The 57,671-nt window shown below is 68.5% G+C and carries 47 protein-coding genes and 2 tRNA genes (2 of these 49 cut by a window edge); 16 read left to right on the top strand and 33 right to left on the bottom strand.

Going from position 1 to position 57,671, the window contains the following annotated elements:
- Positions 1-273, top strand: partial view of a hypothetical protein gene (locus LIN44_RS17145; RefSeq protein ID WP_227315476.1) — the 3' portion only. It extends 141 nt beyond the left edge of the window; 273 of the gene's 414 nt are visible here — the last part of the coding sequence; the start codon falls outside the window, past its left edge; its stop codon occupies positions 271-273.
- 87 nt (positions 274-360) lie between these two features.
- On the opposite strand, the gene LIN44_RS17140 is transcribed toward LIN44_RS17145, so the two are convergent.
- The 4 genes from LIN44_RS17140 to uvrA form a co-directional block, all read right to left on the bottom strand.
- Positions 361-1,047, bottom strand: a complete 687-nt coding sequence (locus LIN44_RS17140) for a BON domain-containing protein (protein ID WP_227315475.1) — start codon at positions 1,045-1,047, stop codon at positions 361-363.
- Positions 1,044-1,913, bottom strand: coding sequence for an endonuclease/exonuclease/phosphatase family protein (locus LIN44_RS17135; protein WP_227315474.1), 870 nt, complete (start codon positions 1,911-1,913; stop codon positions 1,044-1,046). The genes LIN44_RS17140 and LIN44_RS17135 overlap by 4 nt, the downstream gene beginning before the upstream one ends.
- Positions 1,914-1,953: 40 nt before the next feature.
- Complete coding sequence (locus LIN44_RS17130; RefSeq protein ID WP_227315473.1) at positions 1,954-2,322, bottom strand: endonuclease; 369 nt, start codon at positions 2,320-2,322, stop codon at positions 1,954-1,956.
- Positions 2,323-2,447: 125 nt separating this feature from the next.
- Positions 2,448-8,318, bottom strand: coding sequence for an excinuclease ABC subunit UvrA (gene uvrA / locus LIN44_RS17125; RefSeq protein WP_227315472.1), 5,871 nt, complete (start codon positions 8,316-8,318; stop codon positions 2,448-2,450).
- Positions 8,319-8,544: 226 nt separating this feature from the next.
- Between uvrA and modA the strand changes: the two genes are divergently transcribed.
- Genes modA through LIN44_RS17110 form a run of 3 tightly spaced genes read left to right on the top strand, consistent with a single transcriptional unit; the run spans position 8,545 to position 11,153 of the window.
- The gene (gene modA, locus LIN44_RS17120) at positions 8,545-9,336 is read left to right on the top strand and encodes a molybdate ABC transporter substrate-binding protein (protein WP_227315471.1); all 792 of its coding nucleotides are present in this window, start codon (positions 8,545-8,547) and stop codon (positions 9,334-9,336) included.
- Between the two features lie 15 nt (positions 9,337-9,351).
- Positions 9,352-10,017 (top strand): molybdate ABC transporter permease subunit, encoded by a 666-nt coding sequence (modB, locus tag LIN44_RS17115; protein WP_227315470.1) that lies wholly within the window; start codon positions 9,352-9,354, stop codon positions 10,015-10,017.
- Positions 10,014-11,153, top strand: a complete 1,140-nt coding sequence (locus LIN44_RS17110) for an ABC transporter ATP-binding protein (RefSeq protein WP_227315469.1) — start codon at positions 10,014-10,016, stop codon at positions 11,151-11,153. Before modB ends, LIN44_RS17110 begins: the two co-directional genes overlap by 4 nt.
- A gap of 91 nt (positions 11,154-11,244) precedes the next feature.
- Here LIN44_RS17110 and LIN44_RS17105 read toward each other — a convergent pair whose 3' ends face one another.
- Positions 11,245-12,180, bottom strand: coding sequence for a LysR family transcriptional regulator (locus LIN44_RS17105; protein WP_227315468.1), 936 nt, complete (start codon positions 12,178-12,180; stop codon positions 11,245-11,247).
- 55 nt (positions 12,181-12,235) lie between these two features.
- Here LIN44_RS17105 and LIN44_RS17100 point away from each other — a divergent pair, with 55 nt between their 5' ends.
- Together LIN44_RS17100 and LIN44_RS17095 are read left to right on the top strand one after the other, a co-directional pair.
- Positions 12,236-13,222: a 2-hydroxyacid dehydrogenase gene (locus tag LIN44_RS17100; RefSeq protein WP_370641758.1), complete on the top strand. Its 987-nt coding sequence runs from the start codon at positions 12,236-12,238 to the stop codon at positions 13,220-13,222.
- A gap of 84 nt (positions 13,223-13,306) precedes the next feature.
- A complete protein-coding gene (locus tag LIN44_RS17095; protein WP_227315466.1) occupies positions 13,307-14,311 on the top strand; it encodes a tripartite tricarboxylate transporter substrate binding protein in 1,005 nt (334 codons plus the stop codon).
- A gap of 48 nt (positions 14,312-14,359) precedes the next feature.
- On the opposite strand, the gene LIN44_RS17090 is transcribed toward LIN44_RS17095, so the two are convergent.
- The 4 genes from LIN44_RS17090 to ribA form a co-directional block, all read right to left on the bottom strand.
- A complete protein-coding gene (locus LIN44_RS17090) occupies positions 14,360-15,730 on the bottom strand; it encodes a serine hydrolase (protein WP_227315465.1) in 1,371 nt (456 codons plus the stop codon).
- Positions 15,731-15,776: 46 nt separating this feature from the next.
- The gene (locus LIN44_RS17085) at positions 15,777-16,256 is read right to left on the bottom strand and encodes a MarR family winged helix-turn-helix transcriptional regulator (protein WP_227315464.1); all 480 of its coding nucleotides are present in this window, start codon (positions 16,254-16,256) and stop codon (positions 15,777-15,779) included.
- Positions 16,257-16,360: 104 nt separating this feature from the next.
- Complete coding sequence (locus tag LIN44_RS17080) at positions 16,361-17,722, bottom strand: hypothetical protein (protein ID WP_227315463.1); 1,362 nt, start codon at positions 17,720-17,722, stop codon at positions 16,361-16,363.
- A gap of 47 nt (positions 17,723-17,769) precedes the next feature.
- The gene (ribA, locus tag LIN44_RS17075; protein ID WP_227315462.1) at positions 17,770-18,366 is read right to left on the bottom strand and encodes a GTP cyclohydrolase II; all 597 of its coding nucleotides are present in this window, start codon (positions 18,364-18,366) and stop codon (positions 17,770-17,772) included.
- 264 nt (positions 18,367-18,630) lie between these two features.
- Here ribA and LIN44_RS17070 point away from each other — a divergent pair, with 264 nt between their 5' ends.
- Positions 18,631-19,161 (top strand): riboflavin biosynthesis protein RibA, encoded by a 531-nt coding sequence (locus tag LIN44_RS17070; protein ID WP_227315461.1) that lies wholly within the window; start codon positions 18,631-18,633, stop codon positions 19,159-19,161.
- Here the strand turns inward: LIN44_RS17070 and LIN44_RS17065 are convergent, their stop codons facing one another.
- Positions 19,162-19,632: an Lrp/AsnC family transcriptional regulator gene (locus LIN44_RS17065; protein WP_018007195.1), complete on the bottom strand. Its 471-nt coding sequence runs from the start codon at positions 19,630-19,632 to the stop codon at positions 19,162-19,164. It abuts the gene before it with no gap.
- A gap of 153 nt (positions 19,633-19,785) precedes the next feature.
- On the opposite strand from LIN44_RS17065, the gene LIN44_RS17060 reads away from it, so the two are divergent.
- Positions 19,786-20,127, top strand: coding sequence for an AsnC family transcriptional regulator (locus LIN44_RS17060; RefSeq protein WP_227315460.1), 342 nt, complete (start codon positions 19,786-19,788; stop codon positions 20,125-20,127).
- 15 nt (positions 20,128-20,142) lie between these two features.
- Here LIN44_RS17060 and LIN44_RS17055 read toward each other — a convergent pair whose 3' ends face one another.
- Complete coding sequence (locus tag LIN44_RS17055; protein ID WP_227315459.1) at positions 20,143-21,066, bottom strand: LysR family transcriptional regulator; 924 nt, start codon at positions 21,064-21,066, stop codon at positions 20,143-20,145.
- Positions 21,067-21,195: 129 nt separating this feature from the next.
- On the opposite strand from LIN44_RS17055, the gene metE reads away from it, so the two are divergent.
- Complete coding sequence (gene metE, locus LIN44_RS17050) at positions 21,196-23,574, top strand: 5-methyltetrahydropteroyltriglutamate--homocysteine S-methyltransferase (protein ID WP_227315458.1); 2,379 nt, start codon at positions 21,196-21,198, stop codon at positions 23,572-23,574.
- A 78-nt stretch (positions 23,575-23,652) separates the two neighbouring features.
- On the opposite strand, the gene LIN44_RS17045 is transcribed toward metE, so the two are convergent.
- From LIN44_RS17045 to LIN44_RS17020, 6 genes are all read right to left on the bottom strand, one after another.
- The gene (locus LIN44_RS17045; RefSeq protein WP_227315457.1) at positions 23,653-25,065 is read right to left on the bottom strand and encodes a DUF1254 domain-containing protein; all 1,413 of its coding nucleotides are present in this window, start codon (positions 25,063-25,065) and stop codon (positions 23,653-23,655) included.
- Between the two features lie 263 nt (positions 25,066-25,328).
- Positions 25,329-26,108, bottom strand: coding sequence for a 3-oxoadipate enol-lactonase (pcaD, locus tag LIN44_RS17040; protein WP_227315456.1), 780 nt, complete (start codon positions 26,106-26,108; stop codon positions 25,329-25,331).
- Positions 26,109-26,157: 49 nt separating this feature from the next.
- The gene (catC, locus tag LIN44_RS17035; RefSeq protein WP_092315626.1) at positions 26,158-26,442 is read right to left on the bottom strand and encodes a muconolactone Delta-isomerase; all 285 of its coding nucleotides are present in this window, start codon (positions 26,440-26,442) and stop codon (positions 26,158-26,160) included.
- A gap of 61 nt (positions 26,443-26,503) precedes the next feature.
- Positions 26,504-26,800, bottom strand: coding sequence for a YciI family protein (locus LIN44_RS17030; RefSeq protein WP_092315624.1), 297 nt, complete (start codon positions 26,798-26,800; stop codon positions 26,504-26,506).
- Between the two features lie 37 nt (positions 26,801-26,837).
- Positions 26,838-28,178 (bottom strand): short-chain fatty acid transporter, encoded by a 1,341-nt coding sequence (locus LIN44_RS17025; protein WP_092315622.1) that lies wholly within the window; start codon positions 28,176-28,178, stop codon positions 26,838-26,840.
- A gap of 197 nt (positions 28,179-28,375) precedes the next feature.
- Entirely contained in the window at positions 28,376-28,753 is a 378-nt protein-coding gene (locus LIN44_RS17020; protein ID WP_115682639.1) for a short-chain fatty acid transporter, read from the bottom strand.
- A 270-nt stretch (positions 28,754-29,023) separates the two neighbouring features.
- Between LIN44_RS17020 and LIN44_RS17015 the strand changes: the two genes are divergently transcribed.
- The gene (locus LIN44_RS17015; RefSeq protein ID WP_227315455.1) at positions 29,024-30,721 is read left to right on the top strand and encodes an MBL fold metallo-hydrolase; all 1,698 of its coding nucleotides are present in this window, start codon (positions 29,024-29,026) and stop codon (positions 30,719-30,721) included.
- 80 nt (positions 30,722-30,801) lie between these two features.
- Positions 30,802-30,878, top strand: a tRNA-Arg gene (locus LIN44_RS17010).
- Between the two features lie 93 nt (positions 30,879-30,971).
- Here the strand turns inward: LIN44_RS17010 and LIN44_RS17005 are convergent.
- The gene (locus LIN44_RS17005) at positions 30,972-31,775 is read right to left on the bottom strand and encodes a hydrolase (protein ID WP_370641711.1); all 804 of its coding nucleotides are present in this window, start codon (positions 31,773-31,775) and stop codon (positions 30,972-30,974) included.
- A gap of 363 nt (positions 31,776-32,138) precedes the next feature.
- Between LIN44_RS17005 and LIN44_RS17000 the strand changes: the two genes are divergently transcribed.
- A complete protein-coding gene (locus LIN44_RS17000; protein ID WP_227315453.1) occupies positions 32,139-33,947 on the top strand; it encodes a diguanylate cyclase in 1,809 nt (602 codons plus the stop codon).
- A gap of 124 nt (positions 33,948-34,071) precedes the next feature.
- Here the strand turns inward: LIN44_RS17000 and LIN44_RS16995 are convergent.
- From LIN44_RS16995 to LIN44_RS16955, 9 genes are all read right to left on the bottom strand, one after another.
- Positions 34,072-34,158 (bottom strand) — tRNA-Leu (locus tag LIN44_RS16995).
- Between the two features lie 110 nt (positions 34,159-34,268).
- Entirely contained in the window at positions 34,269-35,555 is a 1,287-nt protein-coding gene (locus LIN44_RS16990; protein WP_227315452.1) for an amidohydrolase family protein, read from the bottom strand.
- A gap of 32 nt (positions 35,556-35,587) precedes the next feature.
- Positions 35,588-36,268: a TetR/AcrR family transcriptional regulator gene (locus LIN44_RS16985; RefSeq protein WP_227315451.1), complete on the bottom strand. Its 681-nt coding sequence runs from the start codon at positions 36,266-36,268 to the stop codon at positions 35,588-35,590.
- Entirely contained in the window at positions 36,268-36,963 is a 696-nt protein-coding gene (gene upp, locus LIN44_RS16980; RefSeq protein ID WP_227315450.1) for a uracil phosphoribosyltransferase, read from the bottom strand. Before upp ends, LIN44_RS16985 begins: the two co-directional genes overlap by 1 nt.
- A gap of 72 nt (positions 36,964-37,035) precedes the next feature.
- Positions 37,036-38,334, bottom strand: a complete 1,299-nt coding sequence (locus LIN44_RS16975; protein ID WP_227315449.1) for a URC4/urg3 family protein — start codon at positions 38,332-38,334, stop codon at positions 37,036-37,038.
- Positions 38,331-39,569 carry a GTP cyclohydrolase II gene (locus LIN44_RS16970; RefSeq protein ID WP_227315448.1) on the bottom strand — a complete coding sequence of 413 codons (1,239 nt, stop codon included), beginning with the start codon at positions 39,567-39,569 and terminating at the stop codon, positions 38,331-38,333. The genes LIN44_RS16975 and LIN44_RS16970 overlap by 4 nt, the downstream gene beginning before the upstream one ends.
- Before the next feature lie 267 nt (positions 39,570-39,836).
- A complete protein-coding gene (locus LIN44_RS16965; RefSeq protein ID WP_227315447.1) occupies positions 39,837-40,961 on the bottom strand; it encodes an acyltransferase in 1,125 nt (374 codons plus the stop codon).
- 136 nt (positions 40,962-41,097) lie between these two features.
- A complete protein-coding gene (locus LIN44_RS16960; protein WP_227315446.1) occupies positions 41,098-41,235 on the bottom strand; it encodes a hypothetical protein in 138 nt (45 codons plus the stop codon).
- On the bottom strand, positions 41,232-42,515 hold the full coding sequence (locus tag LIN44_RS16955) for an MFS transporter (RefSeq protein ID WP_227315445.1): 1,284 nt from the start codon (positions 42,513-42,515) through the stop codon (positions 41,232-41,234). The genes LIN44_RS16960 and LIN44_RS16955 overlap by 4 nt, the downstream gene beginning before the upstream one ends.
- Positions 42,516-42,687: 172 nt before the next feature.
- On the opposite strand from LIN44_RS16955, the gene LIN44_RS16950 reads away from it, so the two are divergent.
- Entirely contained in the window at positions 42,688-43,617 is a 930-nt protein-coding gene (locus LIN44_RS16950) for a LysR substrate-binding domain-containing protein (protein ID WP_227315444.1), read from the top strand.
- On the opposite strand, the gene LIN44_RS16945 is transcribed toward LIN44_RS16950, so the two are convergent.
- The 5 genes from LIN44_RS16945 to LIN44_RS16925 form a co-directional block, all read right to left on the bottom strand.
- Positions 43,544-43,870, bottom strand: a complete 327-nt coding sequence (locus LIN44_RS16945) for a DUF2917 domain-containing protein (RefSeq protein ID WP_227315443.1) — start codon at positions 43,868-43,870, stop codon at positions 43,544-43,546. The genes LIN44_RS16950 and LIN44_RS16945 overlap by 74 nt on opposite strands.
- Positions 43,871-43,968: 98 nt before the next feature.
- On the bottom strand, positions 43,969-45,309 hold the full coding sequence (locus tag LIN44_RS16940; protein ID WP_227315442.1) for a TolC family outer membrane protein: 1,341 nt from the start codon (positions 45,307-45,309) through the stop codon (positions 43,969-43,971).
- 165 nt (positions 45,310-45,474) lie between these two features.
- Positions 45,475-49,395, bottom strand: coding sequence for a VCBS domain-containing protein (locus LIN44_RS16935; RefSeq protein ID WP_227315441.1), 3,921 nt, complete (start codon positions 49,393-49,395; stop codon positions 45,475-45,477).
- 84 nt (positions 49,396-49,479) lie between these two features.
- On the bottom strand, positions 49,480-50,862 hold the full coding sequence (locus LIN44_RS16930) for an HlyD family type I secretion periplasmic adaptor subunit (protein WP_227315440.1): 1,383 nt from the start codon (positions 50,860-50,862) through the stop codon (positions 49,480-49,482).
- Complete coding sequence (locus tag LIN44_RS16925) at positions 50,846-53,062, bottom strand: type I secretion system permease/ATPase (protein WP_370641710.1); 2,217 nt, start codon at positions 53,060-53,062, stop codon at positions 50,846-50,848. Before LIN44_RS16925 ends, LIN44_RS16930 begins: the two co-directional genes overlap by 17 nt.
- Before the next feature lie 372 nt (positions 53,063-53,434).
- Between LIN44_RS16925 and LIN44_RS16920 the strand changes: the two genes are divergently transcribed.
- On the top strand, positions 53,435-54,364 hold the full coding sequence (locus tag LIN44_RS16920; RefSeq protein WP_227315439.1) for an amino acid ABC transporter substrate-binding protein: 930 nt from the start codon (positions 53,435-53,437) through the stop codon (positions 54,362-54,364).
- A gap of 185 nt (positions 54,365-54,549) precedes the next feature.
- On the top strand, positions 54,550-54,873 hold the full coding sequence (locus LIN44_RS16915; RefSeq protein ID WP_116358813.1) for an amino acid ABC transporter permease: 324 nt from the start codon (positions 54,550-54,552) through the stop codon (positions 54,871-54,873).
- An 82-nt stretch (positions 54,874-54,955) separates the two neighbouring features.
- Here the strand turns inward: LIN44_RS16915 and LIN44_RS16910 are convergent, their stop codons facing one another.
- Positions 54,956-55,867, bottom strand: a complete 912-nt coding sequence (locus tag LIN44_RS16910; protein WP_227315438.1) for a hypothetical protein — start codon at positions 55,865-55,867, stop codon at positions 54,956-54,958.
- Between the two features lie 451 nt (positions 55,868-56,318).
- On the opposite strand from LIN44_RS16910, the gene LIN44_RS16905 reads away from it, so the two are divergent.
- A protein-coding gene (locus LIN44_RS16905; protein WP_227315437.1) for a glycosyltransferase family 39 protein crosses the window boundary here: on the top strand, positions 56,319-57,671 show its 5' portion. Its footprint extends 390 nt past the window's final position; 1,353 of the gene's 1,743 nt are visible here — the first part of the coding sequence; it begins with the start codon at positions 56,319-56,321; its stop codon lies off the right edge, out of view.

Here is a 57,671-nt window from a genome sequence, read left to right as displayed (position 1 = left end):
GGTGCGGCGCGCAGCGAGGCCGGCAACATCCCCAGCACGCTGGACCCGGACCTCGACCAGGAAACCGACGATATCGAGAACGAACTCGAGCAGCGCGATGAAGACGCGCACAGCCCTGAGGAAGAGGAAACGCCCGAGGAAGAGATCGCCGACGAAGTGGTGCGTGCAGCGGAGGCACTGCCTTCCGACCTTCCCGTCGACAAGGCCGACCGCACCGACGAGCGCGAAGAGAACCCGCCCCGGCATCCCGGGCGGGATAGCCGGCGGGGTTAGCTGGCAAACCCTAACTGAACGGCATTAGCCCATGGCACGGCATTGCAGAACCACAAGTCGGCGGCTCCGCTACGGAGCCGCCTTCCGTCATTCCGACGCCAGGATGCCGTAGGGCCGCACCCGGATATGGTTGATCACGTCCTGCACGCCGAACACGCGCTCGGCAATCTCTTCGATGTCGTACTTGCTGCGGCGATCGCCGACGTGCCCCTCCAGCGTCACCAGGCCATCCTGCACCCGCACCGTGACTTCGCTGACGTCGAGCTCCTGCGCATGCGCGAGCCGGTCGCAGACTTCATCGTGGATGCGGTCGTCGCCGCGGCGGTAGTTCTTCGGACCGCCCCGGCCGTAGCCACGGTACGCCGGCGTATCCCAGTCCTCCGCGCCGTAGCCGCCCGAGGTGCCATAGGAGGTGCCATAAGGCCCGCCCGCAGGCCCGCCATACCAGTCGCGCCGGTCCTCCCAGCGCTCTTCTCGATACGGCGCGCGGCGCCGCGACCATTCATCTTCATAGCGGGCCTCGTCCCAGGGCTCCGTCGCGGGGCCCCAGCGCCAGGATTCCACCACCCTGCCGTACCAGCCTTCCTCCTCGGTTTCGAACGGGTGGGACGCATCGCGCGGCAGGCGCTCGGCGGTATTGCCGTAGCGGCCCGCGGTCAGGTTGCGCTGCCTGCGGTTGCGCGCCTGCGCGGGAATGCCGCTGTAGCCCTGGTCGTTGCTGCCGTACTGGTGGTCGGGGCGCCTGCGCAGGTATTCGTCGTCACGATGTTTCATTGAAGTCCTCCTTCACGCGCCGTGGTACGCCGCTGATCCCACCCGCCTTGCGGCAGCTCGAAACAGGCCACCAGCGGCAGGTGATCCGAGGCCACGCGCGCCAGCGGCGAGCGGTGGCTGGCCACCGACACCAGATGCGCGCGCGGCGACACCCAGATGCGGTCGAGCGCAAACAGCGGCAGCCGCGACGGAAACGTCGCCGTGTGCGGGGTGTGTTCGAAATAGGCGTGCAGCCAGCGCAGCGGCCGGCCCCACAAGAACCATTCGTTGACGTCGCCCAGCAGGATGGTCGGCAACGGCGGTGCGGTGGCGACGTAGTTGAGCAACTGCTGCACCTGGTGGCGGCGCTCGCCCGGGCGCAGGCCCAGGTGGGTGGCGATCACGCGCAGCGGGTTGGCGCACCCCGACGCGGTGCACGCCACGGTCGCGTCGATGGCGCCGCGCGGCTCGCAGCCCTTGACGGTCAGGTCGATCTGGTTCACGGCCTCGGGCGCGAAGCGCGTCAGCAGCGCATTGCCGTAGTCGGCGCTGCCGCGCACCCGCGTAAAGCCCGACACCACATGCATGCCGGTATGTCCGGCCAGGTATTCCAGCGTATGGTCATTGCTGCTGCCCGACTCCACCTCCTGCAGCGCCACGATGTCGGCGTCGAGTTCCTCGAGCACGGCGGCGATCCGGTCCGGGCGGTAGCGGCGGTCAGTGCCGACCGCGCGGTGGATGTTGTAGCTGACCACCGTCATCTGGGCCAGGCCCGCCGCGCGCGTCGGCGGACAGTGCAACGCCGCCGGTGCCTCGGCCACGGCCCGGGTGTCGTCGGGCTCACGCGCGTGGGCAGGATTTACAAGGGACGGTAAGTCCGGTTGCATTCGCATGGCCGGTCTCGCTCAACGGTTGAAAGTGCGCCGCTCAGGCCCCGTCGAGGAACTGGTTGGGCTTGCCGATGCGGCGGCCCAGGTCAGGGCTTTCCCAGCGGGCGCCGTCCATATACGGGTCCGGGGTGCGCTGCATGGTCGTGCCTGGCATGCCGGGCTGCGCCGGCATGGTCGACGGCCGGGCTTCGGGCGCGGTGGCCGCGGGTGCCGTCGGGGCAAGGTCAGTACGCGTCGGCGCGTTGGCGCCCTGCGTATAGGGGTCGAACTTGTCGGTGCTGCGCGCGCCCTGCGAATACGGGTCGTAGGAGCCGCGCGGCGTGCCTGGCGTCTGCGCCATGGCGGGGATGGCGGCCGCGGCCACGGCGATGGCAGCGAGGAGTCGGCTGGTGCGGATATGCTTCATGGTTACCTCCGTTAGGGCGCGATGTGCGCGCCAGTAACCATGGGCAAGCGAAAGGCGTGCCCGTACGCCTTTCGCGTCGCCGCGCGCCGGGGGCACGCCCGCCTCACGCCTGCCTCCCTCCTGCCTCAGGCGATGCCCACCCTGCCCGCGTCGGCGTTGCCCCGCGCCAGCACCGGCACCAGCGCCGCACCCGTATGGCTGGCGCGGTTGCGCGACAGCGCTTCGGGATCGGCCGCGCCGACAATGGTGCCGCCGCCCGCGCCGCCCTCCGGGCCGAGATCGATGATCCAGTCGGCCTCGGCAATCACGTCGAGGTCGTGCTCGATCACCACCACGCTGTGGCCGCCGTCGGCAAGCCGGTGCAGCACGCGGATCAGGCGCGCCACGTCGGCCATGTGCAGGCCCACGGTCGGCTCGTCGAGCACGTACAGCGTATGCGGCGCCTTCTGGCCCCGGCGCGTGATGTCGTCGCGCACCTTGCTCAGCTCGGTGACCAGCTTGATGCGCTGCGCCTCGCCGCCGGAAAGCGTCGGCGACGGCTGGCCCAGCGTCAGGTAGCCCAGGCCCACATCCTTCATCAGCTGCAGCGGATGGGCGATGTTCGACATCGCCGAGAAGAATTCCACCGCCTCGTCGATCTCCATGGTCAGCACTTCGCCGATATTCTTGCCGCGCCAGGTCACCGCCAGGGTCTCGGGGTTGAAGCGCTGCCCGTGGCAGACGTCGCACGGCACCTTCACGTCCGGCAGGAAGCTCATGCCGATGGTGCGCACCCCCTGCCCTTCGCACGCCGGGCAGCGCCCGTCGCCGGTATTGAACGAGAAGCGCGAGGCGGTGTAGCCGCGTGCGCGCGCTTCCAGCGTATCGGCGAACAGCCGGCGGATGGTGTCCCACACGCCGATATAGGTCGCCGGGCACGAGCGCGGGGTCTTGCCGATCGGGGTCTGGTCCACTTCCAGCACGCGGTCGATCGTTTCCCAGCCGGTAATCGCCTCGCAGCCATGCCAGCTGTGCTGGACGTTGAGCGGCTTCCTGGCGGCGGCCTTGCCCGCCCCGTTCTCACCCTTCGCCGCATTGCGCGCGCGCCGCGTCGCCGGCGACGACAGCACCGAGCGGCCCACCGCATCGAGCAGGTTGGTCATCAGCACATCGCGCGCCAGCGTCGACTTGCCCGAGCCCGACACCCCGGTGATCGCCACCAGCCGCGACAGCGGCAGGCGTGCGGTCACGTTGCGCAGGTTGTGCAGCGAGGCACCGTGCACCGTCAGCCATTCCGGCGGTTGCGCCGGCTTGCCCGCGGCGCCGGGCCTGACCGTGCGCCGCGGCTGCAGCGGATGGACGATCGGGTTGGCCAGGAACTGGCCGGTGGTGGAGGCCGTCGCCGCCGCCAGCTCGGCCACGCCGCCCTGCGCCACCAGCGTGCCGCCGCGCTTGCCCGCGCCCGGGCCGATGTCGATGATGTGGTCGGCGCGGCGGATGGTGTCTTCGTCATGCTCCACCACCACCAGCGTATTGCCCTTGTCGCCCAGCTTGCGCAGCGCATCCAGCAGGATCTGGTTGTCGCGCGGATGCAGGCCGATGGTGGGCTCGTCCAGCACGTAGCACACGCCCTGCAGGTTGCTGCCGAGCTGCGCCGCCAGGCGGATGCGCTGCGCCTCGCCGCCGGACAGGCTGGGCGCGGCACGGTCCAGGCTCAGGTAGCCCAGCCCCACCTCTTCCAGGAACTGCAGGCGGCTGCCGATCTCGCTGACCACGTCGCGCGCGATCTCGGCATCGCGCCCGGCCAGGCGCAGGCCGTCGACCCAGCGGCGGGTGTCGGACACGGTCCACTGCGCCACGTCGACAATCGCGTTTTCGTCGAAGGTCACCGCGCGCGCCACCGGGTTCAGGCGCGTGCCGTGGCAGTCCGGGCACGGCGTGTCGACCACGCCTTCGGGCTCCTGCTCTTCCGACGGCAGGCTCTGTTCGCGGCCGCGGTTGTCATCGGCCAGCACGGTGTCGTCGAAGGCCGCGCGCTGCTCGCGCGTCAGCGCCAGCCCGGTGCCGACGCAGGTGGTGCACCAGCCATGCTTGCTGTTGTACGAGAACATGCGCGGGTCCAGCTCCGGATAGCTGGTGCCGCATTGCGGGCAGGCGCGCTTGGTCGAGAACACCTTGACCTCGCCCACGTGCGCGGTGCCGCCGTTGTGCATGGCGTGGTCGAGGCCGTCCAGCGGCGCGAGCAGGTGCATCACGCCCTTGCCGGCCTCGAGCGTCTGCGCCAGCAGCGCGCGCAGCTCGGCCTCGTTCTCGGCCGACACCACCAGGTCGCCGACGGGCAGTTCGATGGTGTGCTCGCGGAAGCGGTCCAGCCGCGGCCACGGGTCCACCGGCAGGAATTCGCCGTCGACACGCAGGTGCGTATTGCCGCGCGCCTTGGCCCACTTGGCCAGGTCGGTGTAGACCCCCTTGCGGTTGACCACCAGCGGCGCCAGCAGCCCCACGTGCTGGCCGCGATGGTCACGAAGCAGCTGTGCGGCGATCGACTCGGGACTCTGCGACGTCACCGGCGCGCCGTCGTGCACGCAGTGCTGGATGCCCAGCTTGACGTACAGCAGGCGCAGGAAATGCCAGACCTCGGAGGTGGTCGCGACCGTGCTCTTGCGGCCGCCGCGTGACAGCCGCTGCTCGATCGCCACTGTCGGCGGGATGCCGTAGACCGCATCCACTTCGGGCCGGCCCGCGGGCTGCACGATCGAACGCGCATAGGCGTTGAGCGATTCCAGGTAGCGGCGCTGCCCCTCGTGGAACAGGATGTCGAACGCCAGCGTCGACTTGCCGGAACCCGACACGCCGGTGACCACGTTGAACTTGCCATGCGGGATGTCGACGTTGAGCGCCTTCAGGTTGTGCTCGTGCGCATTGACGATGCGCACCACGTCCTCGCCTTCCACCTCGCGGCGCGCGCGCCGCGCCTGCAGCGCGGCCTGCAGCGGCACGCCTTCGCTATCGACGCGTTCGGCGCGTTCGGCTGCCAGCGTGCCGGCTTCCCCGAGCGCCGCGTCATAGTGGATCAGCGCCTGGCCGGTGTGCGACTCGGCGCAACGCTTTACGTCCTCCGGCGTGCCGGTGCAGACCACGCGCCCGCCCGCGTCGCCGCCCTCGGGACCGAGGTCGATCAGCCAGTCGGCGGCGCGGATCACGTCTAGGTTGTGCTCGATCACGATCAGCGAATGGCCGCCATCGAGCAGCTTGCCGAAGGCCTGCATCAGCTTGGCGATGTCGTCGAAATGCAGGCCCGTGGTGGGCTCGTCGAACATGAACAGCCGGCGCGGCAGAGTGCTGGGCCGGGTCCGCGACGGCGTCGCCTGCGCGGCTTCGGCGAGGAAGCCGGCCAGCTTGAGCCGCTGCGCCTCGCCGCCCGACAGCGTCGGCACCGGCTGTCCCAGCTTCATGTATTCCAGCCCGACATCGACAATCGGCTGCAGCACGCGCAGCACCGCCGCGTCGCCGGCAAAGCAGGCCGCGGCCTCGCTGACGGTCAGTTCCAGCACGTCGGCGATGCTGAGCAGGCGTGGCGGCTGGCCGGGCGCGGCGCGCTCGATCTTCACCTCCAGCACTTCCGGACGGTAGCGGGTGCCGTCGCAGTCCGGGCAGCGCAGGTAGACGTCGCTGAGGAACTGCATCTCGACGTGCTCGAAGCCGGAGCCGCCACAGGTCGGGCAGCGCCCGTCGCCGGAGTTGAAGCTGAAGGTGCCGGCGGTATAGCTGCGCTGCAGCGCCAGCGGGGCCTTGGCGAAAAGCTTGCGGATCTCGTCGAAGGCGCCGACATAGCTGGCCGGGTTGGAGCGTGCGGTCTTGCCGATCGGCGACTGGTCGACGAAGACCACGTCGTCGACCAGCTCCGCCCCGCTCAGCTCGCGGAACGCGCCCGGAGACTCGGTGGCCTTGCCGAAGTGCCGCGCCATGGCGGGATACAGCACATCCTGCAGCAGCGTGGACTTGCCCGAGCCTGACACGCCGGTCACGCACACCAGCCGCTGCAACGGGATCTCGACCGTGACGTCCTGCAGGTTGTGCTCGCTCGCGCCCGCCAGCACGATGCGCGGCTGCTTCTCATCGACCGGGCGGCGTTGCCAGTGCGACGCATCGGCGACGCGCCGGCGCCCGCCCAGGTAGTCGCCGGTGAGCGTGCCGGCCTGGCGGATCGCCGCCGGCGTGCCGTCGAAGATGATGTTGCCGCCGCGCTCGCCGGGGCCCGGGCCCATGTCGATCAGGCGGTCGGCGGCCAGCATCACCGACGGGTCATGCTCCACCACCACCAGCGTATTGCCCGCGTCGCGCAGCCGGTGCATGGCTTCGACGATGCGGTTCAGGTCGCGCGGGTGCAGGCCGATGCTGGGCTCGTCCAGCACGAACAGCGTGTTGACCAGCGACGTGCCCAGCGCCGTGGTCAGGTTGATGCGCTGCACCTCGCCGCCGGACAGCGTGCGGCTCTGGCGGTCCAGCGTCAGGTAGCCCAGGCCCACGTCGCACAGGTATTTCAGGCGCGTGCGCACCTCGGCCAGCAGCAGCTTGAGGGCATCGTCGAGCATCGCGCTGGGCAGCGACAGCGCGTCGAAGAAGCGCCGGATCCGTTCGATCGGCAGCAGCATCAGGTCATGCACGGTCAGGCCCGGCAGCGCTTCCAGCTGCGCGCGGTCCCAGTCGACGCCGCGCGGCAGGAAGCGGCGCGGCGGCGCCAGCACGGCGTCGGCATTGTCCTTCGAGCCCAGGCGCCACAGCAGCGATTCGGTCTTCAGGCGCGCGCCGCCGCAGGTTTCGCACGGCGTGTAGCTGCGGTACTTCGACAGCAGCACGCGGATGTGCATCTTGTAGGCCTTCGACTCGAGGTAGTTGAAGAACCGCATCACGCCGTACCACTGCTTGTTCCACTGCCCGTTCCAGTCCGGCGAGCCATGGATGACCCAGTCGCGCTCGGCCTCGGTCAGCTCCGACCAGGGCGTGTCGCGCGGGATCCCGGCCTTGCCGGCATAGCGCATCAGGTCGTCCTGGCATTCCTTCCAGGCCGGCGTCTGCATCGGCTTGATCGCGCCGCCGCGCAGCGTCTTGCGCGCGTCGGGGATCACCAGGCCCAGGTCTACGCCGATCACGCGGCCGAAGCCGCGGCAGGTTTCGCAGGCGCCGTAGGCCGAGTTGAAGGAAAACAGCGCGGGCTGCGGATCGGCATAGCGCAGGTCGCTGTCCGGGCTGTGCAGGCCGGTCGAGTAGCGCCACACCACGCTGTCGTCGCCGTCGCCCAGCACGTAGATGTTGACGCGCCCGCCGCCCCGCTTCAGCGAGGCTTCGATGGCCTCGACCACGCGGACTTTCTCGGCATTGCCGATGCGGAAGCGGTCCGCGACCACGTCGAGCAGCTTGCGCGCGCCGGTGGGCGACTGCACCACGCGCTGCGCCTGCACGCGCGTATAGCCGCTGACCGACAGCCACTGCTGGACTTCCTCGTCGGTAGCCGATTCCGGCAGTTCCACCGGGAACGTCACCACCAGCCGGGCGTCGTGGTGCGGCTGGCCGGCGGCGGTGCGCGCGACCAGCTCGGCGTAGATGGTTTCGGGCGAGTCATGGCGCACCGGCTGCGCGGTCTGCTTGTCGAACAGCTCCGCCGCACGCGCGTACAGCAGCTTCAGGTGGTCGTTCAGCTCGGTCATGGTGCCGACCGTCGAACGCGAGCTGCGCACCGGGTTGGTCTGGTCGATGGCAATGGCTGGAGGCACGCCATCGACGCGCTCGACCTGGGGCCGGTCCATCCGGTCCAGGAACTGGCGGGCGTAGGCGCTGAAGGTCTCGACGTAGCGGCGCTGGCCTTCGGCATAGAGCGTGTCGAACACCAGGCTGGACTTGCCGGAGCCGGACGGCCCCGTCACCACGGTCATCTCGCCGGGACGCAGGTCGAGATCGACATCCTTGAGGTTGTGCTGGCGGGCGCCGCGAATGCGGATTAGCTGCTTGCTCGACACGATTTCTCTTTCGGATCAGGACGTTAAGGGAATGCCGGGAGACACCCGGACCACTGTACATCCATACAGTCTATCAGGTTGGAAACGAATTCGTATCGATTGCCGGGATCCGCAGCGCAGCCGCCGCCTGGTCACAGCGAGTCTTAGGGTCGGGTTGCGATATACTCCGGTATCGATATCGCTCACAAAAGATATCGCCAGACTGATCAGCAAACCAGGACATCCCATGCCCATGCCTCGCCGCCGCCTTGCCTTGTCGCTCGTTCCTGCATTGCTTGCCATCGCACCGCTGGCACCGCTGCGTGCGCAGTCGCTGCCGACCGTGGCTGCCGCCTCCGACCTCAAGTTCGCCATCGAAGAGGTTGCTGCGCGCTTTGAGCGCGAGACCGGACAGAAGCTGAAGCTGGTCTTTGGGTCTTCCGGCAACTTCTATTCGCAGATCCTGCAAGGCGCGCCGTTTCACCTGTACATGTCGGCTGATGAGGATTTCGTGTTCCGCCTCGCCGATACGGGCAAGACCGTGGACCGTGGTCGACTGTACGCGGTTGGCCGCATCGGTGTGATCGTGCCACATGGCTCACCGTTGAAAGCCGACGGCGAACTCAAAGATCTCGGCTCGGCGTTGAAGGACGGCAGACTGCGGAAATTCGCCATTGCCAATCCGGAGCACGCGCCCTATGGCGCGCGCGCCAGGGAAGCGCTGCAGCATGCCGGCCTCTGGCAAGCGGTCCAGCCGAAACTGGTGCTCGGCGAAAATATCTCGCAGACGGCTCAGTTCGCTACGTCCGGCTCGACCGACGGCGGCATCATTGCCTTGTCGCTGGCCAAGGCGCCGTCGGTGGCAAAGCTTGGCACGTTCGCCCTGATACCGGAGGCGTGGCACCAGCCGCTGAGGCAACGCATGGTCCTGGTCAAGGATGCACCGCCAGCCGCGCGCGCGTTCTATGATTACATCGCTACACCGCCAGCGCAGGAAATCATGACGCGCTATGGTTTCTCGATGCCGCAACAGCAATGAGATGGTGATGCCCCCATGGATTGGCAGGCACTGAAGCTATCGCTGGAGCTGGCGGCAGTCACCCTGATCGTGCTGCTGCCCGCAGGCCTGTGGCTGGGTCGCTGGCTGGCCTACACGGACTTCCGCGCCAAGGCGTGGATCGAGGCGCTGGTCGTCCTGCCGCTGGTATTGCCACCCACCGTGCTCGGCTATTACTTGCTGGTATCCCTTGGCGGCGCCTCGCCGCTGGGTCGCTGGGTGGCGCAGAACTTCGATCTCCGCCTGACGTTTAATTTCCTTGGCCTGGTGCTGGCGTCAGTCGTCTTCAACGTGCCGTTCCTGGTGCAGCCGGTGCAGCGCGCCTTCGAAGCGATCCCGCGACAACTCGCCGAGGCGGCGGCCGTCAGCGGGCTCGGTGCATGGCAAACGTTCTTTCGCATCGAGCTGCCGCTGGCGTGGCCGGGTGTGCTGTCGGCCATGGTGCTGACCTTCGTGCATACCTTGGGCGAATTTGGCGTGGTGCTGATGATTGGCGGCAGCATTCCGGGCGAAACCAAGACGATTGCGATCGCCATCTACGACCGCGTACAGGCCTTCGACCTCGGCGGCGCGAATCGCATGGCCTTGCTGTTGCTGGTGCTGTCCTTCGGTGCCGTAGGCGCGTCGTTATTTGCATCCGCACGACTGAGCGGCAAGCGATGAGCGCATCGTCCTCCTTGCCCGGCGACCTGGCGCTGGACGTCGATATCGCGCAGACCCAGCCCATGGCGCTGGTGGGCGCTTTCCGGTGCGAGCCAGGCGAACTGCTGGCGTTGGTGGGGCCGTCCGGCGCTGGCAAGACTTCGATGCTGCGCGTGATCGCAGGACTGATGCGGCCGGAGCGCGGTCGTGTGACCGTGGGTGGGGAAACCTGGTGTGACATCGCGCGCGGCATCTGCCTGCCGCCACAGCGCCGCCACGTGGGACTGGTCTTCCAGCACTATGCCCTGATGCCGCACCTGAGCGCACAGGACAATGTCGCGCTGTCGCTGCTGCACCTGCCGCGTCGCGAACGGCTGGCGCAGGCCCGCAAATGGCTGGAGCATATGCACCTCACGTCGGCGCAGCAATCGCGCCGGCCGGCCGCGCTCTCCGGAGGCCAGCAACAGCGCGTCGCGGTGGCCCGCGCGCTGGCGCGGGAGCCGCGCCTTCTGCTGCTCGACGAACCGTTCTCGGCAGTCGACCAGATGAGCCGCCAGGCCCTGTACCGGTTGCTGGCCGATCTCCGGCGCGACCTGTCCATCCCTATCGTGCTGGTAACGCACGACCTGAACGAGGCACGAATGCTGGCCGACCGGCTGGTGGTCATGGATGCCGGCCAGGTGCTGCAGCAAGGCTCGCCCGGTGCCATCCACCGTTCCCCGCGCAACGCCCGCGTGGCCGATCTGGTGGGCATACATAATCATTTCCGGGGGCTGTGGGTGGGCCCGGCCGACGAGCCAGGCTGGGGCTGGCTGCGTTGGCAGCCCGGCACGGGTCCCGACCCGGGGCCGCTGCTCAGGGTTCGGGATAAGGGCCGGATCCCCCCCGGACAACCAGTCAGCTGGGTGATCCCGGGCGAGGGCATCACGGTGCTCGACCGGGAGCCCGGGCGTGCGGGCGAGTTTCGCGCTCAGGTGGCGGAGGTTCGGCAACTCGGCGAGATTACGCTTGCCACGCTGATACTGACCGATGTGAGCGCCACGCCGTTGCGACTGATGTTGTCCGGACCCCAGCGGCTGCGTGTCAGCATCGGCTTGACTGTATGCGTCCACCTCGACCTGGACCTCGTCCACGTCATGCCAGTGCGGCATCGCTGACCTCGAGCCGGAGCGGCGCTAACGCGCGGACACAGGAGAAACCCGAAGGCGTACCAACGTGCGCAGATAGCAACCGGTTTGTGGCCCGCTGCTAGCCGCCTTGCCGAGCCGCAGCGCGACCAGCCTGTTCCGCCCGCCGTTCCAGGTACGCGGCCGCAAAGTCCGCGAACACGCGGCACGCCGGGTTATGCGTCGGCTCTCGCCAGATCAGATGCAATTCCGCCCGCACGTCATCGCGCCAGATCGGCCGGAACAGCACGTGCGGGAAATGAAGGTCGCGCGCCGACGCCGGCACCAGCGCCACGCCAAGGCCCGCGCGGACCAGCGCGATCACGCTGTGGGTCTGGCTCATCTGCTGGACCACACGCGGCGGCCTGGCCGTGCCCGCCAGCACCGAACCGATGAGGTCGTGAAAATACTTGCCCTCGGTAGCGGAGTACTGGATGAACGGCAAGCCCGCCAGGTCCTTGCTTCCGATTTGCTTGCGCTGCGCCAGCGGGTGTCCCGCCGGAATTGCCAGTTGCAGCGGCTCGCTGACTGCCAGGCGCCATTGCAGTCCCGGTTCCATGTCAGCGATCGGCCGCATGAAGCCGAGGTCGATGGTGCCCGCTTGCAGCGCGCCGACCTGTGCGACCGTGACCATTTCGTGCAGGGTCGCCTCGATCTCCGGCAGCGCCTCGCCGGCCTTGGCGATGAGGTTTGGCACCAGATCGTAGCCCGCTACCGCGGTAAAGCCGATCCGCACCTTGCCGCTCACGCCTTTGTCGATCCGGCGCGCGGTGTCGACCGCGTGTCCGGCCAGCGCGAGCAGGCGCCGGGCGTCGTCGAGCAGCGCGGCGCCGGCGGCGGTAAGCCGCACCGCGCGGCTGTTGCGGTCGAACAGCCGCACGCCGAGTGTCTCCTCCAGCAGCCGGATCTGCCGGCTCAACGGCGACTGGGTCATGAACAGCCTGGCGGCTGCACGGCCGAAATGCAGCTCTTCGCCCACGGCGATAAAGCAGCGCAACTGGTTAAGGTCGGGGACCATGAATCATGCCAATTATTGGATTGATCGTTGCAAATTATAGTTTAGACATGCATTGATCGCGTTCCTATACTCGGCCCATTCCAACCCGACTTCATGCTCGCCAGTGAAACGCGCCATTCTCCTGACACAGCCGGTCGTGCCCAGCCTGGAAACCAGGCTGCAGGCCGACTACGAGATTCACCGCCTGTATGGGACCACCACCCCCGACGCGTTGCTCGACGAGATCGGCCCGCGCATCGAGGCGGTCGTCACCGGCGGCTCGCTCGGCCTCAAGGCAGCCCAGATGCAGCGCTTGCCGGCCCTGAAGATCGTGGCGGTATCGGGCGTCGGCACCGACGCGGTGGACCTGCCCTATGCACGCGAGCGCGGCATCCACGTGACCACCACGCCCAACGTGCTGACCGCTGACGTCGCCGACCAGGCGCTCTGCCTGCTGATCGCCGTGTACCGCCGCCTGACGCAGGCCGAGCGCTATGTGCGCGCCGGCCAGTGGGGGACGGCGCCGCTGCCGCTGGCCCATCGCTTCAGCGGCAAACGCGTCGGCATCGTCGGCCTCGGCCGCGTGGGCCGGGCGATTGCCGTGCGCGCGGCGGCGTTCGACTGCCCGGTGTCGTACACCGACCTGCGCGCCTTCGCCGACGTGCCCTACACCTTCATGCCGGACATCGTTACGCTGGCCGCCAACTGCGACGCCCTGGTCCTGGCCGCGTCCGCCGATGGCGCCAAGCCGGTGGTCGATGCCGCCGTGCTGGACGCGCTCGGCAAGGATGGCGTACTGATCAATGTGGCGCGCGGCAGGCTGGTGGACGAGCCGGAACTGGTGCGTGCGCTGGCATCCGGTCGCATCGGCGGTGCCGGACTGGATGTCTTCGCCGACGAACCCGCCGTGCCCGCCGCGCTGCTGCAGATGGACAACGTCGTCGTCCAGCCCCATCGCGCCAGCGCCACCTGGGAAACCCGCGACGCGATGGGCTTGATCGTGCTGGCCAATCTCCGCGCCGCTCTGGCCGGTCAGCGCCCGCCCGACACCGTGCTGGCATAGGCCCCGCCCGTCCTCGCCCACGACCATCGCTTCATCGAACAGGCGCCAGCCAAGAGCGCCACATGAATTTCCCAGGAGACACCCATGCCATACCGCGTTCCGTCCGCCCACGCCGTTTCACTGCTTGCACCAAGCCTGCTGGCCATGGCGGCTGTGGTTGCCGTCGCCCCGCAGCCGGCACAAGCCGGCGCTTATCCCGAGCGGCCGGTCACCATCGTCGTGCCCTTCCCTCCTGGCGGCGGCACCGACACCGGCGCACGGCTGATCGCACAGCGCCTGACCGAACTGTGGGGCCACGCCGTCATCATCGAGAACAAGCCAGGCGCTGCGGGCCAGATCGGCAGTGCTTACGTGGCGCGGGCGAAGCCCGACGGTTACACCCTGCTGATGGGCAACATCGGTACGCATTCGATCAATCCTACGCTGTACAAGACGGTGCCGTACAACGCTGTCAAGGATTTCGCACCGGTGTCGCTGGTCGCCGAACTGCCGCTGGTCATGGTGACCGCCAGCGCCAACGCCGCCAATACCGTGCCGCTGGCCATCGCGGCGGGCAAGCGCGAGCCGGGCAAGGTCAGCTACGGCAGCTCCGGCAGCGGAAGCTCGATGCACCTTGCCGGCGCCATCTTTGCGCGCCAGGCCGGCGTCGACATGCTGCACGTTGCCTACAAGGGCGGCGGCCCTGCCGTGGCGGACGTGATGGCGGGACATGTGAACTACGCCTTTGCCACCCTCTACGAAACCATGGGGCTGATCAAGGGCGGCAAGCTCAAGCCCGTGGCCGTGACAAGCAGCAAGCGCGCGCCGCTCATGCCAGACGTGCCGACCGTGGCCGAAGCCGGGCTGCCGGGCTACGAGTCGATCTCGTGGATAGGCATGCTGGCCCCCGCCGGCACGCCGCCGGCCATCGTCGGCAAGATTGCGCAGGACGTGCGCACCGCCCTGGCCGATCCGAAGGTGAAGCAGACGCTGGTCGAGCAGGGTGCAGTGCCGTCGGGCAGTACGCCAGAGGCGTTTGCGTCCGTGATGGCACGCGATACCACACGCTATGCCAAGGTTATCCGCGAGCAGAGCATCAAGGCTGAATGAGCGGGGCAACGGAGATTCCGCATCCGGGCCCCGCCCCGCTGCGCCGCGCTAGCGCGACAGCGCATCCGCCACCGCCCTGAAGGCCCGGAACGTGATCGCGTTGTTGGCCCCATTGCCGGCCACGGGGTGCGAGGCGTACCGCACGATGGTCAGCTCGGCCTGCGGGTCGATGTAGATGCGCTGGCCATGGATGCCGGCGGCCTGGAACATGCCGTGGCTGTCGTGCGAGACCCACCACATGTCGCGATAGCTCCAGCCCGGCAACACCGCCGCGCTGCCGGACCTGGCAAACAGCTCGCGGCTGCCGCCGCGGCGGATATCGGCCACCACCGACGCAGGGATAATCTGCTTGCCATTGAAGCGCCCGTTGCCGCGGATGGTCTCGCCAAAGCGCGCGAGATCGCGCAGCGTGGTGTTCAAGCCGCCGCCGCCGGACTCGGTGCCGATGCTGTCGACGGTGAAATACGCATCCTGCTCGGCGCCCATCGGCTGCCAGATCCGCTCGGACAGCAGCTTTGCCAGCGACTGGCCCGAGGCGCGGCGCACGATCCACGCCAGCACCTCGGCATTGACGGTCTTGTAGGCAAACGCGGCATCGTGGCCGCCGTCCTTCTGCAGCGTCTTCAGGAAGTCATAGAAGGTGCCGGGGCCGTTGTAGTTGGCCGGACGGGCCAGCATGCCGCCGGCGCGCGCGTAGTCCCACACCTCGGCCTTGGGATCGGCATAGTCCTCGGAGTAGCGTACGCCGATGGTCATGTCCATGACCTGCCGCACCGTGGCATCGCCATACGCGGTACCGGCCATCTCCGGCAGGTAGCGCGTCACCGGCGCGGCCGGGTCGAGCTTGCCCTCTGCCGCCAGCATCGCGGCCAGCGTGCCGACGAACGACTTGGTCACCGACATCGCGATGTGCGGCGTATGGCTGTCGAGCGCGCCGAAATAGCGCTCGTAGATGACCTTGCCCTGGTGCATCACCAGGATGCCGTCGGTATAGGTCAGCGCCAGCATCTCGTCGAAGGTGCGGCGCGTACCGTCGGCATCGGTGAACGGGATCGCGCCGATGGCCTGTTCCGCGCGCGGCAGCACGCTGACCGGGCCGGCACCGCGCCATACCGAGGCGGTCGGCACCAGCTCGCGCACGTGCGAAAACAGCCAGCGATTGCGCGGAAACTTGTTGCCCCCCGGCACATGCAGGATCAGCTTGTCCGGCGGCGGCGGAAAGCCCTGCATCCAGCCCAGCAGGTTCGGGTCGGTGGCCAGTGCCGCGCTCACCGTCGTCGCCGGAACGGCAGCCGGTGGCGCAGCGCCGGCTGCGCTGGCGGCGGGCTGGCTCCACGCCGGCAGGCTCGCCGCGAACAGGGCCACGCCCGCCAGGCGGCGCCATGGCCGCGGGGATTTCCGATGGGGCTTCAACAACATGCTGTCTCCTTGCCTTGTTTTGGTCAGGGTGGTCGCCGCCCTTGCCTCAGTCCGCCGGTGCCTCCGCGCCTTGCTGATGTGCGATCAGGGCTCGGGTGAGCTTGTCGATACAGCGATCCAGCGTCTTCACTTCAGCCTCGCTCAGCACCGACAGGAACATCTTTTCCAGCATGTCGCCGCGCTGGTAGGTCTGCGCCACCAGGGCTTCGCCGGCCGGCGTCAGGTAGAGGTTCAACTGCCGGGCATCGGCTTCGCCCACTTCACGACGCAGCAGGCCGCGCTTGGCCAGCGCGGTGACCAGCTTCGATGTCACCGTTTTTTCCAGCAGCACCAGTTCCATCAAGCGCGTCAGCGTCAACCCCGGCTCCAGCCCGGCGAAACGCAGCACACGCAGTTCGCGCAGCCCGATGCCGAATTCCCGCTCGTAGAAGCCGGAGGCCGAGTTCTTGGTCATTTCGCAGAGCCGGTTCAGGCGGAACGACATGAATTCGAGGATCGAGTGGGTGGAGCTGGGGGTGTTGGACATGGCAGCAGGCGGTGGGGCGGCGGATGGATTCTATGGGCAATAGTTTCCGTTGGCAACTATATAATCAAGTAATTTCAGGGCCCACGAGCGCGCCGCGCATCTGATCAAGCCTGGGCGTCGGAGGCTTGCTGCGTGTCGGAATACGGGCCACGCCGGGCCAGCGCATGGCGCGGCACTGGCACCGTACGCCGATACCAATCTTCTACCGAGGCGTCGACCAGACTGAAATCGCGTACCTGCGCCGGGCGGCGCAGCTGCACGCCCAGGACACGCAGTTCCAGAAATTCCGGTGAACGCTTGGTCCGCCATGCCGCTGGCCCGTAGAGCGTGAGTTCGATCTGAAAGAAGCCGTCGTCAGGACAGGTCACCATCATGACCCTGGACGTTTCCTCGGTGGCCTCGCTCCATCCGGTATGCACGCTTAGCAGCGTCGGCGATCGGACGAACTGAGTCAGCTCAAGCTCCCCGTTTGTAAAGGAAATACTGTTGCCGTCGTCCATCGGCACACCGAACCTCGCCGGGCGCCAGGCATATTCGATGGCCAGCACATCGCCCCGGCATAACTGCAAGTAGTAGCGGAAGACGTGGCGCCGCTCGGCCTCCCAGTCCGTGGTCGGGTCGGCGATGCCGGCTTCGTCCCAGGCTTGATGTCGCGGGTCGAACAGCACCACCGCGCTAGGCGGCACCCACTCTTCCTGCCGGGCAGGCATCGCGGCGCGGTCCAGCGCCGTAGACTCGTGGACAATCTCGACGCGCCATTGCCCTGCTGCGTCGCAATGCCATCTGGCGCCGCTCTCTTGTTGTGGCTCGTTGCTTTGCGCCAGGCGGTCGGGTGAGTCCGTTTCCAGCCATGCCTCGATCTGGCCGTGTTCAGTCCCGGACGGGTCGCCCTGGCCCACGCCGATCTCGTAGACACCGTCATGCGGTATGGGGATGCACACGAAGCGCGTGGCGCTCACCTGGACCTCCCGACGCGGCATTCCGCCGTCGCACCAGCGTCCCGAGATGTCGCAATGCCATGATTGCCCGGCGGGCGTCGCGCCCCGTGGCGCGTAGCGCAGCAGCAGGCGGTCGCCACTACGCAGGAAGTATTCGCGGGTGATGCAGATATCCGTACGCGGCCAGCGTTCGTTGAACGAAATGCCGAGAACGTCGAGGGATAGGTGCCAGCCATTGCCCTGAGGGGCAGCGTGCAGTGTTGCGGCTGCCGTCCCGGGCGGCGCTGAACCGTGTATCAGGCACGGCCCAGAGGGCTGCCCCGCGACGCGGAGCGCCTTGTCACACGACTCTGGGGTATCCGACGAGACCGGAAGCGGCTTACCCTCAGCGCCGCCACGGCACAGGCCTGCCAGAACGAGCAATAGCATTCCGCCAGCCCAGATCACGACTGCCAGCACCGCCACCCACCAGCCCGACGCAACTTGGCTGGCCACCAGCACTGCAGTCGCGGCGAGTGTCCAGAACATGGGCGGTTTGGGGGAAAAAAGCCGGGCGGCCGTCGGCGACAGCGGTTTCAGTCCAGCAGATGCCCCATCCGCGTGCGCTTGGTCGCCAGGTATTTCTCGTTTTCGGCGTTCGACGGCACGATATGGCGCAGTTGCTCCGAAACGGTAATGCCTGCCTTCTCGAGCGCGGCGGCCTTGAGCGGGTTGTTGCTCATCAGGCGCACGGACTTGACGCCCCACTGGTGCAGCAGGTCGGCGGCAAAGGCATAGTTGCGGGCGTCGATGGCCTGGCCCAGGGCCAGGTTGGCGTCGACGGTGTCGAGACCGCCGTCTTGCAGGCGGTAGGCGCGGATCTTTTCGGCCAGGCCGATACCGCGCCCTTCGTGGCCGCGCAGGTACAACAGGATGCCGCGGCCTTCGGCAACGATCTTTTCCATGGCGAGTTCGAGCTGCGGCCCGCAATCGCAGCGGCAAGAGCCGAACACGTCACCGGTCAGGCATTCGGAATGCATGCGGATCAGCACGTTGTCGCCCGCCACATCGCCCACGCTGAGGGCCAGGTGCTCGATGCCTGAATCGGCGCCCTTGAAGGCGTGCGCCGTGAAGTCGCCGAATCGCGTCGGCAGGCGCGCCGAGTCGATCAGCTCAATTTCTGTGTCGTTCATACCGGAATTCTTGGTCAAAAGGCGGGGGCGCAGCCCGGCACCGCCGACATTATGAGCGGAATCGGGCGTTCGCGCTGGAATTCCCCCGCCGGGACTGGCGCTCGGGGTGGTCGGCCAATTCCTACAAGCGCAAGCGCCGTCGACTTATGCAGCCGCTTCAAACGGGTCTCTAGACTCGGTTTACAGGACATGGGTCGTCGCCCGGCGGGCGCGGAAACAGTGCGCAGTGCCCGCCTCGCGGCACGGCCGCAGCAGGAGTTCGCCATGACAGCCAATCCATTGAATGCCGAGGCCGCCAGCACCAGGATCGCAGCATTGTTCGACACCAAGCTCGCGGCCAGCAGCGCCGCCGAGCGCGTCTGCTACGAGGCGCACCTGAAGCGGGGGCAAGTGCGGCTGGTGCACCCGTATGAGGCCCATTTCGGCCGCAAGCTGGAGCCCGAGAACGACGGTATCGTCCAAACCGCGGTGCGCTCGCACCTGATGATGGCGGCGCTGGGGGCCGTGATCGGCCTCGCCGTGGTCGGCATCCTGCACCGGCAGGAAATCAACGCGGTGATGCAGAGCCCGGGCCTGGCGGCCGGCGCGGCCATATTCCTGGGGGTGATGTTCGGCATGCTGCTGGCTGGCCTGATGACCGCGCGGCCGGACCACCAGCTGGTGATCACGCCGGTGCGCGAGGCGGTGCAGCATGGCCGCTGGGCCGTGCTGGTGCACCCCACCACGCCGCAGCAATGCAACGAGGCGTTGCGCGCGCTGCGCAATACCACCGCAGAGGTGCTGCGGACCGCCTGATCACGGCTCGACCGAAGTCTCGCGCTTGAGCGTGCGCAGCACGAAGGTCGAGCGGCTGTGACGCAGGCCGGGCAGCTTGTAGAGCTTGTGGCGCAGGAACTCCTCATAACCCTGCGTGCCCGCCACCGCCACCTTGATCAGGTAGTCGTATTCGCCGGTCAGCAGGTAGGCCTCCATCACCTCCGGCAGTTCCGCCAGGGCCTTGCCGAAGCGGTACAGCATGTCGTCGTCGTGCCGCTCCAGCGTGACTTCGATCAGCACCGTGTCGGGCAAGCCCAACGCCTTCTGGTTCAGCAGCGCGGCGTAGCCTTCGATGACCCCACTCTCTTCCAGCGCTCTCACGCGATTCCAGCACGGCGTGGCCGACAGCCCCACCTGCTCGGCGAGCCGCGCATTGGACAGGCGGCCATCGCGCCGCAGTTCGCGCAGGATGCGGCGGTCGGTTTCGTCGAGTTTGGGTGACTGTGCCATCAAATACCTCAGCGAAAGAATAATCTCCTTCACATTCTATCAATATGCGGAAATCCTCCTGATACTCGACGGGATTCGAAGAGAATCAGGAAGCCAATTCTGCGGCACGGCTGGTAAATTTACCTGTATAGATCGACTTGCCGGAAACGACACATGCCCGCCACCCGCCCGCTTCCCACCTTGCGCCTCTCGCTGCGTCTCGCCCCCGCCGACCTGTTCGGCGCGATGGAATGGGTGCTGGCCAATGCGCGCCGTACCGGACTGGCGCCGCAGCAGATGCGCTTCGACGCCGCCCCGCAGGCGCTGATGCATGTCACGCTGACGGCAGACGACGCCGGCCTGCTGTGGTTGTTCCTGCGCCGCCTCGATAACGGCTTCGACGTCGAACTGCTGGTCGCTGACGTGGACGATCCGGACGACGACACGGTGGCCGAGCCGGCACCGCGCGCCGCCACGCGCCGCGACAGCGCCGCCGACCTGTTGCTGACCGCTTGAACCGACAGCGCGCCGCTACGCTGCCGGCGCCAGCAGCTCGATGCCGTCGAGCTGCGCCGCGCAGGTATCCCGCACGATCGCGACAAAATCCGCCACGTAGGGTCGCCGCGCCATCGCTGCCGGCACGGTCGCGTAGAGTTCGCTCCACAGCCCCCTGGCACCGATGCGCTTGGCCAGCACGTAGTCGTGGTCGACGTAGTTCTTGACGCCCCAGTTGGGCAGCGCCGCCACGCCGCGGCGGCTGGCCACCAGTTGCAGCACGGCCACCGTCAGTTCGGCGGTGCGCCGCTCCAGGTGGATCCCGGCGGGTTCGAGCACCTCGCGGATCAGGTCGATGCGTGATTCGGGCACCGGATAAGTGATCAGGGTTTCGCCGGCGAGGTCGGCGGCCTCGATGCGGCGCTTGTTGCGCAGCCGGTGTTCGTTGGCGATGACCGCGAGGATCTCGAAGCGGAACAGCGGCGCCACCTCCAGCCCGCGCGGCGCCGCCGGCTGCGAGCCGATCACCATGTCGGCGCGGCCGTTGCGCAGCAGCGCAATCGGATCGGCATGGAAGCCCGCGACCAGGTCCACCTCCACTTCCGGCCAGCGCCGGCGGAATTCGTCCATCACCGGCATCAGCCAGTCAAAGCACGTATGGCATTCCAGCACCACGCGCAACTCGCCGCGGGTGTCGCCCTTGAGCCGTTCGATATCGCGGTCGGCCGCGCTGACCGCGGCCAGCACCTCGCGCGCCAGTGCCAGCAGGCGCTCGCCCGCCGGCGTGAAGCGCAGGCCCTGGCGCGTGCGGTCGAACAACGGCAGGCCGTAGTGCGACTCGATCGCCTTGATCTGGTGCGACAGCGCTGACTGGCTGACATGCACGCGTTCGGCCGCGGTCGCCAGCTTGCCCGATTCGGCAATCGCCACCAGAGAACGCAAATGGCGGACTTCGATCATGCATGGCCCCCGCGTTGCCGCCTTCCCGTCTTGATATGAAATGGATTCATACGTTGTTTAAAACTTGTCGCTTGATTCATTTTATGGGCAAACCGACACTGTGCGCCAGACCTCTACCGGAGCAAGACCATGGCACGCACCCATATCCTCGGCTTTCCCCGCATCGGCGAGCGCCGCGAACTGAAGTTTGCGCAAGAAGCGTTCTGGCGCGGCGAACGCACCGAAGCCGAGCTGCGCGAGGTGGCCGCCCAGCTGCGCCGCCGCCACTGGCAGCTGCAGGCCGAACGCGGCCTGGACACCGTCGCCACCGGCGACTTTGCCTACTACGACCAGATGCTGAGCCTGACCGCGCTGCTGGGCGCGCTGCCGCGCCGCTTCGGCTTCGACCCGGCGCAACTCACGCTGGCGCAGTATTTCGAGCTGGCGCGCGGCAACCGCGAGCAGCCAGCGATGGAAATGACCAAGTGGTTCGACACCAACTACCACTACCTGGTCCCGGAGCTGGACGCCGACACCACCTTCGACGGCGGGCCGCAATGGTTCTTCGAGGAAACCGATGAAGCGCTGGCGCTGGGGCTGCGCGCCCGTCCGGCGCTGATCGGGCCGGTCACCTACCTGTGGCTGTCGAAGAGCCATGTGCCGGGCTTCGACCGGCTGTCGCTGCTGCCGCGGCTGCTGCAGGCGTATCGCCGCATCCTGGGCCAGCTGAAGGCACGCGGCATCGAATGGGTGCAGATCGATGAGCCGGCGCTGTGCCTGGATCTGGAACCGGCCTGGCTCGATGCCTTCGAGCGCGCCTATGCCGCGCTGCGTGAGGGCGGCCCGAAGCTGTTGCTGGCGACTTACTTTGATACCGCGGCCGACCATGCGCAGCGCGCGGCGGCCTTGCCTGTCGATGGCTTCCACATCGACCTGGTGCGCGCCCCCGACCAGCTGGCGGCATGGCAGGCCGCGCTGCCCGGCCATGCGGTGCTGTCGCTGGGCGTGATCGACGGCCGCAATATCTGGCGCACCGACCTGCGCCGCGTGCTGGACCTGCTGCGCCCGCTGCACCGCGCGCTGGGCGAGCGCCTGTGGCTGGCGCCGTCGTGCTCGCTGCTGCATGTGCCGGTGTCGCTGGCGCAGGAGTCGCGGCTCGATGCCGAGCTAAAGTCCTGGCTCGCCTTCGCCACCGAAAAGCTCGACGAACTGTCGGTACTGGCACGCGCGCTCAACCAGGGCGACGGGATCGTCGCCGATGCGCTGGCCGCGTCGGACGCCGCACAGGCATCGCGCCGGAGCTCGCGGCGCGTGGTTAACCCGCGCGTGCAGCAGCGCCTGGCTGGCGTGACTGACGCAATGGCGCACCGCGCCAGCCCCTTTGCCGAGCGCATCGAGCGCCAGCGCGCGGCGCTTGCGCTGCCGCTGTTGCCGACCACCACGATCGGCTCGTTCCCGCAGACCGCGGCGATCCGGCAAACCCGGGCCGCCTTCAAGCGCGGCGAGATCGGTGCGCTGGAATACCTGGAGCGCATCCGCGCCGAGATCGCGCTGGCGGTGCGCAAGCAGGAAGCGCTGGGGCTGGATGTGCTGGTGCACGGCGAGGCCGAGCGCAACGACATGGTCGAATACTTCGGCGAGCAACTGTGCGGCTACGGCTTCACCGAGAACGGCTGGGTGCAGAGCTATGGCTCGCGCTGCGTCAAGCCGCCGGTGATCTACGGCGACGTGTACCGCCCGGAACCGATGACGGTCGACACGGCCCGCTACGCGCAGTCGCTGACCGAGCGGCCGATGAAGGGCATGCTGACCGGCCCCATCACCATGCTGCAGTGGTCCTTCGTGCGCGACGACCAGCCGCGTGCCACCACCGCGCGCCAGCTGGCGCTGGCGATCCGCGACGAGGTGTGCGACCTCGAGCAGGCCGGCATCCGCGTGATCCAGATCGACGAACCGGCGCTGCGCGAAGGGCTGCCGCTGCGCCGCGCCGACTGGGACAGCTATCTGGACTGGGCCGTGACCGCGTTCCGCCTGTCGGCCAGCGGCGTGCAGGACCAGACCCAGATCCATACGCATATGTGCTATGCCGAATTCAACGACATCCTGCCCGCGATCGCGGCGATGGACGCGGACGTGATCACCGTCGAGACCTCGCGCTCGGCGATGGAACTGCTGGAGGGCTTCGGCGATTTCGACTACCCCAACGAGATCGGCCCGGGCGTCTATGACATCCACTCGCCGCGCGTGCCGTCGGTGCAGGCGATGGAGCGGCTGCTGGACCGCGCCTGCGAGGTGGTGCCGCCGCAGCGGCTGTGGGTCAATCCTGACTGCGGGCTGAAGACGCGCGGCTGGGAGGAAACCGAAGCGGCGCTGGCCAACATGGTCAGCGCGGCCCGCGCGCTGCGCCAGCGCCTGTCGGCGCCGGAAATCGCGGCGTGGAAGCGTGTCGAGCGCACTCCCGCTGCCGGCATCGCACCAGCGCCGCACGCGGCCGGCGCCTGCACCGCCTGCGCCACGCACGCGCACTGACAAGCCGCCCCCGCGTAAAAAAGCAGGCCGCATGCCCGTCGGGGCATGCGGCCTGTTTGCCTGGCGGCGTCCGGCGGATCAGTTCACGCGCATCACCGGCGGCGGCATCCAGGTGCCGTCGAGCAGCGCCTGTTCCGGCCAGTACGCGCGCAGCATCATGTTCAGGCCATCGGGCGGCGCCGGCAGCCAGTTGGCGGCCCGGGCGCCGGCCGGGCGTTCATGCTGGATGTAGATGTCGAGCGAGCCGTCGCGGTTGTAGCGCAGGCGGTCGCGGCTGCCGATGGCGTAGCGCCGGATCGGGTTCGGGACAAAGGCCTGGCGCTCGTTGTACAGCGTCAGCGACCAGAACGCGCGCGCCGGCGGCAGCTGGTGCTTGTCGAAGTGCAGCACGTAGCGCGCCCCGCCCTGCAGCGGCTTGCCGTTGGCATCGGTGCGGGTCGAGGCGTAGATCGCGTCCTCCGGCAGGTTGGCGCCCAGCCCTACCCATGCCGTGACCGCGCGGCGGCCATAGCTGGTGCCGTAGGTGCCCAGGTCGCGATGCATGACCCAGCCGTTGCCGGCGTCGGCATTGCCCTTGCGCGCCGCCTGCTCGATCGCCGCCAGCGCGGCCGTGGCCCCTTCCTGCACGGCCCGCGCGGTGGACGGTTCCATCACCGTGGTCTTGAACGGCACGCCCGGGCGGATGCCCATGCGGCGCATCTTCTCGACCATCGCGCTGTCGGCCGGCGCCGGCGGGTTGGCCGGCAGCAGCGCGGCAAAGCGCGTGAAGAACGCCTGCGCATCCATGGCTGCCACCTGCTCGACCGGGGCGCTGTTGGGGTCCAGCGCGGGCCGCGCCGCGGCCTTGTCCGGCACGCGGCGGCCGCCGCCCCAGGCCGACAGCGGCGTCAGCCGGTACTGGTCCTGCAGCCGGTGCACCGCCGCGAAGTCCTGCTTGCCGCTGGCCTGGGTGCGGCCGATCAGCCAGACCATCGAGGTGGGCGAGCGGATCTCCTGCATGCCCTTGGGCAGCGTGCCGCGCCAGTCAGGGCCGGTGATGGCGAAGTTGCCGCGGCGGGTGCCGGTGGTGCGCTTGCCCGGTGCGGCAAACACATTGGTCCAGGCATCCATCAGCGGCATCAGGTAATAGCGCCCGCGCGTATCGGGCACGGACAGGATCACCGGCTCGCGCGACAGATCCAGCCACGCCGACGAGTACAGCGTGTCGGCATTGGGGCTGACCACATCGGTGAAGGTGGCATCCGGGAAGGTGCGCTTGTGGCTGAAGGTGTTGGCGGGCGTGCGCAGCGTCATCAGCTCGCGCGTCACGTCCATCAGCACCATCGGATAGGCAAAGGTGAAGACCTCGGCGGACAAGGCCTTCATGGCCTGGTCGGAGGGCGGCTGCTCGGCGGCCGCCGGGTTGCCGGCATAGTCGGGCCCGGTAGCGCAGCCGGACAGCATGACGGCGAGCGTGACCGCGCCCGCCAGTTGACGAAGGATAGGCTTCATGACCCCGATTCCCAAAGTTCTTGCGTGTTCTCCGGGCATTTCGGCTATGACTGCCGGCATGTCGTCCCGAAGGCGCATCTGTCGTGGCATCTTGTCCGCGCGCTTCGGGCCTGTCAATTCCTCGAATGCGGGGATCCGAGACCGGGCGCACTAACTGCAAAGCACGACGGCGAAGCACGACGGCAAAGCACAACGGCAAAGGGGTGCATGATAAGCCACGCTGCCGGGCTACGAAAAGACCCGGCCGGCTGCGGCTGGGCGGCTCAGCGGGCCAGGAAATCGAGCACGACCTTGCCGAAGGCCTGTGGCTGCTCCAGGTTGGAGATATGCGCGGCTTCCAGCTCGACGTAGTGCGCGCCGGGAATCGTCTGCGCCAGATACACGCCATCGCGCGGCGGCGTCGGCAGGTCGCCCGAGCCGGCAATCACCAGCGTGGGCATGGCGATGCCGCCGACCTCGGCGCGCAGGTCGGCGTCGCGCACCGCCAGGCAGTTGGCGGCATAGCCCGCGGCCGGGCTGGCGCCGAGCATGGCGCGCAGCGACCCCACCAGTTCCGGATGCGCGGCCGCGTAGGCCGGGGTCAGCCACTTGTCGACCACCGCCGCGGCGATCGACGCCATGCCGTCGCGCTCGACCGCCGCGGCACGGTTGGTCCAGTTTTCGGGCGGGCCGATATACGCCGCGGTATTGCACAGCACCAGCTTGCGCAGCCGCGGCGCATGGTTCAGCGCCAGCCACATGCCGGTGATGCCGCCCATCGACAGGCCGCAGAAGCTGGCCTGGCCGATGCCAAGATGGTCGAGCAGCCCGATCACGTCGCCGCCCAGTTGCGCGATGCTGTAGGGACCGGGCGGCACCGATGACTGGCCATGCCCGCGCGTGTCGTAGCGCAGCACACGGAAATGCTGGCTGAAGGCATCCACCTGCGGGGCCCACATGTCCAGGCTGGTGCCGAGGGAGTTGGACAGCACCAGCACCGGCAGGTGCTCGGCGCCATCGAGGCGGTAGTGCAGGCGGACGTCGGGAAGATCGGCGAAGGGCATGGTGTCGGTCAGTCAGGGATCACGGGCGGCGTGGCGGGAGCGGTCCGGCTCAGTTCTGCGCGATGGCGGAACCGTGCTGGGCCAGCGGCGTGACCTTGATCTCCATGTACGGGTACAGCGGCAGCGCGGTCAGCAAGGTATGCAGTTCATCATTGTCGCTGACGTCAAAGATGCTGACGTTGGCGTACTGGCCCACCACGCGCCACAGGTGGCGCCACTTGCCTTCGCGCTGCAGGCGCTGCGACATGGCCTTTTCATCGGCCTTGAGCTGCTCGACGAATTGCGGGTCGAGCGATGCGGGAATCCTGACGGTCATTTCGGCCATGAACAGCATGGGGTCTCCTGGAGTTGGGTGGCGATGGGGCAGCGTGCGCGGCCCGGTTTACAGACGCGTTTTACAGACGGCAAGTGCCGTCGAGATAGGCCTTGCGCCAGCGCACGATGCGCACCTCGGCAAACAGGCCCGCCGCGGCGAACGGGTCGGCGTCGATAAAGCGCTGCGCGGCCTCGCGGCTGTCGACATCGACGATATAGACGCCGCCGCCGGCGTCGGAGCCATCATCGTTGAGCTTGGCGCCGCAGGCCAGCAGCAGCGCCTTGTTGGCGTCGAGGTAGTCCAGGTGGCTGGCGCGGGTGGCCTGGCGCACGTGCTGGTGGTCGGGCTTGTCGACGGTTTCGATCAGGTACGGCATGCGTTTCTCCTGTCAGCCTTGCGGCCGGGCATCAAAGTCAGGCAATCTGCGCGCCCCACATCAGCATCGCAGCGATATAGATCAGGCCTACCCAGAACATCATGATCACGGTGTAGCCCATCACGTCCTTCAGGTTCAGCTTCGACAGCGCCAGCGCGGGCAGGATCCAGAACGGCTGCACCAGGTCGTTCCAGGCGTTGCCGAGCATCACCGACATCGAGGTCTGGCTGACCGAGCTGTTGATGGCCTTGGCCGCGTCGACCATGAACGGGCCCTGGATCACCCAGTGGCCGCCGCCGGACGGCGCGAAGAAGTTGATCACGAAGGAACTGACCAGGCCCCAGAACGGCAGCGTCTGCGGCGTGGCGATATCGACGAACACGCGCGAGATGGTATCCACCAGCCCAGAGCCGGCCATGATCGCCATGATGCCCGCATAGAACGGATACTGCAGGATGATGCCGGAAATGGTCTTGATGCCTTCGTTGAGCTTGGCCACGTAGTTGACCGGCGTGCCCAGCAGCAGCACCCCGCCGAACAGGATCAGGAAGTTGATCAGGTTCAGGTCGAGCGAGCCGCCCTGGGTGAAGTAGATGACGGCATAGGCCATGCCGCACAGCCCGATCGCCAGGCTCAGGATGCGGCTGTTGTTCAGGCGCCCGGCCAGCGTGTTCTCGCCGCCGATGCTGTGTCCCGGGCCGGCGTCGGCCCGGGCCGGTTCCTGCTCGCGGCGGATCTCGACCACTTCGGCCGGATGGCGCGGGTGCAGCCAGGCATTGAGCAGCGGCAGCGTGACGATCACCGCCAGGCTGGTCAGCAGCATCGGCGTCGAGAAGATGGTCTCTGACAGCGGGATCACCCCCATCGCCTTTTCCATCGGATGCCCCGGGGTCGAGATCAGCACCGGGATGCTGGCCGAGAGGCCCAGCCCGTAGAGGGTGAAGCCGCTGTATGCCGAAGCGATGATCAGCGGGTAATGCACGCCGCGGACCTTCAGCGCCAGCTTCTTCGCGATGATGCCGCCGATGACCAGCCCGAAGCCCCAGTTCAGGTAGCTGCCGATGCCGCCCACCAGCGTGGCGACGATGATGGCCGTGCGCGGCGTATGCACGGCGCCGACGATGCGGTCGAGCATGCGGTCGGTCAGCGGCGCGGTGGCCAGCACGTAGCCCATCGCCAGGATCACGGCCATCTGCGTGGTGAAGGCCAGCAGGTTCCAGAAGCCCTTGCCCCAGCTGGCGATCACCGCCGGGGCCGCCTGCCCCTGCACCAGCACCGCCAGCGCCATGGTCAGCAGCGTCAGGCCGATGGCAAACACAAAGGGATCCGGCAGGTACCGGCGCATGAGTTCGGTGAAGAACCCGGCGATCTTGTTCATGACTTCCTTGTCTCAGAGTCGGCTAATGTTACGCCATTAGAACTACAGTTCTATATGCGAACTTAGCAACGGCGCGTGGCTATGCTAATGGCCGTTCGACCGGTAGGTCAAGGAAATGGGAAGCCGCGATTACCGCTATTTAGCGCAATAGTTACGCGCTTCGGCGCCGCGTATTTTCGGTGGAGCGGCTGCGCGGGTCAGTACCGCATCTGGACATCGTCGACCTTGCCGGTGCGCGCGTTGTACAGGCAGACGTAATGGAAGCCGATCGCGGACGAGCTGTCGTCCGGCTCGAACACGCCTTCGCCGTTGACCGAGGTCTGCGCGTTGGGACGCTGGTAGTACTGTTCGCGGTCGGCCATCAGCATGACGCTGCCCGGTTGCGGATAGCGGCGCTGGAGCGCTTCCGCCACCGCGGGCTCGCAGGCCGCCGATGCCGCCCGTGACATGGCCTGGGGGTCGACGGTGATGCGGGTGGCAGGCGGCGGCACCGGGCGCGGTGCCAGCTGCGGCGGCGTCTCGCAAGCCGCCACCAGGCACGCAACCGTCAGGCACAGGTAAGAAGCACGGATCACGCGGACCTCCTCCGAGGGGAGCGCCGGCGCGGCGCTCCGGAAAGTGAAGCGGAGCTATCAGGTTACTGCCTGTGGCCGGAAAAGCCAAAGCCCGACCAGGGTTGCCGCCTGCCCGGACCCGCGTGGCAGCAGCCGCGGCGCCGGCGTTCCCCGGACTTTCCCGGACTTTCGAATCCGCGAACGCGGCTAAACTAGCGCACGCGGCCGCGCCCGGCCTTGCCCGACCTTGCCCCCCGGCGCGCCGCGCGTACAACCCACGATGCCGACACAATGACAACCACAGAGACAAGCGGCAACCGCCCCGCCATCCCCACGCCACTGCTGCGCACGGCCGCCAGCCTGCTGGTGGTGCGCGACGCGCCCGGCGGCATGGAAGTGCTGCTGGTGCGCCGCGTCGAACGCGCCAACGACCGCAGCAGCGGCGCCTATGTTTTTCCCGGCGGCACCCTCGATGCGCAAGACCGGCACCTGCACGCGCACGCCCACGGCCTCGATGACGCCATCGCCAGCGAGCGCCTGGGCCTGCCGGCCAGCGGCCTGGACTTCTACCTCGCCGCGGTGCGCGAATGCTTCGAAGAAGCCGGCCTGCTGTTCGCCTGCGACCCTCAAGGGCGCCTGCGCGCGCCGCACGAGCTGGACCCCGCGCAGCAGGCGCTGCTGCGCGAGGCCGTGCAACGCGGCGGTCCCGGGCTGGCCCACGCCTGCGAGCAGCTCGGCCTGCGCCTGGCGGCGGACCGCCTGGCCTATCACAGCTACTGGCTGACGCCGCCCGGCCTGCCCAAGCGTTTCGACACCCGCTTCTTCGTCGCCATCGCGCCCGAGGGCCAGCTGGCCGTGCCTGACGGCACCGAGATCGTGGAGCACCGCTGGGTGCGCCCGGCCGACGCCGCCGACCCTGCCAGCGGCCTGCCGATGATGCATGTCACGCGCAAAACGCTGAGCTCGATCGCACAGTTCGAGACCGCCGCCGCGTGCTTTGCCTATTTCTCGCAGTTGCGCGGCATCGCCTGCATCATGCCGCGGCTCGCTACCGGCGCGGCCGGGGTGCGCCCGGTGATGCCGAACGAGCCGTGCTACGCCGAGATCGGCCGCATCGACCCCGACGGCAAAGTGCACGGGCGCTACGAGCTTGCACCCGGCGTGCCGGTGCAGTTGTCGCAGCGGGTATGGCGCGTCACCGCCAACAACGGCAGCGTGATGACCGGCCCGGGCACCAATACCTACCTGGTCGGCGGCGGCGCACGCAACGAATGGGCGGTGATCGATCCGGGCCCGGACGATGGCGAGCATGTACGCGCCATCCTGGAAGCGGCGCCCGGCCCGATCCGCTGGATTCTCGCCACGCATACGCACCTGGACCATTCGCCCGCGGCGGCGGCGTTGCAGGCCGCCACCGGCGCCACCGTGCTGGGACGCGCCGCACCCGCCGGCCCCTGGCAGGACGCCACCTTCGCGCCGCAGCGCGAACTGCAGCATGGCGAGCGCCTGGCCCTGGCGGAAGACTGTACCCTGCGCGTCTGCCACACCCCCGGCCATGCGTCCAACCACTTGTGCTACCTGCTGGAGGAAGAGAAGACCCTCTTCACCGGCGACCACGTGATGCAGGGATCGACGGTCGTGATCGGGCCGCCCGACGGCGACATGCGTGCCTACCTGAACTCGCTCGCGGCGCTGCAGGAAGAAGACCTCGAGTGGCTGGCGCCGGGGCACGGTTTCCTGATCGCGCGCCCGCAGGACGCGATCCGCATCCTGGTGCGGCACCGCCTGCAGCGCGAGGCCAAGGTCGCCGGCGCGCTGCGCGAACTCGGCCCTGCTGCGCTCGGCGAACTGGTGCAGCGGGTCTATGACGATGTGCCGCCGCGCATGCACCCGGTGGCGCAGCGCTCGCTGCTGGCGCACCTGCTCAAGCTGCGTGACGAAGGCAAGGCCCAGGAGGCGGATGGCGTGTGGTCGGAAGCCGCGGGCTGAAGCCGGCGGCGGTCGATGAAGATTTTTGGGCGGGGGGCTTGCGCAAATCAATAATTGCGATACAATTGCGCCTCTCGTGTGCGGCTGTAGCTCAGTTGGATAGAGTACTTGGCTACGAACCAAGGGGTCGTGGGTTCGAATCCTGCCAGCCGCGCCACCTATGCAGAAAGAAAAAGGGCTTCCGGAAACGGAAGCCCTTTTTTGTTGCCGCGCGCCTTGCGCGCGACTGCCCCCACCACCCCAACAACCCCTACCAGCGATAGCGCGCGCCGACGGTGCCGCTCGGGTTGCGCCCCGCCCTGACCTTGAACCACAGCTTGACGCCGGTCTTGGTATTGCCATGCGCGCCGATATTGAACGAGAACAGTCCGCGCAGCAGGTCGGCATCGATCTTGGTGCCGTTGATATTGATGACCTGCTTGCGGCTCTCTTGCCACCAGTCGGCCTCGACGAACGGATAGATGCCGGCCAGCCGTGTCGGCTGCGCGCCGTACAGGCGCACACCGATGCCGGTGGCGCTGGCATCGCCGGGCATGGCCTGCGACAACTTGTTCGGGTCCGCGCTCATGCCGGGCTGGTAGGCAAGTTGCAGCCGCGGCTGGATGGTCAGCCCGCCGGCGCGCGGCACCACGGCATCGACCGCCAGCGCCATGGTGCGCACGCGGTTGTCGGCAAAGCCGCTGGCGGTGGTGATGTCATCGAGATGCAGCGACAGCCGGCGCGCACGCTCGGGCATGGCCGCGGTCTCGCGGTCCACCGCGGCGAGGCCCGGGGCATCGTCATCGGGCCCGGCGCCGAGGGCGCGCGGCAATGTGGAAGAAGATGGGGATGGTGCGGACACCGCCGCGTATTCGACCACCACCGGCTCCAGCGGCTGGACCATCCAGCCGCCCGCTTCGGCGCCGTCGGCGAACTGCCCGGCAACCTGCGCCAGCTCCGCCGGACCGGCTTGCGCCAGTCTTGCCTGCAGCGGTGGATCAGAGCCGGAAGCGCCGTGGAAATCCGGCAAGGCTTCATCTGCGTGGGCCAGCGCACACATCAGCATGGCCAGCATGGCGCAGTAATGCAGGTGATGGCGGACGCTGCCGGGATGCGCGGCACAGCCGTGCCATCCGGGGCTCGTCCCCGCCTCCCTCTCTCTCGATGATGACAAGACCAACGTCATGGCAACCACCTTCGGGACGTTATAAATGCCTGCCCGATGAGCTTGAGCATAGGTCAAATGCCCCGCCAGAGTTAGCCGCAAATGTTCGGCTGCGCGCCTCCGCGAAAAGCCTGCCGGGCAAGGGCCGGCGCCGCTGTCGCCCGCGCGAATCGCGGAAGATTTGGACAGGTGCCGCAGCGTTTTCGTCAATAATGTCGGGATTGACAGAATTTTCACGCATGGCCCGGCCACTGGCAGCCGGGTGGAGACAGCATGGCCCTGCGGCAACGCGCCCGACAGCTTGATCCCGGCAACGGCACTGCGCCGAGCGCCGGCAACGGACCGCGCCGCAGCCTGCAGCGCAAGCTGGCGGTGGCGACCACGGTGGGCGGCCTGTGCACGGTGGTGCTGGCGGCACTGGTGATCGCCGCCTCGTACGGCGACTTCGCCGCGGCCCGTCAGAACCTGTACGACATCTCGGCGTACCGCGACGTGCTGGACGCCGCCAACACGCTGTCCGCCGAACGCGGCCCGGCCAACAGCGTGCTGGGCGAGCCGCCCTCGCCCCACAGCGCGGCGCGCGAGCGCCTGCAGGCATTCCGCGCCCGCAGCGACGCCGCGCTGGCTCGGCTGTCCGCGCCGACGCCGGCCCCCTTCGGCCTGCACAGCCACCGCCTGCCGCCGCTGATGGTCGAGCGCGTGCGCGAGCGCCTGGCACGGGCGCGCGCCGAGATCGACGACCTTGCCGCGCGCGCGCCGCAGCAGCGCGACATGGACGAGATCCGCCATGCCATCGCAGGCATGTTCGAAGTTGTCGACGCGCTGCAGCCGGCCATCGCCTGGCAGGTGCGCGAGCTTTCCGCTTGCCATGACGGCCTGGCCGCGCCCGCGCTGACCGGCAAGATGCTGGGCGACCTGCGCGAGTACGCCGGGCGCATGGCGTCGCAGATCATGGCGCCGGTGGCGGCGCGCCAGCCGATGCCGGTGCAGAGCCTGGTCGACGCGACGCGCTCGCGCGGACGGCTGCTGGAGCTGTGGCAACTGGCCGGGCCGGCATACAACATGTTCGGCGCGGCACCCGCGCTCGAGCAGGCTTATGCCGACGCCGGCCACCAGTTCTTCGGCCGCGGCGTGGCCATGGTCGACAGCCTGGTGGCGCAGGGGCGCCTGTCCGGCAACTACTCGATGACGCCCACCGAACTGACCAACCGCTACGTGCCCACGCTGGAGCCGCTGGAGCGGCTGCGCAGCGTGTTCCTGGACGAAGTGGTGGCGCATTTCACCAGCACGCGCGAGCGCGCGCTGCGCCGGCTCGCGGCGGCTTGCGGCGCGTCGGCGCTGATCCTCGCGGTGCTGGGCTACATGCTGGTGTTTGCGCGGCGCGCGGTGTTCCTGCCGCTGCTGCGCGCGCGGGCGGAGGTGATTGCGCTGGCCGAGGACCGCGGCCATGCGCACGACGCCGCGCAGGCTGATCGCACGGGCCAGGCCGCCGAGATGCGGCGCCTGTTCGATGCCATCGAGATCCTGCGCCGCAAGCTGCGCGAGCGCGCCGCGCTGACCGCGCAGCTGGAGCAGCAAGCCCGCACCGACAGCCTCACCGGCCTGCTGAACCGGCGCGCGCTGGAACTGGTGGCGGCCCGGTATGGCGCGCACGAGTCCGCCAGCCTGGTGCTGGTCGACGTCGACCGCTTCAAGCAGATCAATGACCGCCACGGCCATGCGGCGGGCGACCAGGTGTTGCGCAATATCGCCGCGCAGATGCGCGCGCTGGTGCCGGCCGAGGGGGTGCTGGCCCGCTTCGGCGGCGAGGAATTTGCGCTGTGGCTGCCGCACGGCCGGCCCGGCGCAGCCGCGGCGCTGGCCGAAACGCTGCGCGCGGCGATCGCGTCGCGGCCGGTCTACCTGTCCGGCACCACGCAGCTTGGCGTGACCGCCAGCTTCGGCGTGGCCGTCGGCCATGGCGGCGCCAGCCACTGGCAGCGCCTGTTCGGCGCGGCCGACGCGGCCATGTACCGCGCCAAGGCCGAGGGCCGCAACTGCGTGCGCGAGGCGCAGGACCTCGACGGGGTGCCGGCACGCTGAACCAGTGGGCCAGGCCACGCCCGAAAGCTGCGGACGAAAAAAAAGCCCGCTCGCGCGGACGTGGTTGCCATGGAGCATGGCCTGAAACGAAGAAAGGCTCGCTTGCGCGAGCCTTTCCGAATTTTGGTGCCCAGAAGAGGACTCGAACCTCCACAGTGTTGCCACCGCTAGGACCTGAACCTAGTGCGTCTACCAATTCCGCCATCTGGGCTTCGTATTGCTGCTGCGATGCGGCTGCATTGCTGCTGCGATGCGAAGAACGAAATTATGCCGAGCGCTGCGGGTACTGTCAACACCCGCATGCAAAAAACTTTGTGCGCGCTATGCCGCACCGCCGCCGCGCCGGAAATCCACCTGCGCCGGCCGCCCAGGCAGCGCCAGCGCGGCGGTCGCCGCTGGCATGGCGGCGATGGTCTTGCCGGCGCGCAGCACGCGCAGCCGCGTGGCGCGCAGCCGGATCGCCTCGACCGGGTCGCGCGCCTGCAGCAGCACCAGGTCGGCGCGGCAGCCCGGTTCCAGGCCATAGCCTTCCAGCCCCAGGATGCGCGCCGGCGCGGCGGTGACCGCGTCGAAGCAGGCGCGCATCGCCTCCTGCCCGGTCATCTGCGCCACGTGCAGGCCCATGTGCGCCACTTCCAGCATGTCGCCGGAGCCCAGGCCATACCACGGGTCCATCACGCAATCATGGCCGAACGCGACCGGCACGCCCGCCGCCATCAGCTCGGGCACGCGCGTCATGCCGCGGCGCTTTGGGTAAGTATCGTGCCGCCCCTGCAGCGTGATGTTGATCAGCGGATTGGCGATCGCCGCGACGCCGGCCTCGCGCATCAGCGGGATCAGCTTGGACACGTAGTAGTTGTCCATCGAATGCATCGAGGTCAGGTGCGAGCCCGCCACCCTGCCCTGCAGGCCCAGCCGCACGGTTTCGCTGGCAAGGGTCTCGACATGGCGCGACAGCGGATCGTCGCTTTCGTCGCAATGCATGTCCACGCGCAGGCCGCGTTCGGCCGCCAGCTCGCACAGCAGCCGCACCGACTCCGCCCCCTGCGCCATGGTGCGCTCGAAATGCGGAATGCCGCCGGCCACGTCGACGCCCAGCTCCAGCGCGCGCTTGAGGTTGGCCAGCGTGCCGGGCGCGCGCAGCACGCCGTCCTGCGGGAACGCCACCAGCTGCAGGTCGAGGTACGGCCGCACGCGTTCGCGCACGTGCAGCAGCGCCTCCACCGCCAGCAGGCGCGGATCGCACACATCGACATGCGAGCGGATCGCCAGCAGCCCGCGCGCCACGGCCCAGTCGCAATAGGCCAGCGCGCGCTCGACGATGGCTTCCTGGGTCAGCAGCGGCTTGAGCTCGCCCCACAGCGCAATGCCTTCCAGCAGCGTGCCCGACTGGTTCACGCGCGGCAGCCCGTACGACAGCGTGGAGTCCATATGGAAGTGCGCATCGACGAACGGCGGCGTCACCAGCTGGCCGGCGGCATCGATCTCTTCGCCGGCGCGCGCGGCCAGGGCTGGCCCGACTGCGGCGATGCGGCCATCGGCGATGCCGATATCGATGCCGGTGCGCCCGTCGGGCAGGTTGCAATGCCGCAGGATCAGGTCGAGCATGGGTCGAGTCGTCGTATCCGGTATGGGTGAGCTCAGGCCAGCGGCACCGGCGCCAGGCCGCAGCCACGCAGCAGCATCACCACCACGTGCTCGGTGGCGTGCGCATAGTCCTGCGGCTGCAGCCGGCTGATACCCAGCACCGCGCAGACCTGCGATTCAAAATCCGCGTAGGTCTGCGTGGCGGCCCAGATGGTGAAGAACAGGTGCTGCGGATCGACCGGCGCCATCTGGCCGCGGTCGATCCACTGCTGCACCACCGCGGCCTTGCGCGACACCAGTTCGCGCAGGGCGTGGCGCAGCACCTCGCCGATCTCGGGCGCGCCTTGCAGCAGCTCGTTGGCGAACACCCGCGACGCGTCCGGATGGCTGGCCGACAGCCGCATCTTGGCGCGGATGTACTGTTCCAGCGCCACCTGCGGCGGCAGTTCGGCACGGATCACGTCGGCTTCGGACAGCCACAGCTGCAGCGTGTGCGCCAGCACCGCGCGGTACAGCGCCTGCTTGGTGCGGAAGTAGTAATGCAGGTTCGACTTGGGCACGCCCGCGCGCATGGCGATCTCCGCCATGGTGGCGCCGGCAAACCCGGCGCGCGCAAACACGTGCTCGGCCGCGCGCAGGATCATGGCCTGGTTCTCCTGCCGGATGCGGCCGCCCGCCGCCCCGCGCACGGGCGGCGCACGCACTGTCGGCGCAAGGCCGGCGTGCGAGTCCATCAGCGCGTGCCGTACAGGCGGTCGCCGGCGTCGCCCAGGCCGGGCACGATATAGCCGTGCTCGTTGAGCGTCTCGTCGATGGCCGCGGTGACGATGCCCACATCCGGATGCGCCGCGCGCAGCGCGCGCAGGCCGGGGCGCGAGGCGATCAGGCACACATACTTCATGGTGGTGACGCCGGCCTCCCTGAGCCGGTTCAGCGCGGCGATGGCCGAATTGCCGGTGGCCAGCATCGGATCGACCACGATCACCATGCGCTCCTGGATGTCCTCGGGCATCTTGAAGTAATACTCGATCGGCTCCAGCGTCTCGGGGTCACGGTACAGGCCGATATGCCCGACGCGCGCCGCCGGCAGCAGGTCGAGCATGCCGTCGATAAAGCCGTTGCCCGCGCGCAGGATCGACACCAGGCACAGCTTCTTGCCGGACAGCACGCGCGACTGCGTGGCGGCGATCGGCGTGCGGATCGCGACGGTTTCCATCGCCAGGTCGCGCGTGGCTTCGTAGGTCAGCAGCTGGCTGATCTCGCGCACCAGGCGGCGGAAGTTGTCGGTGGTGGTCTCCTCGCTGCGCACCAGCGTGACCTTGTGCTGCACCAGCGGGTGGTCGACCACCATCACGCCGGACAGGCTGGCAGGATCGGCGGGATCCGGCACGCCGGGCTCAACTGCGGGAACAGCGGACATGTCGTTCATGGTGACGCTCCTGATGCCACGTTGCACAAGCGATCCCTGCCTGCAACGCCGCCCGCCGCGCGGGCGGCGGGTTCAGAACACCGTGCCGTCGCTGGTGATGGCAAACGGCGGCGCGCCGCCGGGCCGGCGCTTGGCGGCGATGCGCCGCCCGGCCGCCCAGGTGCCGCCTTCGAGCACGCGCGCCAGCGGAAACTGCGCTTCCTCCAGGCCCAGCGCCTGGCGCACGCAGTCCGCCACCAGGTCCAGGCCGCTCACGGTCAGCGCGCGCCATTCGACGATGACGGGCTCATCCACCGCATGCGGCACGGCGGCAAAGCCGGGATCGCGCGGCACCATCAGCTCGAAGTCGTACAGCAGGCCGCCGTTGCGGTACTCGGGGAGGCCGGTCAGCGCATCCAGGCCGGTCACGGTCAGGCCGGCGTCCTCGAGCGGCTCCAGCAGCGAGTAGGTCAGCCACTGGGTCAGCTTGTGGAACGGCACCAGCCCGCCCGGCGCCGCCGGATGGCGCCAGCAGTCGCCCAGCGACACGCCCTCGACCACGATCCGCCCCGGCCACACCGGCCCCAGCCCGACCAGCAAGGTGCGCAGCAGGAAGCCCGCATCGAGGTCGCCGCCGACGGCATGCGCCTTCAGGTAATCGTAGAGATTGCCCAGCCGCGCCGGCCGGCCGAACAGCGCCGGGGTCGCTTCCATCACCTCGCCCAGCCGGCGCAGCAGCCCGGCGCGGCCTTCCAGCCCCACCAGCGGGTTGTGCTGCGCGACCTGGAAGGCGTGGGCAATGCTGTCGGCGTCGATGCGCTGCAGGCGTTCGGCATCGGCGCGCAGCGGATCGCCCGGCGCCGCGGAAAAACCGCCGCGCGCGAACAGGTCGAAGCTGGCGGCGCCCAGCCCTTCCGAGCGTGTCAGCACCAGGTCGCTGCCCGGATCGCGGTAGCGCCAGTCCGGGCCGGCGCCGGCGTCCAGCAGCACGCTCGGGATCACCAGGTCGATGCCGATGCGGGCGCGCTCCTCGCGGTGTTCGGGCCCGCTCAGCGCGGCACGCTCGCACAGCACCTGCCAGCGATCCGCGCGCTGGTCGGCCGCGCCGCTTTCGAAATGGCGCCAGCGGCTGTGATACGGCACCTGCAGGTCCGGGTAGCGCTGGCGGATGGTGCTGGCGACGTAATCGGCAATCGCATGCACGCGGTCCGGATGCCAGGTGAAGAGTTCGGAGTCGCCGCTGGCCACATGTTCGGTGACCGCCGCGCAATGGGTGCGCACCGCCTCGGCGCACAGCAGCGCCGCCGCGGGATGCCCTTCGGGCACCGGGTTCAGCCAGCCGTTGCCCTGGCGCTCGTTGCCGGCACTGCCGTGCTCGGGATACATCGTCATTCGTTCAACCCCCTGCCCTTTGCCAGGGCCAGTTCGTTCGCATCCGGCGGCGTGTAGTGCGTGAAGTAGCCCGCGGCCACCTTGGCGTCGATCTCGACACGCGCGTCGGCGGGGATCAGCGCCTCGGGGATCGCCACCTGCTCGACCACCTCGATGCCCTGCGCCACCAGCGCGCCGTGCTTCATGTTGCTCATCGACGCCCAGCGGTCGATGCGGCGGATGCCCAGCCAATGGAACACATCCGGCATCAGCTCCTGGAAACGCATGTCCTGCACGCCCGCCACGCATTCGGTACGGGCAAAATAAGTCTCGGCGCGGTCGCCGCCAACCTGCCGCTTGCGCGCGTTGTAGACCAGGAACTTGGTCACCTCGCCCAGCGCGCGGCCCTCCTTGCGGTTGTAGACCACCAGCCCGACACCTCCCTGCTGCGCCATCTCGATGCACACCTCGATGCCGTGTGCCAGGTACGGCCGGCAGGTACAGATGTCTGACCCGAACACATCCGATCCGTTGCATTCATCGTGCACGCGGCAAGCCACGCGGGTCTCGGGCTTGCCCAGCTGGCTGACATCGCCAAAGAAATACAGCGTCATGCCGCCGATCGGCGGCAAAAACACCTTCAGGTCCGGCCGCGTCACCAGTTCCGGGAACATGCCGCCGGTCTGCTCGAACAGGCTGCGGCGCAGCACGCTTTCCTTGATGCCGAAACGGGCCGCCATGCCGGGCAGGTACCACACCGGGTCGACTGCCGCCTTGGTCACGCGCACGTCGCCATTGGCATGCAACAGGTTGCCGTCGGGCCTGAGCCGGCCCGCGGCAATGGCCGAGACCAGCTCGGGCATGTTGATGTGCGCGCGCGTCACCGCGATGGTCGGGCGGATATCGACGCCGGCGGCGATGCGGTCGGCAAAGACGGTGGAGACCAGGTGCCCCCAGGGATCGAGCGAGACGATCTTGTCCGGGTCGCCCCACTGCGGATGCGGGCCGATGGCTTCGGCGGGCGCGGTGTCGGTCAGGTCGGGACGGTGGTCGCGCTGCAGCGTGCCGGAGGCAACCGCGAGGGCCCGGTAGATGGCGTAGGCGCCGGCGTGGGTGCCGATCACATTGCGCTGCGCCGGGTTGCCCAGGCTGGCGATCACCGGTCCGCGCTGCGCCGCCGTGGGGGCGCCCCAGTGGATCGGCTCGGCCGGCTTGTCGCGGCGCGCGTGCGAAGTCAGGACGATATGGTCGGACATGGCACCCTCGGTTCCCGATGGAATCCTGACCAATTGGTCAGGTTTACGATTCCATACTAGGCAACCTTTGTGCCATCGCCCAATGCCCGTTTACGCCAGTGTGGCGTCCATGTGTGTGGCGCCCAACGCAAGTCCGCGGCAGCGCCATGCACGCCGGGCGTGCCGGCGGCACCACGCCCGCGGCATCCATGCACCACCGGGATGCCGCGCGCGGCCGCGCAACGCAAGCGCGCTCGGGGTAGTGCCGCGCGGCGATGCGTGCAAGGGTTACATGGTCGGGCGGCGCGCCGAGCCCGGGCCCGAGTCGCCCGCCGCGTCACCGCGGCCGCCCAGCAATGCCCGCAGTGCCGCGAACGGCTGCGCGCTTTCGACGAAGCGGTAGAAGACGGCGCCCGCCACATTGCTCAGGGCCCATGCCGCCGCCATGCCGAGCGCGTTCAGCACCGGCTGCCCCGGTGCCAGATGCGACACCAGCGCATTGACCACCAGGCACACCGGGAAATGAACCAGGAACACGGAATAGGAAATCCGTCCGAAGTAGCCCACCAAGCGCGCCCGGGGCCAGCGTTCCAGCCATTCGCCGCGCCGTGCCAGCGCCAGCAGCAGCGCAGTGGCCAGCGCCACGGCAATCCGCAGCCGGAAGTCCAGCGCCAGCGCGGCCAGCGCCACCGCGCCGATCAGCGCCAGCGGCAGCAGCGTGCGGCCGGGCGCCGACGCCCAGTAGGCCAGCGTGCCCAGGCCATAGGCGCCGAAGAAGTACACCGCCCAGATATCCCACGCGGCATCGCGGTTGAACCAGAACAGCGAGGCCACCGCCGCCAGCGCCACCAGCCCGATGCTGACCGCGACGCCGGCGGAAGCCCTGCCCCGCGACACCGCGCGCGCCGCCCACAGCGTGCCCAGCAGCAGCGCGAACAGTTGCAGGTCGATGGCCACGTACCAGACGCCGGCCGACAAGGCATCGACATCGAGGATGTCATGGAGCAGCGCCAAGTGCGCGACGAACTGGCCCAGCGTGGGCGACGCCGGGATCGAGTCATGCGCCATCCAGTGCCGCGCCACGGCGGCGCCGGCAATGCTCAGCAGGATCGCCGCGGCAAACGGCACCACCAGTTTCTGGTAGCGGCGCCACAGCATCAAGAGCGGATGCTGGCGGGTCTCCAGCCTTCCGTTGGGCGCCAGGCTGCGCGCCGCGAGGAAGCCGCTGATCACAAGGAACACCTGCACCGCGATGCGGGCGTAGTCATAGAGCCAGTCCACCAGCCCCGGCGCCAGCCGGTAAGCCGCGTCGGACATCGGCCCATAGAAGGCGAGGTGGTGCAGGACGATCAGTTGCGAACTGACGGCTTTCAGGGCGTCGATGCACGGCAGGCGCGACGGGCGGGAGCTCATTGTTATAGGGACGATGCAAAAGGCACGGAAGGCGCGATTCTACCCGCTGCGCCAGCACTCAATGTGGCGCAATGCATACATTTTGCGGATTGGTTACACAGTGGCCCCGCTTGTTGCCAGTTCGACAGCCACCGGGCTACCGGCACAACGCCATCAGCGCTATCCACGCCTGCGCATAGGCCGGGTCCAGCCATCGCGCCAGCGCCACCGCGCACAGCGCGATCAGACCGAGCACCGACAGCCAGACGCCGAGCACGGGGATGCCGGGCCTCATGACCGTGCCGTCGCCAGACCGGTCCGGACGATCTGGCGATCGTCGATCGGAGAGTGCAGCGCCGCGGCGACGATGCCCAGCACCATGGCGCCGTACCAGACCATGTCATACGAGCGGGTCAGCTCGAACACCAGCCCGCCCAGCCACACGCCCAGGAAAGAGCCGAGCTGATGGCCCAGGAAGACGAAGCCGAACAGCGTGGCGAGATAGCGCACGCCGAACACCTGGGCCAGGATCCCGTTGGTCAGTGGCACCGTGCCCAGCCACAGGAACCCCATCGCCGCGCTGAAGGCGTACAGCGTCGCCGGGCTCAGCGGCAGCAGCAGGAACAGCGCCATCACCGCGGTGCGCGCGAGATAGATGCCGGCGAGCAGGTACTTCTTGCTGTGGCGCCCGCCCATCAGCCCGCACGCATAGACGCCAGCCACATTGGCCAGTGCGATGATGGCGAGCGCTGCCATGCCGTCGGCCGGACGCATGCCGCGGTCCAGCAGATAGGCCGGCAAGTGGCTGGCAATGAAGGCCAGCTGGAAGCCGCACGCGAGAAACCCCAGGTTAAGCAGCCAGAAGCCGGAATGGCCGAAGGCCTCGCGCACTGCGGCGCCCAACGGCTGCCCCGCGGCCCCGTCCGGCGCGGGGTGGGCCGGCGCTGCCGCCGCGCCGCGGTCGCGGAATGGCAGCGCCAGTGGCACCAGCACGGCCAGCGCCACGGCAAGCAGCAGCAGCGCCCCCGCCCACCCCGTCCCGGCAAGCAGCGCCTGCACACCCGGCACCAGCGCAAACTGGGCGATGCCGCCGACGGCGCCGGCCAGCCCCAGCGCGCGGCTGCGCTGCGCGGCGCCGGTCATCCGGCTGAGCGCACCGTAGACCACGCCGAAGGTGGTGCCGGACAAGGCCACGCCGATGCACAGGCCCGCCGACCACACCAGCGCCGCCGAGGTATGCGCCTGCGTCATTCCATAGAGTCCCGCGGCATACAGCGCCAGCCCGCCCGCCATCACCTTCCATGAGCCGTAGCGGTCGGCCAGCATGCCGGTAAAGGGCTGCGCCAGCCCCCACGCCAGGTTCTGCACCGCCATGGCAAAGCCGAAGGTCTCGCGGGTCCAGCCGCGCTCGGCAATGATGGGCAACATGAACAGTCCCTGCACGTGGCGCACGCCCAGCGCCATCCCCATCAGCACGCCACCGGCCAGCACCAGCACCCAGAGTTGCCGCCACCAGGGCGCGGGAAGCGGGGGCACGGCACCGGCAGCGGACGAGCGCGGCAGAAAGATGGTCATGGCAGCCCTTGTCGAACGATGGCGCCCGCAGGCGCGATGGCTCTATTGCAAGCGACGGCGGGCCCTCCTTCAACCGATCTTTCGGTCGTTCTGCCATGCGTAGCAAGCATGGCAGAAGTGCCCCGGACCGTGCTGTAATGGCGTCATCGCCCGTCCGACCGGAGGCCCGTCCATGTCCGTCCCGCTGGTTCGCCTGTTTTCGCTCGACCTGCTCAAGGGCTTCGTCGCCGTCGGCCGGCGCATGAGCATCACCCAGGCGGCGGACGACCTGTGCCTGACCCAGTCGGCGGTGAGCCGCCAGATCCATGCGCTGGAGGAGCAGCTGAAGGTGCCGCTGTTCGTGCGCAAGCATCGCGGCGTCGCCTTCACCGCCGAGGGCGAGCGCTTGTTTCGCAGCGCCGACAGCGCGCTGCAGCAGCTGCAGGACGTGGTGGCCGAGGTGCGCCGCAGCGAGGGCCGGCAGCCGGTCACGATCACCGCCAGCATCGGCGTCACCGGCCTGTGGCTGCTGCCGCGTCTCGGCAGCCTGCAGCAGGCACACCCGCATCTGGATGTGCGCCTGTCCGCCAGCAACCGGATCAGCGACCTGCGTGAAGAGGGCATCGACCTGGCGGTGCGCTATTGCCGCGACGCCGCGGCGCCGCCCGATGCCGTGCGCCTGTTCGGCGAGCATATCGCCCCGATCGTCCACCCTGCCCTGCTTGATGCGACCGGGCAGCACGGCGACCCACTGCTGCAGTTGCCGCTGCTGGAGTTCGACGATCCGCGCCCGTGGCTGCAATGGCGCAGCTGGCTGGCGCCGCGCGAATTCCGTCAGGCCAGCCAGCGCGGCATGCTGCGCTTCAACCAGTACGACCAGGTCGTCCACGCCGCGCTGGCGGGGCAAGGCATCGCGCTCGGGCGGCTGGAACTGGTGCGGCCGCTGATCGATGGCGGCCAGCTGGTGGTCGTGCCGACGGCGCGGCAAGTGGCGCCCAGCCCGAATTCGTACTGGCTGATCCACGCCGCCGCGCATCCGCGCGACGAGGTCAGGCGCGTGGCGGCATGGATCTGCCAGGAAGCCGCGCAAACGGCCATGATGCCAGGCCCCGCAGCCACTTGAAGCCGGGGCCGCGGCGTCGCGGCGGCGCCTCGATCCGGCACAGCGCCGGACCGGCGCCATGCAGCGCGGCAAGGAACACCTCGGCGTCGCCCTGAAGCCGATGGCGCTCGCCACGCGCAAGCAACAGGTCCGGCGATGGCCGGCCCGGCACCTCGATGGTTACCCACACGGTGCCGCCGCGGCAGACCAGCTCCGTGCCGGCTCGCAGACGCAGGCCGACGCATTCCGCTTCGAGGGAAAGAGTGCATGACATGAAAGGCTCCGGTTGGCCTTTCCATTGTGTGGCTCGCCATGGTGCGCTGCCATGAGCAATGCGCCGCCCGGACATGCGCGGGCGGCATGCCAGCCTGGCTAGCGCCGCCCCGCGCGCATCCCCATGTGAACCATCGCCTCGCTCGGCGGCGCCACGTTCAGCGTCGCCAGCAGCACGCCCATGCCGGCCAGGATGCGGTACTGGCTGGCCAGCTCGGTGTACTGGCCGGTGACATAGGCAGTGCGTGCGCTGAAGTACTCGTTCTCGGCATTGAGCAGGTCGAGCAGGCTGCGCTGGCCGATGCGGAACTGGCGGCCGTAGCTGACGCGCGTGGCATCACTGGCCTGCACATACTGCTGCAGGCTCGCCAGCCGTTCCTGCGCGGTACGGTAGGCGTTATAGGCCAACGTCACGCTTTCATGCACCTGCCGGCGCAGACGCTCCAGGTTCTGCTCCGCCTCCTGGATCTGGAAACCGGCCTCATTGATGCGCGCCTTGTCCGCGTTGCCGCGGAACAGGTTGTAGCGCAAGCGCAGCATCACCCTGCGCTCGTCGGTGGTGCCCAGCACGCGATCGCGGTCGCGCCCGGCGCCAGCCTCCAGGTCCAGCCTGGGCCACAGCTCAGACCGCGCCAGCGAGCGCGCGGCCTCGGCTTCGGCAATGTCGGCCTGGCCGGCTCCCAGCGCGGGATGGTTGGCACCGGCAACCTGCTGCGCTTCGCGCTCGCTCGCGGGCAGCACGGCGGCGAGCGAGTCGGGGCGGGACAAGCGCTGCGGCGGGGCCCCGACCACGCGCAGGAAAGCCGCCACGGCATCCTGCAGCGCGCCTTCCTCGGCGCGCAGGCTGGCCTGCGCCAGCGCCAGCCGGCTCTCGGCCTGGAACAGGTCGGCGCGGCGCAGTACGCCGTTGTCGGCGCCCAGCCGGATCTGGTCGTAAATGTGCTGGTGCGCCTGCAGGTTGGCTACGCCGATGGCCACCGTTTCCTGGCGGCGCAACACCTCCACATACACCCCCACGGTGCGCAGCGCGATGTCCTCGGCGGTGGCGCCGACCCGGTAGGCCGCGCCATCGATCCTTGCGCCCTGGCGCTCGACGTCGCTGCTGACGGCGAAGCCGTCAAACAGCATTTGCGTGATGGTGATGTCGGCGGCATGGCGCGCATATGACGCATCCGAGCGGCCGAGCGCGCTCGAATTCTGGCTGTCGAGGCGTACCCGCCCGCCGGTGCCGCCGACATCGACGCGCGGCAGGTAACCGGCGCGCGCCTGCTTCAGCCCCTCGTCGGCTGCCAGGCGCCTGCTGCCCGCCGCCAGCACTTCGGGATTGCCGCGCACGGCCTGCTCCACGGCCTGCGGCAACGCCTGTGCTGCCGCAGGCTGCGGCACCAGCATCGCTGCCCATAGCAGCGCCGGAGCCAGCCGGCACCATGTCGTCGTCATGCTTCCCCCTGCCCGGGTACACCGCGTCGTGCGCTGCGCGCCCGACGCGGTACCCTACCCGCTTCTTATGGTTTTATGCCCTGCCGGCAGCGATGCCGCCGTCCTGCCTTGCCGCGTGGCCGCGGCATCCTCCCCTCTTTCCCGTCCCTTCTCCGTAGTCCCGTGTCAGACCATATGGATATTGCCGTTGCTCAACAGCGTAGTCAGGTCAAGCCCCACCATGCCCTGCAGTACCGCGACATCCTGGAACGCGGCTGCCGTGCCGGTTCCGTCGCGATCCAGGCTGACCACGGTATTGCCGTCGACCTCGGCCAGCCGCACGAACTGCGCGGCGTTGTCGCTGCTGACGCTGACGCCCGACAGCAGGTCGGACAAGTCCAGCACATCGCCGCCGCTGGCCACCGGCGCCAAATTGAAATCAGTGATCGTGTCGACCGAGGCGGCATCGGCACGCATGACCCGGAAGGTATCGCTGCCGTCTCCACCGGTCAGGATGTCCGCCCCAGCGCCGCCGACCAGCAGGTCATTGCCGGCGGCGCCTGCCAGCAGGTCATTGCCGGCGCCGCCGCGCAGCACGTCGTTGCCGGACGAGCCCGTTATCGTGTCGTTGAACGCAGAACCGATCACGCCTTCCATCCTCGTGTAGCTGTCGGTGCCAAGGTTGACGGCGCTGAGGTTGACTGAAGCCACGCCGCTGCCCTGGACCAGCGTGAAGTTGATCGCGCCGGCCGCATCGGAGAAATCCAGCAGGTCGATGCCGGCTCCCCCATCGAGGGTGTCGTTGCCCGCGCCGCCGCGCAGGATGTCGTTGGCTGTGCTGCCAGTCAGCGAGTCATTGAAGCGCGAACCGATCACGCCTTCCATATTGCTATAGGTATCGCTGCCGAGGCCCACGCTGGACAAGTTCACGAGTGTGCCGCTGCCCTGCATCAGCGCGAAGGTCAGCCCGCTGCTGGCATCGGAAAGGTCCAGCATGTCGATACCGGCACCGCCGTCGAGCGTATCGTCGCCGGCGCCACCGCGCAGCACGTCATCGCCGGCGCCACCGCGCAGCGTGTCGCTGGCTGCCCCGCCGATAAACACATCGCCGGCAGCGGCGCCGGTCAGCGCGTCGTTGTTGCTGCCGCCATCGAGATAGGAAGCCTGGTAGCTCTGGCCCGCCAGCGACACCGTGGCCGCGCCATTGGTAGACGAGACATTGACGGTCACGGTAGCCATGCTGGTGCCGCCCGCGCCGTCGGACACGGTATAGCTGAAGCTGCCCGCCGCCGCGTTGCCGGAGTCGAACAGGATGTAGCTGTTATTGGTTCCCGGCGCGAATCTGAGGTTGCTGACGGCTCCGGTAGCCCCGCCCAGATCCGTGATTGAAAGCGCCAGGCCGTCGACGTCGCCGTCGTTGCCGAGCAAGGCACTGACCGGTATCAGGATGCTGCTGGTGTTGTTCGAGACAACGACCACATCCGCGGCGGCCACCGGCGCGTCATTGACCGGATTCAGGGTGATCGCCACCGAATCGGTGTCGGTGGCTGCGCCGTCGCTGGTCTGCATTTGCAGCAAGGCCGCGCCGGCATAGTCCTTGTCGCCGGTAAATTGCAGGCCATCGAGCGCGGCATTGATCGCCGCGTCGCTGCCGGTGAAGGTCATGGTGCCATCCGCGCTGCCGTCGCCGGCCAGGAACTGCAGTCCCGCGGTGCCGTTCAGCGTGATGGTGCCTGCGCTGGCCGTCAGGGTGACCGTGTGGCTGGTGCCGTCCACGTCAGAGAGGCTGAGCGCATTGCCGGTGGCGGTGCTGAATACCAGCGGCGTGTCTTCGTTGACGGACTGCGCTCCCGGAACACCATTGACGACGGCGTCGTTGCTGCCGGCGATGTTAACCTTGATTTCCTGGCTCGCGCTGATATCCGCGGAGTAGACCGTCAGCGAATCGCTGACCTGCTGGCCTGCCGCCAACGCATCGGCCTTGCTGTTATCGAGCGTATAGGTCCACGCGCCGGTGGTGCTGTTGAAGGTGAAGGTGCCGTACTGGCCCACCAAGGTTTCCGGCGGCACCGCGGCAAAGTGCGCTTCGCCGCTATCGACATCGCTGACCGTCAGCGTACCGCTGGCCGAAGCGTCGCCCGCCGTGCCGTTCGCCACCCCGCCGGCTTCGGTCACCGCGGTGTCTTCGCTCGTCGAGGCAGTGATGGTGGCGGCATCGTTGCTGCCGGTGATGTTGACCGTGATGGTCTGCTGCGCGGTCTGGTCGGCCGATGACACCAGCAGGGAATCGCTGACCAGCTGGCCCGCCGTCAGCGCGTCGGCCCTGGCGTTGTCGAGCGTATAGGTCCACGCCCCGGTCGTGCTGTTGAAGGTAAACGTGCCGTACTGCCCAAGCAGGCTGTCTGGCGGCACTGCGGCGAAATGGGCCTCGCCGGCGTCGACATCGCTCACCATCAGCGTGCCGCCGGCAGTGTTGTCTCCTGCAACAGCGTTCGCCACACCACCCGCTTCGGTCACCGCCGTATCTTCGCTCGTCGATGCGGTGATGGTCGCGGCATCGTTGGTGCCCGTGATATTGATCTTGATTTCCTGGCTCGCACTGAGATCGGCCGAGTGCACCATCAGCGAATCACTGGCCTGCTGCCCGGCGGTCAGCGCATCGGCCTCGCTGTTATCGAGCGTGTAAGTCCAGGCGCCGGTGGTGCTGTCGAACGTGAACGTACCGTACTGGCCGACCAGGCTTTCCGGTGCCACCGCGGCAAAGTGAGCTTCACCGCTATCGACATCATTCACAGTCAGCGTGCCGCTGGCAGACGTGTCCCCCGCCGTAGCGTTCGCCACACCACCCGCTTCGGTCACCGCCGCATCTTCGCTCGCCGACGCGGTAATCGTTGCCGCATCGTTGGCCCCGTTGATCCGGATGCTCAGCGTCGATGCCGCCGATGCCTGCCCGTCCGTCACGCTATAGCTGAACGACTCCTCGACATGATCGCCAAGGCGCAGCGACTGGACCTGCGGATTGCCGTTGTCCAGCGTATAGCTGTAGCTGCCGTCGGCGTGGATCTGCAAAGTGCCGTACTGCCCGACATAGGTGCCGGGACTGGCAACCGCCAGCACATTGCCGGCGTCGACGTCGCTGTCATTGGCCAGCACGTTGCCGGTGATCGGGTTCGGGTGGTTGTCTTCGCCAATGGCATTGGTATCGGCCGCGGCGGTGGGCGCATGGTTGTCGTAGCCGGCGAAATCGGACTTGGTCAGGTCGTGCAGGCCGTCAAGCCGGATCACCATTTCAGCCGTGGCGGGGTTGCCGTCGACGTCCACGTAGACATAGGTATTGCCGCCGGACTGCTGGTACCAGGCGCCATGGGCCGTCGGCGTCAGGCCGCCCCACTGGAAGCCGGTGTCGCCCAGCACGGGACGCAGGTCGAGGCGGTCCGTGCCGCGCTGGAAGTCGGCGATGACATCCATCCCGGCCGCGGTGGAATCGGAGACGGCGTTGTAGACAAAGGTGTCGCGGCCGGCGCCGCCGCGCAGCCAGTCGCCGCCGCCCCCGCCGGCGATGGTGTCGTTGCCGCCTTCGCCATAGATGGTGTCCCTGCCGTTGCCGCCGGCAATGATGTCGTCACCGCCGACGGCAGCGCCGTCGCCGTTGTCGCCGTAGATCAGGTCGTCGCCATTGCCACCCTGGATGCGGTCGTGGCCCGGCTGGGCCGATTCATGGCCGCGCCCGAGCTGGTAGTCGGCATAGCTGTCGTAGCCGTCGCCATAGAGGGTATCGCCGCCGTTGTCTCCGGTGTAGAGCGCCGATGCGCCGTCGGCGCTGCCGATCACGTCGTCGCCGCTGCCGCCATAGACGGCGTCGGTGCCGTTGCCGCCGGACAGGCTGTCGTTGCCGCGCCCGCCGAAAAGGCGGTCCTTGCCGTTGGCCCCAAGCAGCGTGTCGTTACCGTCGCCGCCCTCGACGATATCGTCGCCATTGCCCGCGTCGACATAGTCGCTGCCATCGCCGGCGCTGACATAGTCGTTGCCGTTGCCGCTCAGGATGGTGTCGCTGCTCGCGGTGCCGGTGAGGTTGTCGCTGCCGTTGGTGCCAGTCAGGGTTGCCATGGTGGTTGTCTCCGTCCTGAATGCAGGCCTCGCGGCCATGCCGTGCTTGTTATCGTTGCAAAAGGCTCGCGTGCGAGCGGGGGTCTATCGTTCACGGAACGCCATGTCCCGGGTCTTGATGATGGGCTTGAGCAGGTAATGCAGCACCGTCTTCTGGCCCGTCAATACATCGACCGTGGCGACCATGCCGGGCAGGATGGGCACCTGCACGGCGCTGCCGGCGGGCCGGTTGTCGCGGGTGCGCACGCGCACCAGGTAGTAGCTTTCCGGCCGCTCCCCGGGCCGCTCGGGCGTGAGCGTATCGGCGCTGATATGTTCGACCGTGCCGGCGAATCCGCCATAGATGGAGAAGTCGTAGGCCGAAAGCTTGACCACGGCGGGCTGACCCGGGCGCAGGAAGGCGATGTCGGCCGGCCGCACGCGCGCCTCGACCAGCAGCGTGTCTTCCAGCGGCACGATCTCCACCAGGTCCATGCCGGGCTGGACCACGCCGCCCACGGTATTGACCTTGAGCTGCTTGACGATGCCGGGCAGCGGCGCACGTACCAGGGTGCGATCGACGCGGTCCTGCAAGGCGATGTTGGTCGCGCTCAGCGCTGCCTGCTCGGCCTTGGCCTGGTTGAGTTCGCGCATGGCCTCGGCACGGAAATGCGCACTCGCTTCGTCGAGCTTCTGCTGGCTCTCGCGATAGGCCGCTTCCAGGCGCGGCATCGCCAGCCGCGAAGCATCGAGCTCGCCTTTCAGGTCATTGGTCTGCCGCTCCAGCCGCAGCACCTCGACATCGGAGACCACGCCCTGGGCCACCATCGGCCGCATCATCGCCAGCTCCTGCGCCACCAGGCGGTGGCTCTGGCGCAGTTGCTGCTCGCGCGAGCGCTTTTCGGCCAGTTCCTGCCGGCGCTGTTCCGACTGCTGGCGCAGCACCGCGAGGTTGGCTTCCAGCGCCTGCTTGCGCGAGGCAAACAGCGAGCGTTCCTCGGCGACGAAACGGCGCGAACCGACATCGCCGGGCGCGCCGGCGACGAAATCGGTGCCGGCGGCCTCGGCGCTCAGGCGCGCGATGCGTGCCACCAGCGCATCGTCCTTGGTGCGGCCCTCCTGGTACGAGGCGGTGAAGCGCGTATCGTCGATGCGCATCAGCGGCTGGTCCTTGCTGACGACCTGCCCCGGCCGCACCATGATCTGCGCGACGATGCCGCCCTCCAGGTTCTGCACCACCTGGACCTGGCTGGACGGGATCACCTTGCCCTCGCCCACCGTCACCTCGTCCACCCGCGCCAGTGCCGCCCATGCCAGCGCCATGGCGACAAAGAGCACGGCGCACAACAGGATCCAGTGCGCGAACCAGCGTGGCGCCGACAGCGCCGCCGCGTCGCGCGCATCCATGAAGGCGGTATCGTCCGCGTGCGGGCGCAGCGCGGCGGCCAGGCGGCGCGCCAGGGTGCGGGTCTCAGGCCGAGGCGACATGAAGCTTCCTCCCCGCGAGCGCATCCAGCACCTGGGCCTTGGGCCCGTCCGCGACGATGCGGCCCTGGTCCATCACGATCAGCCGGTCGACCAGGCTCAGCAGCGAACCGCGGTGGGTCACCAGCAACAGCGTGCGCTCGCCCAGCGCCGCCGCCAGCCGCGCCTTGAATTGCTCCTCGGTACGGTTGTCCATGGCGCTGCTTGGCTCGTCGAGCAGCAACACGGGCGGCCGCAGCAGTTCGGCCCGGGCGATGGCGATGGCCTGCCGCTGCCCGCCTGACAGGCCTTCGCCGCGTTCGCCCAGGCGCAGGTCATAGCCCTCGGGCAAGCGATCGATGAAGTCGCTGACGCCACCCACGCGTGCCGCGCGCAGCACCGCGGCGTCGTCGGCCCAGGGGGCGCCCATCACGATGTTGTCACGCACCGTGCCGCTGAACAGCATCACGTCCTGCGGCACATGGCCGATATCGCGCCGCAGCGCCGCGGGATCGAGCTGGCGCACTTCGGCCCCGTCGATCAGCACCGAGCCAGCCTCCGGTGCGTAGAGTCCGAGGACCAGCTTTTCGATGGTGCTCTTGCCTGAACCGATGCGTCCGATCAGCCCGACGCGCTCGCCGCTGGCAATGCGGAACGAGACACCATCCAGCGCCGCACCGTCCCGGCCGGGATAGCGGAAACTGACGCCGCGGAATTCAATCTCGCCCCGCAACGGCGCGCGGTGCAGGAAATGCTTGCCGGGTGGGCGCTCGACCGGCAGTGCCATGATCCGGTCAAGGCCGGCCAGCGCGGTGCGCGCCTGGTGGTAGCGCGTGGTCAGTCCGGCCATCTGCGACAGCGGCGCCAGCGCACGTGCGGCCAGCAGGGTGCAGGCGATCAGGCCGCCCATGGTGAGGCGGTCGCCGGCAATCTGGTAGACGCCGATGACGACCACCACCAGGGTGGCGGCCTGCTGCGCGAACAGCGCCGCGTTGACGACGCACGCCGACAGCCAGCGCGAGCGCAGCCCGAGCGCGGCCATCTGTCCGACTACCTGCTCCCAGCGGCGCTGCGCCGCGCTTTCGGCGCCGGCGATCTTGATGGCCTCGAGGCCGACCAGCGTCTCCACCAGCGCCGCCTGGCGCTGCGCCGCGCAGGCGCTGCTGGCCCGCACCGCGCGCGCCAGTGGCCCCTGCAGCGCCAGGCTCAGGCCAAGCACCACCGGCACCGCCAGCAGGGGCACCCACGCCAGCGGGCCGCCCACCCAGAACATCGCGGCGATGAAGCCCGCGGCGAAGGGCAGGTCGATCAGCGTGGTAATCGTGGCCGAGGTCAGGAAGTCGCGCACCGACTCGAACTCTTGCAGCTGGCTGCTGAGGCTGCCGACCGAGGCGGGCCGTGACTTCATCTCGATGCCCAGGATCTTTTCGAACACGCTGGCGGATACCGTCACGTCGATGCGCCGGCCCGCGACATCGACAAAGTAGCCGCGCAGCATGCGCATCGCGAATTCGAACAGCAGCACCAGGCCGACCCCGACCGCCAGCGCCCACAGCGTTTCCAGCGCATGGTTCGGCACCACGCGGTCGTAGACGTTCATGGTGAACAGCGGCATGACCAGCGCGAACAGGCTCAGCAGCAGCGAAGCCACCAGTACCTCGCCATAGACCGGCCACGACTGCCGCATCACGCCCCAGAACCAGGCTTGCGGCGAGGCCTGCGGGGCATCATGGAGCGCGGCATGGGGGCTTGCCTGCGCGCCGTCGGCGCGGTACGCGGGCCGGGCAAGGATGGCGTGTCCGGTGCAGCGTGCCAACAGTTCCGCGCCCGGCACGGCCTGCTCGCCATCACCGAACTCGGGCATCACCACCACCAGCATGCCGTCATCGCCGCGGCGCACCAGCAAGCATGCCTGCTGGCCCTGGTCGAGCAGCAGCACCGCGGGCAGCACCCGGTCCGGGATCTCGTCGGGCCTGCGTCGCACCAGCCGCGCGGACAGGCCGGCGCGCGCCGCCGCGCGCGCGAACAGCGCCGGCGTCAGGCGATGGCATTCCAGCGGCAATCCTGCCAGCAACGCCTCGGGAGACGCGGGCTGCCGGAAGTGCCGTGCCAGCCAGAGCAGGCAGTCCAGCAGCGCATCGTCGGGAAGCGCGCAGCCGGACAGGGCCTGCATGGCCGGTCCGGTATGCCCGGCGGCGGGCACGGGCGTGGCAGCTGCGTGCATGGTGCGGCCCTGGGGTTAGCGGGACCGCGGATCAGGCTGCAGCCGCGCGACGGCGCCTGCCGCCATCATCCTGCCGCGCCAGCGATTGCTTGCTGCCATAGTGCCCCCGTCCCGTCGCCGTGTCGTTTTTCGCAAGCGTAGGCCAGCAAGGGTGGCGAGCCCATCGGTCAAATGGCGCAACGGACGCATCGATGGCGCCCGCACGCCTCATCCGTTTGGCGTTTCACGGCTGCAACCAAGACGGCAACCGATGCGCCGGACAGCCAGTGCGGCCGGAATTTGCTTATGACGACAATGTCCTTCGCCTTGGCTTGCCTCGGGTATACCCTAGCGTCTTTGCCGCATTGCCGGCCGTTTCCCGGTTCCCCTCCGATGTCTGTCTTTGCCTCCTCCCTCCGCCTTGCCCGCCTGCCGCTGGCGGCCATCGCCATCGCTCTTGCCGCCGGCGCCGCCGCCATGCTGGCGCCGGCCACAGCCCGTGCCCAGAGCCCGGTGCTCGACAAGATCCGCGACGCCGGCACCATCGTGCTGGGCTACCGTGAATCCGCGCTGCCGTTCTCGTTTGCCGACGACAAGGGCCAGCCAGCCGGCTATGCCGTGGAGCTGTGCCTGCGCGCGGCCGAGGCGGCGCGTCAGAAGCTGGGCCTGAAGGACCTGAAGGTGCGCTGGATGCCGCTGACGCCGCAGAACCGCATCCCGGCGGTGGTGAACGGGCTGGTCGACCTGGATTGCGCGCCCAACACCAATTCGCTCGAGCGCCAGAAGCAGGTCGCGTTCAGCGTCTCGCACTACGTGTCGACGGTGCGCATGCTGGTGCGGGCCGACTCGGGCATCCGCTCGTTCGCCGACCTGCGCGGCAAGACCGTGGTCACGAGCGCGGGCTCGACCGGCGACCGCCACGTGCGCCGCTTCAAGGGCCAGTACGGCTATCACGACGTCTACGCCAAGGACCACGGTGAATCGTTCCTGCTGCTGGAATCGGGCCGGGCCCAGGCCTTCGTGATGGACGACGTGCTGCTGGCCGGCCTGCGCGCGCGCGCCAAGGATCCCTCGCAGTACGTCATCGTCGGCCCGGCGCTGTCCGTCGAACAGAATGCGCTGATGCTGTCCAAGGCGGATCCGGAATGGAAGCGCCTGGTCGACCAGACCCTGGCCACGACCTTTGCCGGCCCCGAGATCACGGCGCTGCAGCAGCGCTGGTTCCAGCAGCCCATCGGCAGCCGCGCCATCAACCTGGCGCTGGCACCGTCGGGCGAGGTGCGCGCGGCCTGGAAGCACCCGTCCGACGCGGTCACCGAGTAAGGCGCACCTGCGGCGCGAAGCGCAATCGCGCCAGCACCGCAATTCAGGGTTTCCATGAGGGTGTCGTGCCGGGCAAGCCCCAAGTTGACAGTCATGAATGATGTTGGCGACACTGGCCCGAGCCATCCCTGTGCAGGGCAGGCCATAGACCGACCGCCCGACGGCGGCATATCTCAGGAGAAACCATGAACAAGTTCGTCGCGACCGCGATCGCACTCTGCCTTGGCGCCGCTTCGCTGGCCGTGCAGGCACAAACCGGCGGCAAGCAGCAGTTCGATCCGTATTCCCAGGGCGCCAAGTCGGGCGAGAAGTTCGACCCGTACAGCCAGGGAGCCAAGGCCGGCGACAAGTTCGATCCGTACAGCCAGGGGGCGAACAAGAGCACCCGCACCGACCTGGCCGACCCTGCCGCACCGGCCGCCGACAAGAAGCCGGCCAAGCAAGGCACCAAGAAAAAGAACAACAAGAGCAGCAAGAAGAAAGCCACCCCCGCTCCGGCTGCCAGCTGAACCACGGCTGCCGCCGGATACAAGAAAACCCGCCGCGGCGGGTTTTTTTGTGCCCTCGCGGGCGAGCCGGCCATGGCGCCGGCTACGGCGCCTGCGTATCGCGCTCCAGCGCGGTGACATCGACGCGCTGCACCTTGTCGTCCTGGCGCACCTCGGTGCGCAGCACGAAGGCCTCGGCCGGGCAGTACCAGTCGGTGACGTGCATCACGGTCGGCTCGACCTGCACCAGTTCGCCACCGATCATCAGCGGCCCCAGCGAGGTGCGCTTGTCGTAGGAAATCGGCTGGCATTGCTTGCGCCCCATCAGGGTATCGATCATCTGCAGCTTGCCCACGTGGCGCGAGCCGATATGGATGGTCGCCCGCTGCGCGTCCATGGTGCTGACCGCTTCATCGGAGCCCAGCGGATAGACCTTGAGCGAGACGCTGGAGCGGAACACTTCGCCCTCCAGCGTGGTGCCTTCGCGCAGGTCCAGGCCGGCGTAGTTGAACACCCCCTTGCCGTGGAACGCCGCCTCGCCATACATGCGGGCATAGCGCGCGCGCGCATTGATGACCGCATGCTGGCTTTCGATGCTGGTCTGCGCCTCGGGCGCACTGCGCTCGATCACCACCTCGTGGACCTGGTTGGTGATCACCGGCGGCCCCATCAGCGCGGACAGCGCCGACTTGGAATTGACCTCGAGCTGGGCGCGGCAGCCGGACGGGCTGCGCACCACGTCGCGCAGGGTCATGCGGATCGACATCGGCATCACGCCGTCGCCCTCCATCTGCACATGCGAGCCGGAGCGGAACCACGGCGCATTGCACAGCACCGCCGCGGCGGCAGCCTGCGCCTGGCTCGCCGCGGCCTGGGCGACCCCGCCGGTGCCGGGCAGCACCGCCATGCCCTGGGCGCGGGCGGGTTGCGCGGATAGCGCCACGGACAGCGCCACGGACAGCGCCGCGCACGCCACCAGGCCGGCCTGCCGGATTTGCTGAACCTCTGTCTTCACATCGATCCCCGTCTGCATTGTTCCGTCCCGCATTCAGCGCCTGCCTGGCTGGCACTGACTGGCTATCGGAATTATCGCGTTTTTGTTGCGCGTGTAACTGGTCATTTCACGCCTGCGCCGGTCTAACCGACATGCCGACGAGAATGCCCGCGCCAAGCCGGCGTTCACCTGGCCGCATATGCTTTATACACCGCATCTGTCGCCCAACCGGCGTTGCCGGCACACCCGCAATCGTTCCGGAGTGACTTGGCCGCCGTGCTACCATTGCGCGCCTCGCGTATTCCAGCGGTTGTGGCGTCCCGGGCGCCTGGCGGTCCTGGCGTGCCAGCGCCGCGCCCACGGCGATGTTCGGGTCCCGTGTCCACCGCCAGAGCCGGTTCCGCGTTGTGATGGCTTCGCCGTCACCGCGCCTCGCCCGAGCCCTCGTCCGCCGCGCTTTTCCAGGAGATCCATGCGTAGTTCATCGACCTCGCGGGTTGTCGCCGCGCCGTCCATCGGAGCCACCGCAAGTACCGTCATGCTGGTTGGCCTGCTGATCCTGCTGGTCTGGTTCGGTACCCTGGACATGCGCCACCTGCTGCGCTCCGATGAAGGCCGTTACGCCGAGATTGCCCGCGAAATGGTCGCCACCGGCGACTGGGTCACGATCCGCTACCACGAACTCAAGTATTTCGAGAAGCCGCCCTTCCACATGTGGGTGACGGCGCTGGCCTACACCCTGTTCGGGGTCGGCGACTGGCAGGCGCGCCTGTGCGTGGCGTTGTCCGGCATGCTGGGCATCGGCGTTTCGATGCTGGCCGCGGCCCGCTGGTACGGCTGCCGCGTGGCGATGCTGACCGGGCTGGTGCTGGTGTCGGCGCCGATGTGGAATGTCGCCGGGCACTTCAATTCGCTCGACATGACGCTGTCCGGGGCCCTCGCCTGCGTGCTCGCCTGCATGCTGCTGGCCCAGCATCCCGAGGCCACGGCGGCCGCGCGCCGCAACTGGATGCTGGCGTGCTGGGCGGCGATGGGGGTGGCGGTGCTGGTCAAGGGGCTGGTCGGGCTGGCCTTGCCCGGGCTGGTGCTGGTGGTCTATACGCTGGCGACGCGCGACTGGAAGCTGTGGCGCCGCCTGCATCTGCTGGCCGGCATCGCGGTGCTGCTTGTCATCACGGTGCCGTGGTTCTGGCTGATGGCCGAACGCAATCCCGAGTTCCTGCGCTTCTTCTTTATCCACGAGCACTGGCAGCGCTATACCTCCAACGTGCACCACCGCGAGGGCGCGCTCTGGTTCTTCGTGCCGCTGCTGCTGGCCGGCTTCCTGCCGTGGCTGGGCCTGGTGCCGCAGATGTGGCAGGCGGTGCGCGAGCGCGCCGGGGTGGCGCGCGGCAATGCGCCGCGCCCGTTCCAGCCGGCGCTGCTGGCCGGACTGTGGGCGGTGGCAATCTTCGTTTTCTTCAGCCTGTCCGGCTCCAAGCTGCCGGGCTATATCGTGCCGGTCTTCCCGGCGCTGGCGCTGCTTGCCGGCGTGGCACTGGATACCACCACGGAACGCGCGTGGCGCTGGCAGGTCAATGCAATGATCGCGCTCGGCGTGATCGGGCTGGTCGCGATCCCCTTCGTCGGCATGATGGAAAAGCCGGGCACGCCCAATGCGGTGTATCGTGAGTTCGCCCAATGGCTTGCCATCGCCTTTGCCGTGATGCTGGGCGGAGCGCTGCTGGCACGCCGGCTGCTGCGCACGCGCGGGGTGTTCCCCAGCGTGGTGGCCTATGCGCTGGCCATGTTCCTCTGCGCCACGGTCGGACTGCGCGCCCACGAA

Source organism: Cupriavidus sp. MP-37 (assembly GCF_020618415.1).
In the GTDB taxonomy this organism is placed as follows: Bacteria; Pseudomonadota; Gammaproteobacteria; order Burkholderiales; family Burkholderiaceae; genus Cupriavidus.
Note: the sequence above shows the minus strand (reverse complement) of the source record. Positions and strands in the feature narration are given on the sequence as shown.

Coding starts and splice junctions, on each gene's coding strand:
- LIN44_RS17140 (WP_227315475.1), bottom strand. CDS start 1,047: ATGAAACATCGTGACGACGAATACCTGCGCAGGCGCCCCGACCACCAG.
- LIN44_RS17135 (WP_227315474.1), bottom strand. CDS start 1,913: ATGCAACCGGACTTACCGTCCCTTGTAAATCCTGCCCACGCGCGTGAG.
- LIN44_RS17130 (WP_227315473.1), bottom strand. CDS start 2,322: ATGAAGCATATCCGCACCAGCCGACTCCTCGCTGCCATCGCCGTGGCC.
- modA (WP_227315471.1), top strand. CDS start 8,545: ATGCCCATGCCTCGCCGCCGCCTTGCCTTGTCGCTCGTTCCTGCATTG.
- modB (WP_227315470.1), top strand. CDS start 9,352: ATGGATTGGCAGGCACTGAAGCTATCGCTGGAGCTGGCGGCAGTCACC.
- LIN44_RS17110 (WP_227315469.1), top strand. CDS start 10,014: ATGAGCGCATCGTCCTCCTTGCCCGGCGACCTGGCGCTGGACGTCGAT.
- LIN44_RS17105 (WP_227315468.1), bottom strand. CDS start 12,180: ATGGTCCCCGACCTTAACCAGTTGCGCTGCTTTATCGCCGTGGGCGAA.
- LIN44_RS17095 (WP_227315466.1), top strand. CDS start 13,307: ATGCCATACCGCGTTCCGTCCGCCCACGCCGTTTCACTGCTTGCACCA.
- LIN44_RS17090 (WP_227315465.1), bottom strand. CDS start 15,730: ATGTTGTTGAAGCCCCATCGGAAATCCCCGCGGCCATGGCGCCGCCTG.
- LIN44_RS17085 (WP_227315464.1), bottom strand. CDS start 16,256: ATGTCCAACACCCCCAGCTCCACCCACTCGATCCTCGAATTCATGTCG.
- LIN44_RS17080 (WP_227315463.1), bottom strand. CDS start 17,722: ATGTTCTGGACACTCGCCGCGACTGCAGTGCTGGTGGCCAGCCAAGTT.
- ribA (WP_227315462.1), bottom strand. CDS start 18,366: ATGAACGACACAGAAATTGAGCTGATCGACTCGGCGCGCCTGCCGACG.
- LIN44_RS17070 (WP_227315461.1), top strand. CDS start 18,631: ATGACAGCCAATCCATTGAATGCCGAGGCCGCCAGCACCAGGATCGCA.
- LIN44_RS17065 (WP_018007195.1), bottom strand. CDS start 19,632: ATGGCACAGTCACCCAAACTCGACGAAACCGACCGCCGCATCCTGCGC.
- LIN44_RS17060 (WP_227315460.1), top strand. CDS start 19,786: ATGCCCGCCACCCGCCCGCTTCCCACCTTGCGCCTCTCGCTGCGTCTC.
- LIN44_RS17055 (WP_227315459.1), bottom strand. CDS start 21,066: ATGATCGAAGTCCGCCATTTGCGTTCTCTGGTGGCGATTGCCGAATCG.
- metE (WP_227315458.1), top strand. CDS start 21,196: ATGGCACGCACCCATATCCTCGGCTTTCCCCGCATCGGCGAGCGCCGC.
- LIN44_RS17045 (WP_227315457.1), bottom strand. CDS start 25,065: ATGAAGCCTATCCTTCGTCAACTGGCGGGCGCGGTCACGCTCGCCGTC.
- pcaD (WP_227315456.1), bottom strand. CDS start 26,108: ATGCCCTTCGCCGATCTTCCCGACGTCCGCCTGCACTACCGCCTCGAT.
- catC (WP_092315626.1), bottom strand. CDS start 26,442: ATGCTGTTCATGGCCGAAATGACCGTCAGGATTCCCGCATCGCTCGAC.
- LIN44_RS17030 (WP_092315624.1), bottom strand. CDS start 26,800: ATGCCGTACCTGATCGAAACCGTCGACAAGCCCGACCACCAGCACGTG.
- LIN44_RS17025 (WP_092315622.1), bottom strand. CDS start 28,178: ATGAACAAGATCGCCGGGTTCTTCACCGAACTCATGCGCCGGTACCTG.
- LIN44_RS17015 (WP_227315455.1), top strand. CDS start 29,024: ATGACAACCACAGAGACAAGCGGCAACCGCCCCGCCATCCCCACGCCA.
- LIN44_RS17005 (WP_370641711.1), bottom strand. CDS start 31,775: ATGCTGGCCATGCTGATGTGTGCGCTGGCCCACGCAGATGAAGCCTTG.
- LIN44_RS17000 (WP_227315453.1), top strand. CDS start 32,139: ATGGCCCTGCGGCAACGCGCCCGACAGCTTGATCCCGGCAACGGCACT.
- LIN44_RS16990 (WP_227315452.1), bottom strand. CDS start 35,555: ATGCTCGACCTGATCCTGCGGCATTGCAACCTGCCCGACGGGCGCACC.
- LIN44_RS16985 (WP_227315451.1), bottom strand. CDS start 36,268: ATGGACTCGCACGCCGGCCTTGCGCCGACAGTGCGTGCGCCGCCCGTG.
- upp (WP_227315450.1), bottom strand. CDS start 36,963: ATGAACGACATGTCCGCTGTTCCCGCAGTTGAGCCCGGCGTGCCGGAT.
- LIN44_RS16975 (WP_227315449.1), bottom strand. CDS start 38,334: ATGACGATGTATCCCGAGCACGGCAGTGCCGGCAACGAGCGCCAGGGC.
- LIN44_RS16970 (WP_227315448.1), bottom strand. CDS start 39,569: ATGTCCGACCATATCGTCCTGACTTCGCACGCGCGCCGCGACAAGCCG.
- LIN44_RS16965 (WP_227315447.1), bottom strand. CDS start 40,961: ATGAGCTCCCGCCCGTCGCGCCTGCCGTGCATCGACGCCCTGAAAGCC.
- LIN44_RS16960 (WP_227315446.1), bottom strand. CDS start 41,235: ATGAGGCCCGGCATCCCCGTGCTCGGCGTCTGGCTGTCGGTGCTCGGT.
- LIN44_RS16955 (WP_227315445.1), bottom strand. CDS start 42,515: ATGACCATCTTTCTGCCGCGCTCGTCCGCTGCCGGTGCCGTGCCCCCG.
- LIN44_RS16950 (WP_227315444.1), top strand. CDS start 42,688: ATGTCCGTCCCGCTGGTTCGCCTGTTTTCGCTCGACCTGCTCAAGGGC.
- LIN44_RS16945 (WP_227315443.1), bottom strand. CDS start 43,870: ATGTCATGCACTCTTTCCCTCGAAGCGGAATGCGTCGGCCTGCGTCTG.
- LIN44_RS16940 (WP_227315442.1), bottom strand. CDS start 45,309: ATGACGACGACATGGTGCCGGCTGGCTCCGGCGCTGCTATGGGCAGCG.
- LIN44_RS16935 (WP_227315441.1), bottom strand. CDS start 49,395: ATGGCAACCCTGACTGGCACCAACGGCAGCGACAACCTCACCGGCACC.
- LIN44_RS16930 (WP_227315440.1), bottom strand. CDS start 50,862: ATGTCGCCTCGGCCTGAGACCCGCACCCTGGCGCGCCGCCTGGCCGCC.
- LIN44_RS16925 (WP_370641710.1), bottom strand. CDS start 53,062: ATGCACGCAGCTGCCACGCCCGTGCCCGCCGCCGGGCATACCGGACCG.
- LIN44_RS16920 (WP_227315439.1), top strand. CDS start 53,435: ATGTCTGTCTTTGCCTCCTCCCTCCGCCTTGCCCGCCTGCCGCTGGCG.
- LIN44_RS16915 (WP_116358813.1), top strand. CDS start 54,550: ATGAACAAGTTCGTCGCGACCGCGATCGCACTCTGCCTTGGCGCCGCT.